Here is a 57,671-nt window from a genome sequence, read left to right on the forward strand (position 1 = left end):
ACCAATTAGGTTTAGCGCATTACGCTGCTATGGAGGCTTTTGTAAGATGGCATTATTAAAACCCTATAGAATTTTGATTAATAGCTAATTTTTAATCCTGCCTAATTTTATATTTATGGCAGGATTAATTTTTTATAATCTTAATTCTTTCTTTTTAAAACTTTAACGCTAAACGCGATTCTAAAAATAAGACCACTTTTATCCATTTTAAATACTACTTTCATAGAAGTGGAAAGCCCTTAAAACTTTAGTTAAACAACAAAGAAATCACAAGTGTTTTCATAAAAATTACTAATTCTTCACATATTGATTTCATCTAAAAAATCATTGCTTTTCAAAATACTTAATAAGAAATATCTCTAAATCAATTTTAATAATCCTTATTTAATATTTAATTAATAACATAAGCAATTGCTAATACTATTTTTGAAACATATTTTCACATAAATCTTCTAATTAAAATTCAAACATGTTTCATTTACGTTATTTTTTATATTTATTATTACTTACTACCACAACGCTTGTTGCCCAAGAATCAATTAACATACATTCTCACAATGATTACAATCAAAACTTACCGTTTTGGAAAGCTTACCATTGCAGATTAAATTCAATAGAAGTAGATGTGTTTTTTAAAAATAACGTATTGTATGTAACTCATGATGAGGCTGATATAGAAGAAGCCAAAACATTAGAAACAATGTATTTAAAACCATTAAGTAAAGTGGTTTTAACACATATGGATAATGAACAAAATATACAATTATTAATAGACTTAAAATCTGAAGCATATACAACACTTAGTGCTATTGTAAAAACATTAAAAAACTATCCTGAACTCACTAACAACCCTCAACTTTCATTTGTAATTTCTGGATTTAGACCTACTATAAAAGATTACAATAATTATCCTGAATATATTTTATTTGATTATCAACGCTTAGAAACTATTCCTGCTGAAAGTATTAATAAAGTTTCTTTAATAAGTTTAAGTTTTAGCAAGTTTTCTTCATGGGATGGATTAAAACCAATACCCAAAAAAGATCTAAAAAAAATTGAATCAATAGTTAAAAAAGCACATGCACTTAATAAACCGTTTCGTTTTTGGGGTGCACCAGACACTCCTTTAGCTTGGAAAACTTTTCACGATTTGGGGATTGATTTTATTAACACAGATCATCCCTTAGAATGCTCTCAATACTTTAAAAAGCTCACCCATACTTCAAATGATATTAATATTGCTTTTATATCAGATATTCATTTTCAAGATTTATATGGAAGTTTCTCTGATACAAATTACAAAGGAATATTTAATGATAAAACAAAAAAGTTTACCCTTTTGCGTACCATGGATGCCCAATTGCATTCCACACGTATTTTTAATGAAAATTATTTTGCTCTTTTTGCCGCTTTAAATGATGTTGTAGAAAAAGACATAAAATATGTAGCTTTACCTGGTGATTATACTGATGATGGACAAGCCTTACACCTGAGAGGATTAAAAGAAATTTTACAAACATACAGCAACACTTATGGCATACAATTTTTTATTACTACAGGTAATCACGACCCCGTAGGACCACTTGCTCAAGAATCTGGAAAATCAGATTTTTTAGGTACTCATGGACAGGCTCAAGGCATATATAGTCATTCAAACATAAATATTGCAAAAAATAAAGATTTTCCAAATATTATTTCTAAAGACCTAAGAAAACTGGGGTATAAAGGTATTTTTAATCACCTAGAACCTTTTGGTTTTTTCCCTCAAGAAAACTATTTATATTGGGCTACACCTTTTTCTAATTACACTCCAGAAAGTTATACATATCAAAAAGGTTTGGCAAATGCACCTCTTGAAAAAAGAATGTATGATATACTTCCTAAATATACCATACCAGATGCTAGTTATGTTGTAGAACCTCTACCTAATTTATGGTTATTGGCTATTGATGGGAATGTGTACTTACCCAAAGACACAATAAATAGCAAACCATCAAATCCAAAAAATTATAACAGTGCAAGTATTGGTTACAATAATGTAATTGAACATAAAACTCACTTAATTAATTGGGTGAAAACAATTTCAAATCAGGCTAAAAAATTAGGAAAAACATTAATTGCTTTTAGCCATTACCCAATGATAGATTTTAATGATGATGCATCTTATGCCTTAAAAAATTTCTTTGAAGGTAATAAATGGCAATTAGAACGTGTTCCTAATGAAAAAGTAGCTCAATTATTTTCAGAAGCGGGTATAAAAGTTCATGTGGCAGGACATATGCATATAAATGATACTGGTTTTAGAACTTTTGAGAATGGAAAATCATTAGTTAATATTCAAACACCTTCAATCGCTGCCTATATTCCTGCTTACAAAATTTTAAAAATAAAACCCAACAACACTATAGAGGTAAATACCATTCCTATAAAGAAAGTACCTAATTTTAACAGTTTATTTCCTCTATATGAAAAGGAATATGAATACTTAAAGACACATAAAAAGCCTTTATGGAATCATGATATTTTAAAAACCAATTCGTATTATAATTTTACTATATTTCATTTAAAAGAACTTGTTCGTATGCGGTTTTTAAAGGATGATTGGATTCCTGAGTTTAAAGATTTTATGTTAAATATTACGGGTGAAGAATTACTACTACTACCCTATTTAAGTTCTAATATAGATTTTAAAACTCTGATAGAACAAAAAGGTTTTTATACAAATGAATGGGAAATGGCTAAAGCAAAAGCAGAATCTGATTTAAAAGAAGTCGGTTTGTCTTTAACAGATTTTAAACACTGGAATGGCTTTGATATGATTTTTGATTTTTACAGAGTTAGAAATGCCGATGTTTTAGCCATTGAAGACATAGGGCAGCATCAAGTTGAAATTTACAAGTGGCTTTTTAAAAATTACAACACTAAAATAGACCGTGCAAAAATAGATATGAACAAAAAAAAACTACTTGAGTTTTATAATATATTCTCAATGTTTTTAAATGGAGCTCCTGCTAATAATTTTATCATAGATAAAACAAATACATTAAAAAACATTGATTAGAATATATTTTACTTTTTAGTAACTGGGTTCATTCTTACATAAGTACCGTTTTTAAACGAAATATAATAATCACTTTTAAAAAGTTTACTTGGTAAATAATAATCGGTTGTAATAATTTGGGCACCAGATTTTTTGGCAGCTTCAAAACGTGAATGATCATTATTTCTTGCTTCTTTAGTATTTGCATCGGCACGAGTTCTTATTATATACCCTTTTTTAACTAAACTTGAAATATTTTCATCATTAGGGTTATTTAAAATCATGGTAGCTGCTTCTGGTTTTCCTTCTTTAGCATTAACAAACAACACTCGCTCTTTTAATGAAGGGTGATTTGTTACATAGCGTTCTTGCTTTTCTCCGTGTGCATCTAATATAAATAAAAACTTGCCTTTTGCCTCTTCAAGTGTTGGCCAGTTATTATTTAAAACGGCCTCTTCTAAGCTAGTGTATTCACCTCTTACATCATCTGGTGTAATTATATGTTCCTCTCCTAAATGTTTAATAATTGTGGCATCTAATCTATCAAAAACTTCAGAAGTAAATGGTTCTGCCGATGAACCAAATAAATTTACTGAATCATCTTTAGGTTCTATCGTAATAAAAACAGGTTCGTGGGTAGGGTTGTTTTCAGACCATTTTTTTAAGTCATCTAAACATTCTGATAATAGATAATATTCACTTCTAAAATCAATATCCATTACATGAAACATTTTAAAGCCAGTTTTTTTCATTTTCCCTTCTGAATCAAATTCGGATTGCTCTTTCACCAAATCCATTCCCTTAGGATACGCAAAACGGCCTCCTTTTTCATCTGCATAAACATCTAGCTCAAGATTTCTTAATCCCATACTTAACTGTTCCAAAATTGGAATATGTTCATACTGTAAACCGTAAACTCTCTTCGTACTATCTTTTTCTACCAAATACTCAAAAAGTTTGGGGGCAATTGCCTTCTTGTAGCTATTGTGTGAACCAATAACCTGAATTTGATTTATTCGCAATGTATCGTCTTGTTGGGCACTCATATAAATACTTATAAAAGGCACTAAACATAAAAGCTTATAATATTTCATAACAGATTGTTTAATAAAAAGTAAAAATATTCTCTAAATATTAAATAGATGTTATGAAATCAAAAAGAAAACACAATTATTATGCTTTATGTAAAATATAAAAAACACTGATAAACAGTAATTTAAATCGATTTTTAAATACCAACAATTTAATACTCTTTTAACTTTTAGATAAAATACCGCAGACAAACATTTTATTATTTAGCCAAAATTAAATAACCCTACATTATAAAAAATCTCTCTATTAATCTTTTAAATTTTAAAACCCTATGAAATAAAAAAACACAATCATTACAAATAAAAAAACCGCAGTTGCTACGAACAACTACGGTCTAGTAATTAAGCATTGAAATAACCAATAACTTAAAGATGTACAATAAAATTAATTTTTTTATACTAAAAAACATAGCTTTTTTAGTACTATTTATATTTATATGTAATACAGCACATTCGCACAGTATTACCAAAACAGAAATTATAAATTATACCCAACAAAAAACAATACGTGGTATAATTGTAGACGAATCTGGAGTTCCTTTACCTGGAGCTACCATTGTTTTAAAAGGAACAACCAATGGTGTTTCTACAAACTTTGATGGAGAATTTTCTATAGAAGCTGAATTAGGTGAAACACTTAAAATTTCTTTTTTAGGATATGAAACCAAAGAAGTTCTTATTGATTCTGATTACATATCTATTACCTTAAAAACTAATAATTCTTTACTTGATGAAGTTTTAATTGTTGGTTATGGTAAGCAAAGCAAAAAAGATCTTACAGGAGCCGTTAGCCAACTCTCTGAAAATAACTTTAAAAAAGGAGTTAACGTATCTCCAGACAATTTACTACAAGGTAAAGTAGCTGGTGTACGCATTGTACAATCTAGTGGTGAGCCTGGTGCAGGAGTAGATGTTTCTATACGTGGTATAGGATCTATAAGAAGTGGTAGCACTCCTTTATTTGTTGTAGATGGAATTCCTTTAAGTAATTCAAATGTAAGTTCTGCTAGCCCTAACTTTGGTCTTGGTAACTCTAGTGCAAAAAACCCCTTAAATTTTCTTAACACAAGTGATATTGAGTCTATTACCGTTTTAAAAGATGCTTCTGCAGCAGCTATATACGGTGCAAGAGGCTCTAACGGTGTTGTAATTATTACAACAAAACAAGGAAAAACAGGAGATGCTTCTATAACCATGGATTCTTACCTAAGTATAGCCAACGTTATTAAAAAAATGGATGTATTATCTGCTAGTGAATATCGTGATGCTATTACAGATGATAATTATGATCACGGTGGTAACACAGATTGGCAAAATGAAATATTTAGAGAAGCAATTACACAAAATCATAATTTTTCTTTTGCTAAAAAAACAGATAGCGGAAACTACTATGCTTCACTATCGTTTATGGATCAAGAAGGTATTGTAGAATCTAGTGGATTTAAAAGAACAACAGCGCGTTTAAATGCAGAAGAATCTTTCTTAGATAATAAGCGATTAAATGTAAAAATAAACTTAACAGCTAGTCAAATTGATGAAACTGGAGTACCAAATGGTGCCAATGCTGGTTCAGATGGACAGTTAATTGTACATGCCTTAATGGCTAATCCTACACAGCCTGTATTTACTGAAGATGGAGATTATACAAACTTTAATTTGAACCAAAATTATAACCCAATGTATTTGTTACATGTTTATGATGACCAAACAAAAACACTAAGGGTTTTAGGAAATATTGAGACAACTTTTAGAATAATAGACGGATTAGATTATAAGTTTAACTATGGTATAGACCGCTCGGTTTCCGAAAGAAATTCTACCATTTACCCTAACTTTACAGATAGAACCCCTGACGGTGCTTATTCACAAAGCAATTTAGAATCGCAAAGCTCTTTAATGGAGCATTATTTAACCTATCGTTTTGGTATAGATAAAAATAATTTTGAGGTTCTAGGTGGATTTTCATATCAAAAATTCGACTTCTCAGGAACTTCTTTCTCGCTTACAGGCATAGATGAAATGGGTACTGGAGTAGCTCCAAAATATGACCCTGGTTATTCTGGTGAGCAATCTGGTGTTAGTGGTTATGCTCAAGAAAATGAGTTACAATCTTACTTTGGTAGATTAAACTATAATTTTGACAATAAATATTTGCTTACAGCTTCATTAAGAGCAGATGGTTCAACCCGATTTGGAGAAAATAATAAATATGGGTATTTCCCTTCTTTTGCATTAGGTTGGAATTTAGACCAAGAGGATTTTATTAGTAACATTGAAACTATTAACCAATTAAAATTCAGACTTAGTTGGGGCCAAACAGGAAATCAAGAAGTACAAAATAAAATAACCCAAGCAAGTTATTCTCAATCTGCTTCTGGAGGATATTATCTTTATGATGATTACAACCTAATAAATGGTATTGTTGTTAACAGAACGGCAAATCCAGATTTAAAATGGGAGGTAGTTACTCAACTTAATATTGGAACCGACTTTAGCTTATGGAATAATAAACTTTATGGTTCTATTGATTATTACAACAAAACAACCACCGATGCCATTTTAAATATTCCTTCAGAGCCATTAAGTCCAACCTCTACAGTTTGGAAAAACATTGATGGAGAAATAGTTAACAAAGGCTTTGAGTTTACTTTAGGAACACAATTAGTAAGTACAGATGATTTCTCATGGACTTTAGATGTAAATGGTGCTACTTTAAACAATAAGATTAAAAATTTACCAGTATCAGAATTATATTCTGGTAGCGTTGCAGGTCCTGGATTATCTGGTGTTGCTGCCAACATTTACAAAAGTGGTTACGAAGCTGGATCTTTCTTTATGCTAAAACATTTAGGTTTTGATGAAAACGGAAATGACATTTTTGAAGATTTTAACGATGATGATGTTATAAATAGTGATGACAGACAAATTTTTGAAGGTGCATTACCTAACTTTACTTTTGGTATAAACTCTAGCATTTCTTATAAGAACTGGGATTTTAGTCTTGCTTTTATTGGGCAAACTGGTGGTCTACTGGTTAATAACACTAACCTAGCACTAAATATTAATAACATAGCATCAGACAGAAACGTATTATCAGATTACTATTATGCTGGCGCTAGTTCTACAAACACCCCTCAGTTATCCACACTTTACATGGAAAAATCAGACTTTATTCGTTTAAACAATGCACGAATAGGCTATACACTTAAAACAGAAAACCTTAATATAAGCTGGTTAAAAGGTTTAAATCTTTATGTTAGTGGGCAAAACTTATTTACAATAACTAATTACTCAGGATTTGACCCACTTGTTAATAGCCCGCGTTCTACTGATGGTAATCAATCTATTGGTATAGATTATACAACATATCCATCTTCTAGATCTTATATGATTGGTGCAACTTTAAAATTATAATTTATGAAAATCTCAAATATATTAACAAAATTAACTTTCGCTTTTATTATTAGCACTGTACTTTTTAATTGTACAGACTTACAAGAAGAAGTGATTGACGAGGTCATTGGAGGAGAAAGTTCAAATCCAGAAAGTGCCATGGCTGCTGCTTATGGCCAATTAGCTAATGGTACTTTTACAGACCATGGTAATGTTTTTGGTTTACAAGAATATCCAACAGACGAATGCATGCTACCCACCAGAGGTAGTGATTGGGGTGACGGTGGTAAATGGAGAGCTTTAACCGAATTTACTTGGGGTACCAATAACGCTGCGGTTGCTTCTACTTGGAATGCTTTAACTAGCGGTATCACAAAAACCTTAACTGCTATAGAATCTTTACAAGAAAATCCTGATTATGTAAACTATGATCTATTTATGGCTGAAGCTAGAGGTTTATTAGCATTATATGTTTACAATACGCTAGACCTTTTTAACCAAGCTCCTTACAGAGATTTATTTTCAGAAGATAAATCTTTAGTTATTCTTCAAGCTAATACTGAGATTGATAATTTAATTACTGAAGTTGAAACTATCATTCCAGATCTTGCTAATCTTGGAGAACAACAAACCTATAATGGCAGGTTTACAAAACAAGCTGCATATGCTTTATTAGCAGATATGTATTTAAACAGAGCTGTATTAAAAGACCGTTACAACGCTAGTTCAAACTTCAATTTTACTGAAGCAGCTGTTGATAATGACGGTAACGATATGGATAAAGTAATTTATTACACTTCTTTATTGATAAATGATAACTTTAGTCTTGAAAGCAATTACTTTGACAATTTCAGCATTAATAACACTGGTGGATCAGAAATTATTTTTGCAGTAGCTCAAGAAAATGACAACATAAGACGAAGCGATAATGATTTTGCCTATATGTCTACTGGTAGGGCTCAAAAACAAACACCAGATAATAGAGGCACAAATGCATCTTGTGTAGAGCCTGAGTTTTATTATACTTGGGATGGTAACCATGACGACCCTAGATTCCATAGACATTATCAATACTCTGATGGTACTTGGTTCATGAATGATGGTACTACAGGAAGTGTTCCTGCTGAAGATACAAGAACAGATACAGGCAAGTACATCTTTCACTTTAACAGAGGGTTACAAGTTGGTCAACAATACGGTCCTACTCTTGATGGAGAAGGCGGATTCAATATGACTACAGATGGCAAAATTGCTATTAGTATGTTATACATGGAAAAAAACGCAACCGTTCCTATGGACTATACACCTGAATTAAATTTTGATAATCCATTAGAAGCTGTATTCACACAAGATCAAATAAATAGAGGTGTTCGTAATTTTAAATGGGAATTCGACCCTAACTATGGAAACGGAACTAGTGCAGTTGACATTCCTTTATATCGTTTAGGTGGTATATATTGCATGCGAGCTGAAGCTTATTTTCGTAACAATGAAACAGCACTTGCTCTAGCCGATATTAACACGCTTAGAACAAGTAGAACTCGTGAAGCGTTATTTGATAATGCCCCTGGCATTGCAATTACATCATTAGACGAAGAAACATTATACAATGAAATTGGTTTTGAAATGTATTGGGAAATGTACCGAAGAAAACAGATGATTCGTTTTGGAACTTATGACGAAGCCTATACAGCTAAAGCTGCAACAGAGCCTTATTTAAGAGTCTATGCAATTCCTCAAGCAACAATAGATGTTACCGAGGAAATCACCCAAAATACAGGATATATCACACAATAGTTTGAGTTTAGTTTAGTTTTTAAAACCGATGCTTAATTAGTTTAGCATCGGTTTTTTTTACTTTAATAATATTATCTATTGTAATCGTTTCGTCGGGATGACAGGCAGACCACCTAACCTCATAAAAGACTATATATCAAATGTTTGCAAATAATAAAAACAAACTGTTATCCGATTTGTTAACGATACTATAAATGAACTTAAAGTAAATCACTTTACTTACTGGTTTTATAAAGATAAATATTATTTAGAACCAAAGCAAGGTAAATAACTATTGAATTTATTAAAGTACTTTTCGCATTATAAAACATATAAAATTCAACTCAGTTCTTGTTACCTCTAGGCTTTATCTTTTAATTCAACAAAGTTAATAGGTAATACGAAGTGATGATATTATTCTTTTTCTCTTCCAAGTTAAGCCCAAGTGATAGGTAAATCACCCCCGCTCTTATTAGTTTCATTAAATTAATTGTCTTTATTTTAAATAGAATGACCTACAATCTTAAAAAGTATTTAAAATTCAGTACAAAAACAGTAAAAAGTGATGCCAAAGCAGTGCAGCATTTTGTTTTACAGTTAAAAGCACCTTTGGTATTTCAAACAAAGCTTTTAGCAGTCTTTTATTTTTTGTAATAAATGATTAACAATAAAAAATTGTTGGGTATGATTTAGTGGACAATAATATTCGTTTGTTAAAAGAAGGACATATAGACTTTTTAATTAATCAAACCCCTAAAAAGCAAACTTTAATAGGTTTAAGTGCATTGGCTGAACATATACTATTTGATAAAGAAATTCCTAAAAGAACCTTACTTCCTATTGATATTATTAACTCTGAAAATTTTAAGCATTATTTAGATTAGGCATTATTTGTAATGACCAATATTATTATTCTTGTAATTCAAATACCCCAAATGAAGAAGCTATATGAAAGTTAGGTATTTCTGTCTTTGGGTTTACCCAAGTTATCCATATAGGTTTATACATACCCCCTTTTTGTCTTTTATACTTTGCTCTATATACACCTACTTCTATTCTATTATTTTTAATTAAGTTAAATGCTTTAAGGGAATCTATACTAAGATATCCTTCAACCGTAAAAAACTTTTTTTCTATGCAAGAGTTAATTAAAATATCCTTCTGGGGCCAATTCCAATTAAAATCAAATTGCCTATTTGGAAGCGCCTTAAAATCCATTATTCTAGGTGTGGGATCAATCTCTAAACAGTAATACGGATTTAATGATTCATTTTTTCTAAAAAAAAGTTCAACTCGATCAGAATTATTAATACTATCATTAGTATCTATAGATGAATGAATATGGATTTTTGGGTCATATACTTTAAAGTGAAAATATAATCTTTTATTGTCCCAAAGTGCCCTAAATTCAGTATTTATTAGTTTTTCTTCTTCCCATGGTGAACAAAAATCCGTTATAACATTTGCTTGTTTCCATAACAAATTATCTATTTTACTATTTGTATTGATTTGTTCCTCTAAAATTTTATTTACTCTGTATATTTTACTCATTTTATATTTTTCCAGAAAAATGAAACAGTATTATTAAATTATCTTGTAAGGATAAAAAACATCATAAGACATATCCTGTAAGTCCTCAAAACTATCAATATCATTCTTATAACTTACTGACCTTAAATTCTCTAGGCAACCCATTTATACAATCTAAGGTAATTATAGTTTCGTCTAATGAATTTGTATTAACATTTTTTATAAAATCTCTTGGTAAAACGCTCCATTTACCTCTAAGGGTTATTTTAAGTTCTACCTCTTGACTATAATTTTTAAACTTACCCTTCTTATATTCTGGGAAATTTAAGTCAGGTTGAACAGCACTAATAGTTAACGAATTATTCCCACTATGATTTATCATTACAAATGCTGGTTTAGATACTTCTTTTAAGTACCCTTTACTTAACATTTGTTCATTTTCAAAAATCACATAGGCAGTTGTATGTATTGATTTATCGGTTATAATATGTGCAATGCTATCTGCTCGGACTATATCGAAATCATCTTCCTCTGTTATTCTGTTTGAAAATCTCTCCTGTTCATTTTTATTTAAAAATGGATAAATCACATATTGGTAAGAAGCATCTTTTGGAGCAAATCCATGATCTATCCATGCTGTAGCATAATTTCCTTTAGTTTCCTTGGCTCCTTTACCTTTAGGATTCATTTTACCTGTATTTATTGAATATTTGTTATGATATGAATGCTGTGTCTCTTTTTTAACAATAACAGAATTATTTGACAATATATGATATCCATTACCATAAGGATCAATTATCCATTTTTGGGAATCAGATTTTAATTCTATTTTATAAGGAAATTTCTTTATAGTTTCGGTTGAATTATAAACAGGTGTTTTCTCATGGTTTAAAAATGACTGAAATAGATTAGTTTGTGTTTTATTTTTTTTATCAACACTTGATATATTAGTACCAATACAAATTAATTTATCTCCAAATGAAAACACTGATTTTTTAGCATATAACCTACCTGGAAAACCAACCCTATTTTCTCCACCGTCAGCATTATTCCCTTTACTCTCGTTTAAAATCATTCCAAAAACGCCATTATCATCAAGAGTTGTTCCTCCTACAAAACTTTCATTAGAACGAAACATAATTAACGGCATTTTAGATTCGAGCTCTTTTAAGGGTAAATTAATAACTGTAGCACCAGGGTATCTATTCCAATCCCAACCTTCTTGACTAAAACCACTACCTTTTTCTCCTTTTTCATTTAATAACTGAATGGTACCATTGGCTGGATATCGACCATAACGATTTTCATCTACATAAATTTCAGATGCCCAAATATATTTACTATAACCTTTTATTAGAGCTGCCCATTTTTTTCTTCTATGAACCGCTGTAGCTGCATACGGAAAAGTAAAATACCCTGATAAATTCTCTTTTTGAATGCCATTCACTTCCGAAAAAATAGAAGTGTTCAATATATCTTCTTTTCCCCATAATCTGAGATAGGCAGCTGCTACTTCTTTATCTATTTTAGAGGTTCCTTCTGGATTTCCTGAATAGGCCATTAGTAAAAATGATTTTTTTAAAGATTGTATTCCATTATTTTCTAAAGGGTGTCTTCCTGCATTACCAAACCCCCAATTATATAACTGACTGTAAATACGACTCTTCAAAAAAGCATTTTTAAAATTAGCATGTCCTTCTGTACTAATCCTAAACCTAGTACCCGATAATATTCTTATTACTTTAGGAACTGTTTTAAAAGCTCCAATGCCATAAGCTGGGTAATGTCCGTTATGATGCCATGCTGTTCCATCTACTTTAAAACCCCACTCTTCTTTTTGTTGTGCTAAAACTATCGATATGTATCTTGAATAAGCTCTCAGTAAAGCTGCTTGCTTTTCTTGATTTTGCAGTAAAAATATAAGCATTAAGTGGTAATACGATTGAGTATTCAAATAATCAATATTTACATGAAAATTTTGTTCATCATCTAAAACCATACCTAAATTATATAGCCAATGTAAACTAGCTCCAACCTCATTAAGCAAATTATTCTCATATAAAAAATACCTCATAACATAAAAAGCTTCGGTGATCTCGTTTACGTTATAGCCAATATGATGTCTAGTCCCTCCGCTTGAACCTGCTTGCCAACCTTGGTCTAAAAAATACTCTGTACCAAGTAGAAACATATTTTCTATTTCTTTCTTTTCTGAAGTATTAGCCCTATCATAAAAATTAGCTAACTTCTTTAAGACCTGTCCCAAATCTTTAACATCATTAAAAACTCTTTCACCTTGTTGTTTTTTATTAAAATATTCTTGTTCTTCTTTAAATGTTAAAGGCGGTCCAACAACATTTCCTCCTTCTTTTTTAACACCTAACTTGTTAAACATTTCTCTTAATGTATTGATATAAACTTTATATTTCTTGTCTATTGCTAAATCTTGATCAATAAGCTGTTCAAATTTTTTTAAGTCCATTCTAATAGCCTTAGAAATAGGGCTTGCCTTTAAATTTTTAATCCTTTCATAATTTGAAATTAAAGGCATCCAATGATCCTTTTTTAAATCTTGGTTAGATTTAATAAACGGAACTAGTTCATCTGGATATTGATGTCTGTCATCTTGATATTGTGAAAAAATAATATCATCAAAATATAAAGCTCCACTGTTAGTATTAGAACTAATTTTAAAATAATCGTAATTAATTTGAGCTCCTTTTTTAGGTGCATTTCCCTGCATTTCGTAAAATGGCACCCAAACTCTACGCCATCCCTTAAAAGATAATTTAATATTAAACCAAACTTCCTTTACTTTATTTTTCTCAAAAGAGATTGTTATTTCTCCATCTTGTGGAGCTTCATTGTAGATAGAAAAAGCCAACGTTGGGCTTGCAGGAAAGTGATTTCCATAAGCTAACGGACTTTCTTGATGCGACAAAATTTTAAAGTGAGCTGTTCCTAAATAATTACTTGGTTCAGTCCATTTCCAATATAGCGAAGACTCACCATATCGTCTATATTTATTACTTATTATTAACTCACTATTTTTTGTTTCATAGAAATTTAATGTTTTATTAGATTCAAAAGATTCTACTGCTGGTTTATTTGTATGAGAAAACCCAAACATTGTAATAATAAAAAACAAAGATATACCCAATTGATTTTTTAATATTGTCAAAGCTGTTAAAATCATTATTTTTTGTTTTAGTATATTATTTTCTTTGATTATTTAAATTTAAATAACGGTTTAACCATGGATCTTTTTTAAGCTTTAGTTCTTTCAACAATTGCTTATGTAAAACCTCCTCTACAGGAAGTTGATTTCCTGCAAGGTTATTTAGTTGTAAAGAATCTTCAACATTATCAAATAATATTTTACGTTCAATATTATTTTCATCAAGTGTAATTACATAAGTATAAGTATGGGTTCTTATACCTCTATGACCAGAAGCTGGTTGCCCATCTTCTATAAAATAATATAATACTGAAGTAGGTCGTTTGCCTTTATTTTTAAGTATCACAGAAGACAGGTCTTCTCCATCTAAATTTTTAGGTATACCCTCTGTTGCTCCTAACATATTAAGAATGGTAGGCATAACATCTGTAGGAGCAATAAGTAAATCATCTTTTTGTCCTCCCTTAATTTTTTCAGGCCACCTAATTATAAAAGGTATATTAATAGATTCCTCATACCAAATATTCTTGGACATTAGACCATGACTTCCCATCATTTCACCATGATCTGAGGTAAGTACCACTATGGTATTCCTATCTAAACCTTCTTGTTTTAAAACATTTAGCACGCGTCCTATTTGATCATCAACTCCTGTAACCATGGCAAAATAATTGCGAACATGTTTTTTAGCTAATTGAGATTTATTACGTGTTGTTCCTTTATGAAAAGCCAAGTCTTTTGACGTTGTTTTCAAATCTACATTTTCTCTCACCAATAGGTCTTCTAGAGCTTTTTCTTTATACGTTTCTAGGTATTGTTCTGGAACCTGATTATATGGAGGATGTGGAGGGTTTATAGACCAAAAAAGAGCAAAGGGTTTATTTTTACTTCGAGTGCTATCTGAAGGATTTCTGAGATAATTTATTATGATATCAGCTTCATGTTTTGGAGACCACTCATGCACATGAGTAATTTCATTTTCTTTAGCGTTATTTATCCAATAACTGGGTGAGTTATGTTTATCTTCTGCTCCATAAGAGTACCAAAAATTAAAACCGTGTCTGTATTCCTTTGGAGTATAGGCATTCCAAATTACAGAATCTTTAGCTTCTATTGGTGCAGGGGATGTTAGGTGTAATTTACCTACATACCCAGCATCATATCCATTTTTTACTAATATATCGGAAAAACTAATATTGCTTTTCTTCCAAGAATTATTGTACTTATACCTATTTGAGTTACAATTACTTAAAACAGAATTATTATATGGTAATAACCCCGTCATAAGCATACCACGATATGGGCTACATAAAGGGAAACTACTTATAGCATTGGTTATTAAAATACCTTCTTTTGCTAGTTTATCTATATTTGGAGTTTTCACAGGGTCTTGGTTGTTAATCCCTACAGATGCATTTCTTAATTGATCAGGAAAAATAAACAACAAATTAGGCTTAACCTCTTCCTTGTATTTATTGACTTGCTGTTTTGAATAATTTTTGCAATTTGTAAAACAAAGGAAAGTTAGAAAACATATTATTACGTACTTCATAAATATAAAAATTATAGCCTATGATTGAAATTAATTTTGTAACATTTTAATTGACAAACATTAAACTCAGATTGATTTATTTTATTGATTTTTATATAGATTTTTTAAACGACTTAATGCTTCTATATAATAATAATCAGCATAGATTAAAGCTACATCTATTTCATGTCCTAATGATTTAGCCCCAGTAGAATGAAGCAAGAATGAATCTGCTTTACCAACAGCAGAGTACTTATCTGACCCCAAAGATTTAATCATTTTTAAAGCTGCCTGATAGTAACGTTCTTGATCAACTTTATTTTTCACAAAAGTACTTAAGTCTAATAATGCTGAGGCTACAATAGCCGCTGCTGAGGCGTCTTTTTCTTCTTTGGGATTATTTTGAACATCAAAATCCCAAGCGGGCACCATATCTTCTGGCAACAACGATAGATATTTGTCGGTTATTTTTTGTGCAAAATCTAAAAATTTTTTATCACGTGTTTCTCTATACACCATAGTATAGCCGTAAATACCCCAAGCTTGTCCTCTAGACCAACGACTATTATCTGCATAACCTTGTTTTGTATGCTTATTTAAAACCTTACCTGTTATTGTATCATACTCTAAAACATGCCAAGAGGTATAATCTGGTCTAAAATGGTTTTTCATTGTTGTTTCTGCATGTGTAACCGCTATATTATATAGTGATTTATCTCCTCCATTTTTTGCAGCCCAAAACAACAATTCTAAATTGAGCATATTATCTATAATTGTAATATGTTGTTGCCAACGCGGATGCATTTTATTAGACCATGATTTTATAGTTCCTACATTAGGGTTAAATCTACTGGCCAGCGAATTTGCAGATGTTATGAGTATATCTTTATACTCTTTTTTTCCGCCTATTTCATAACCATTTCCGTAAGCGGGAAACATCATAAACCCAATATCATGATGTTCAGTTATAGTCTTAAAATCTTCGAAAACCTCAGTACGTTTAATAGCTTCACGTTTCCATTTTTCTTCTTTTGTTATATTATACATATACCATAAAATACCTGGGTAAAAACCTGATGTCCATACTAATCTATCATTAGGCACTTCTTTCCATTCTATAGAGTCTGTTTCTATCAAACGAGGATGTTTGCTAAGATCTGTTAATTTAGGAACTGAAATTTCTAATTGAGACTTACAATCATTAATATATTTATTCAAATTAAAGGCTTCTAAACTTCTGTTAGAAGTTACAATTTCCTTATTTGATTTCTCTTTACAACCAATAAAACATAAGATTATACATAAAAAAAGTATTTTAAATAATAACATTAATTCCTTTTTAAAATTCCAATAACCTTTGCTTATTAATCTCGATTTCATATTATTATATATTATTTTTTATCTGTTTTTTTATAAATCATTTATTGTTTAAAATCTAAACAAAGATTATTTTTTACGGATAATGTTTTAGGGGATTTTTGTTCTTTAAAGTAGCTAAAATTGACCAACACATACAAAACAATGAACTTTAAGCAAAAAAAGGTCTCAACTACTATTCTTAAAAATGCAATTGAAACCTAATTATTTTTTAGAGATTCTATTACTTAAACCTTTTTAGTTTAATACTATTTTTTTTGTAATAATTCCTCCATCCTGTTTTTCAAATTTTATCAGATATAAACCACGAGATAAATTACTAACATTAATTTTTTCTGTATAGTCTGTACTCAAAACAACTTTACCTGATATATCAATTAAACTAACATTTTTAATATCTATAGAATTAACTTCCGCACTTATATTAATAGTTTTTATTGCTGGATTAGGATATACACTAATTTCTGTGGCCGATATATTTTCATTATCTAAAGATAAAATTGGAGATGTTGAACCAGTAAATACGAGATCAGATAAATTAAAAGTACCATTTCTGTTAGTTGCACTATCAAATACTCCTCCTGTTGGTCCGTTAATACTAGATTGCCTTCTTATGGCTATAGCAAATTGAGTACCACAAGTAACCCCAGACAAATCTACCATTTGTGTTGTCCACACGCCATCTGCTCCCATATCAGCAGAGTCTCCTACTGGTGTTGTTGATATAGGTGTCCAAGTTACGGTAGTAGGATCTGTTCCTTTTACAAAATCTGTAGCATATAGTACTGAAGTATCGGTATCTAAATTTGCTCCTCCATCTTCACGATAAGTTGTACGAGTTGAAAATGTAAAAAACTTAGATCCAGCATCATAATCACTCAAATCTATAGGATTAACAACTATCCATACATCTGTATCAAAATTAGCAGAACCATCGTTTGCTTGTATTTTTAACGAACGATTATCTACAGTATCACCTGCAGGATAGTTGTTACTAGGTCTTGTATAGCCTAATTGGCCTGCGGCCAAACCATCATCAGGGATACTAGAATTACCACTTGGACTTACACCTGCAGAAGTAACAGTAATTATATAGCCTGAGGCACCTGAAGCATCTAGATATCTCATATCTTCGTAAAATATTAAATCCTCACCTGGTAATCCTGTGGTGTTTGTTATTTGAGCATTTGTAAACAGGCATGATACAAATGTTGTAATAAAGAAAAGATTTTGTGTAATGTTTTTCATGACAAATACGTTTTAGTTACTAAATATTTTAGACTCTAAAAGTAAAATTCAGGCCTCTCTTTTTATAGTGGTTAACTAATCATTTTAAAGTGGTTATTTAACCAATTTCTACAAAAAAAACAGATTGAACAACGTTGTTAATCATTATACCCCAAACATAAAAAGCCAACCTCTATAAAAGGCTGGCTTTAGAAAGTAACGTTTTGTAAGTTATTAATCGGTTACTGTTATTATAAATTGTTCTACTTTTTCTTTACTGCCATGAATTGTTGTGTTATTACCAACTAATGTTACATTATATGTTCCTGCTTCTGAATATGTATAATCAAATGAATCTAATAATGTTGAATAGTTTTTTAAACTTATACCTGTATCTGGCTCAACTGCTGTTAAATTGATAGCCTTAGTAATTAGCCAATCTTCATTAACTATATTGTGACTATTCCCTCTCATTCTCCAATGCCCTTTTCCTGAATCCCAGTACCATTTAGCGCCATTCCAAGCATCAACAATTCCTTGTACATCTACAGGAATAAAACCGGGTTCAGTTTCATTTGCTATGGTTAATGGAGCTGGAGCATCATCTATTTGCATCTCTATTTTTAAATCGTTGAAATACCATTCAGCACCTCTATCTTCTGTATTATCTGAAAAATATCTGAATCCAAAGTATATGGTATTACCATCTGCTAAATCTGTAATATCAACAATACCTGAGCTTTGAAAAGTAAAATCATAACGTGTAGATATGTCAAAACGATCAGTAATTTCAACCCATGTTGCACTATTAACAGCCTCTACTGTTCCTGACCCGTCATAATCTCTAGAATACCAAACAGTAAAAGTTCCTGTTGCATTAGACCCCAAGCCCCATTTTTGTGAGTTTTCAAAAGACATAGTTACTATTCCTTCTGCATTTGTTCTATTTCTGTATTCATATTGATGCCCATATTCTCCTGAATAGAATGTTAAAAAATCTGGTGCATTTTCTACTATAAACTCTACTGGCTCCCCTGATTTTACCGTTTCTAAAGCTGGAGTTACTGTAAAATTAGGTTCACTAACAGTTTCAAAATCTTCACAACTTTGAATAAAAGAAACTGATAGAAATAAACTTACTATTATACCTTTAAATCTTTTCATTTTTTTGTTTTTAATCATTTCATTATTCTTTCTGTTAATTAACATATTACCAGTTAGGGTTTTGATTAATTAAATTGTTGGCTCCAATTTCTTGTTCTGGTATAGGTAATAACTTGTGCTTATCATCAACATAGTTGAAATAACTATCTAAATAATAACTTTGCAAAGTATTAGTTCTTGTAGTAGGGGTTCCTGTACCATAAATAGGCCAATCTGTATTTTCAGAACCATCAGCTGCTTGTAATGCTATTAAGGTCTCTTCTACTTTTTCTTCTAAAATACCCCAACGTATTAAATCATACTTACGTAATCCTTCAAAACAAAGCTCCAACCTTCTCTCTTCTTGAATTAATTCTTTAGTTATTGTACCTGTTAAAGGGGTTGCTTTTGCTCTATTTCTAACCTCATTTACGGCGTTTAAGGCTAATACAGACCCTGGATTTAATTCATTTTCGGCTTCTGCATACATTAATAACACATCAGAATACCTTAACACTGGCCAATGATGTGGTCCATAACTACCTGTTCCTCCAGACTCTAAAAGACGTCTGTATTTAGAAGTTGCATATGCTAATTGGTTATAAGATGTTGCAAATTCACAATTATTATTAGTTGGTATATAAAAGGGAGAGGTATTCCAAAGACCTCTTTCATCAGTTGGATCATTTCTATAAGCATTAGTTAAAGTTATTGTTGGAGAGAACAAAGCATAACCTCTATTATTACATTCACCATCATCAACTTTCAATCCCATGGTTGATCCTAATTTACCTGATTGATTCTGGTTTTGGTTACCGTAATAAAAAGCTATTTGAAATAAGACTTCTCTAGTATCATATTGCTCTTGTGCTAGTTTATTAAAAACGTCTTCATAGCTTGTATTTAACTGATGGTAATCATTATCAATTACTTTTTTTGCCCAATCTCTCGCTTTTTCATAATATGAAGCATCATTAAACGGTTCTCCTGCCCTATATAAGCATACTCTAGCCAATAAAGCTTGTGCAGCTGACTTACTGGCTCTTCCTGGTGTAACCTCTTGAATATCACCCAAATTTTCCTCTGCAAACTCTAAATCTGATATAATTTGGTTGTAAACTTCTGTACCCTCAGTTCTTGGCAACAATTCTTTTAAAGTGTTTTCTGTAGGCATAGGGATACCTCCAGTTCCTCCAAAGTTTTTTTGTAATTCAAAATAAAGATAAGCTCTTATAAAGCGTGCTTCTGCTGTGAACTCTAGCTTTTGATCTTCAGTAAGCCCTTCTGAATTCTCTACTTCAACTATCATAATATTAGCAGCATTAACGCCTTCATAAAAATATGTCCAAGCACTTAACACATCTGCATTACTACTAGTAAAACTGTTTTCTACAAAAGATCTATTTTCTGTTCTGTTTTCAAATGCTTCATCAGTTCCTGATGATGGATACATAGCGTTTATAATAGATTCTCTATAAGCACTAACGATTCTACTATATACCCCCATTAAACCTGCTGTTGCTCCTGCTTCATCTTGATAAAGAGTAGCTGAACCTATTCCGTCTTGTGGTAATATATCTAGTTTTTCATCACAACTGTTCAATAACGTTACACAAAACATTATGACAATTAAAATTTTAGCTTTCATAATTCTTTTTTTAAAATGTTAAGTTTAAACCTATGCTTACTGTTTTACTTACGGGATATGATGAATAATCTACCCCTGGCATGATTGGGGAACTATTAACTGACACGTCTGGATCAAAGCCACTATAGTTAGTCCATGTAAATAAGTTTTGCGCTGCTAGATAAATTGATGCTTTATTTACACTTAACTTTTCCACTAATTCTTTTGAAAAATTATAGGAGAAATTAATTGTTTTTAACCTTATGTATGACCCATCTTCAATTATTCTTGAAGACACATCTTCAAAACCTCTTCCTCCAGCCCTAAACATATCTGTATCTTGATTAGTTAGAGTCCATCTGTCCAAAACCGTTGCATATTGATTTTGCCCGTAATATGCCATTTCTTCAAAAATTAAACGATTTGCATTTAGAATATCATTGCCATAAGACCATTGAAAGAATAAGCTTAACTCAAAGTCTTTATATGAAAATGTGTTTCCTAACCCTCCAAAATGCTTTGGCAAACCATTACCTATTACAGTTTTATCATCTGAAGTTATTTTACCATCACCATTCAAATCCTTATATTTTTCATCACCTGCTTGACGTATAGCAGATCCTCCATCGTAATCAGGTTGCCCCGCTAAAAGCACATGTGTAGCATCATCAGGGTTATAGTTTTCAAAATCTTCTGGCTGATAAACCCCATCTGAAATATATCCAAACATGTTACCTAAAGGCTGTCCTTCTTCTACAATAAATTGGTTGGAACTATATCTTTGATAATAATTAGGGTTACCAAAAATAGGCTTACCTTCTGGTAATGACATTACCTTATTTTGATTAAAGGATATATTAAAATCTGTTGTCCACTTAAATTTTTTATTATTAATATTTATTGTGCTTAAGGTAACCTCTAATCCCCTATTTCGTACCGTACCACTATTTCTCCATATAGTACTTATACCTTGCGATGGTGGAGTATCTGCATTAATAAGTAAATCTTTAGTATTTTTCTCATAGACTTCTACAGAGGCAGCTATACGTCCATCAAAAAAACCTAGATCTACACCCGCATTATATTGTTCTGTTATTTCCCACTCTACATTAGGGTTGGCTCCTGATGATGTTGGACGTTGCCCTAAAATTTCGCTACCATTAATGTAATATGAAGCTAAACTTGATGTATATAGATCAAACCTTGCATCTCCATCAATTCTGTCATTTCCTGTTTTTCCATAACCAGCCTTAAATTTTAGCTGAGAAATAAAATCTAACTTTTTAATGAATGCCTCTTCTTCTGCCTTCCACGAAAGTGCTAAAGAAGGAAAATAACCAATGTTATGTCCTGGAGCAAATTTTGAGGATCCATCTCGTCTAATTGATGCTGTTAGCAAATATTTATTATCGTAAGCATAATTTAGCCTAGCTAATAGAGATTCTAACCTAGTTACTTCACTTCCATTAATGTCGTCTAATGAATTTAAGGTTCCTTCATCTAAGGAATTTATCCCTTGACTTTCTGCATATTGTGGTATTTGTATAGATGTAATATATGTTCTAGTTACTTTTTTTCTATTAATTGAATGACCAACTAAAGCGTTTAAATTATGCTTACCAAAATTTTTATTATATGTTAATGTATTTATTGCAGAAAACGTTTTATAATTTTGGTAATTCATACTACCGTTAATACCGTTAATTGGGTTAATTAACCTTCCATATACTGTATTACTATTATTAAAAATACCTGTTGTTCTAAAATCTCCATTATAACTACCTTTTGTTTGAAATGTTAGGTTTGAAGTTAATTTATATCTCAAAGAAAGGTTAGAGATAAATTGATTTGTTTCTCGTTTTCTATATTCATTTTCTAATGAAACAATGGGGTGCCAATTAAAAATATTATTAACATCAAATTCATCGGTATTTATCCCATACAAAGGATTAGAATCACCATAATCAACAAACTTATTAACTACATTGGGGTATGTTATTAGGTTTCTCATAAAAGAATAAGCAGTATTACCTTTAGTATTTAAACCTTGTAATTCTGTATTAGCATAAATAACATTTAAAGTAGCATCTAATTTGTTGTTTATTTTATGTCTTAAATTTAAACGTCCATTTATTTTTTTATATTCAGAATTAAGCAAAGTACCTTGATCATCTAAAAGATTAATAGATGCATTCAACTTTGTAACCTCATTCCCACTACCTATTTTTAAAGTATGTGTTTTAGAATAAGCTGTTCTAAATGCTTGGTCTTGCCAGTTAACTGCAGGGGAATCTTTGTAATCTTCTACATTACCAACAACTTGATCTTCTTCGTTTACAAAAAACCTTGTTGTAGCTCCTCCTGGATTTATTTCGTAAGCTAGCTTAACATATTCATAGGCTGGCAACACATCTAATTTATTTGCTACATTTTTAACATCTAATCTAGTTTCATAAGACACGCTTGTTTTTTCGTTTTTTGATTGTTTTGTAGTTATTAAAATCACACCATTAGCTCCTCGGGCACCATATATAGCTGTCGCCGAAGCATCTTTTAAAACATCTATATTCTGTATATCTGTAGGATTTAAAATACCTGGGTTAAAATCTTCAATAATAAAACCATCTAACACGTATAATGGAGAATTATCTCCATTAACTGTATTTCTTCCTCTAATGATTATTTCTAAACCAGCTCCTGGTTCACCAGAATCTGAACCTACTTGAACACCTGTAACACGTCCCGCAAGAGCTTGATCAAAATTAGTTACTGGAGCTTCGTTTAATTTATCCATTTTAACAGATGCTACAGAACCAGTAACATCTTTTCGCTTTACAGAACCATATCCAACAACAACCGTTTCTTCTAATTGTTGTAAATCTGGTATTAAACTTAAATTTATTTCTTTTTGTTCTCCTACTAATATTTCTGATGTTTTGTAACCTAAATAGCTTATTAACAGAACTGACTCATTTGTTACTTGTAATACATATTTACCATCAAAGTCTGTTGTAATTCCATTTTTGGTTCCCTTTTCAAGTACATTTGCCCCAGGTAACGGTAAGCCAACCTCATCAGTTATTATACCCGTTATAGTTTTTACTTGAGCATTAGTAGCCATACTAGTAACTATAAAGAGTAGTAATAATGTAATCCTTCTTTTTTTAAAATTGAATGAAAAGAATTTCATCACGTTAATAAATTTAGTCATTATAATTAAAATTTTAGTTTATTTTGATTATGTAAACTTATATTGAAACAAATGTTTACATAGGGGGATTAATGATTATTTATAGGAGGAAAACTGTTCATTTATTTGATTTCCTCCTATTATTGCTCATTTTTTTTTAAGAAACTTACTTATTTAGATTTTTTATACTCTGATGGCAGTTTATGAAACACTTTCTTAAATGACTCTCTAAAGTTTTTTAAATCATTAAAGCCTAACTCAAATGCAACCTCTGAAATTGTCATTGATGTTTGCTCTATAAGTTGTGCTGCGCGTTTTAATTTTATTGTCTTAATAAACTCTGATATAGATTGCCCTGTTAATGCTTTTAATTTTCTATAAAGCACAGAACGACTAACTCCCATTTCTATTACAAAATTTTTTATGGTATAATTTGAATTAGATATATTGGCCTCAACATATTCTATAGCTTTTTTTAAGAATAGTTCATCAGCAGAAGTTACAGTGAGTTCCTTAGGTTGAAGAATAAGATCTTTTTTAAACTTATCTATTAATTTTTTTCTTGAACTAATTAAATTATGTACTCTTAGTTCTAATATTTTAGAATCAAAAGGTTTAGTTATATAAGCATCTGCTCCTGTTTGAAAACCTACTTTTTTATATTCTTTCGAAGTTTTTGCTGTTAATAAGAGTATTGGAATATGACTAGTTTTTATATTAGTTTTAATTTTATCACATAATTCAATACCATCCATCTCAGGCATCATGATATCACTAATTATCAAATCAATAGCATTATTTTTAGCTAATTTAATAGCTTTTTTCCCATTTGGAGCCTCAAATATGTTATATGTGTCTTCAAAAATAGTTCTGATAAATTTACGCACATCCAAATTATCTTCTACAATTAAAATAGATGATAGATTTTTATCTATTTCTTTTAATTTAAATAGATTATTAGTATCTAAAGACATTATTTCCTTATCTACATATACTGTTTTTTTAACATTACAAGTATCATCTTCAATATTTTTTTTACTTATTTGATCTTTACTTAAATGATTCTTACCTAAAGGAAAGAAAACTTTAAAAGTAGTTCCTACATTTTTTTTACTCTTTACCTTTACAAATCCTTTATGTAATTCTACAAGATTTTTAACTAAAGCCAAACCTATACCTGTTCCTGAACGCTCACCTAATTGATAATATCTATCAAAAATATATTTGATGTTTTTTTTAGGGATACCTTTACCATTATCTTCTACTTCTATGGTTGCATACTTTTTAACTACCCCTTTATACACTTTTTCTCTAATTGAAATTCTCAATGTAATTTCTCCTCCTTTGGGAGTAAATTTAAAAGCATTTGATAACAGGTTAAACACCACTTTTTTCACCTGAGTTTTATCTAACCATACTTTTATTTTTTCCTCTTTAAAAGAAAAATTAAATATTATGTCTTTTTCTCTAGCCAACTCATCAAATGACTGTTTAATATCCTTTATAAAAGAGACTAAATTTAATTCTGAAGCCTTTATTTTTAATTTACCTGCCTCATTTTTTCTGAAATCTAGAAGTTGGTTAATAAGTTCCATTAATATACTTGCATTTCTATACATGATTTCATGCTGCTCTTTGATAAAGGTTTTACTATAATCTTTTTTTAACAAACGCTCTAGCGGACCAATGATCAGTGTAAGAGGGGTACGAAAATCATGAGAGATATTAGTAAATAATTGAAGTTTCATTTTATTTACTTCTGCTATTCTTTCTTTTTCAAGACGCTCTTGTTTGAGTTCATTGCGCTCCTGAATTCTTATTAAACTGTACTTTCTGATTTGATAAAGTAGTATAATAATTATACCTATGTAAATTAAGTAAGCCCACCATGTAAACCATGGAGCCGGAAGCACTTTTACTTTTATAGAATCTCCCTCTTCGTTCCAAAGCCCATCATTATTAGATGCTTTTACTTTAAAGGTGTAATTACCTGCATCTAAATTTGTATAAGTTGCTGAGTTTTTATTTCCAATAAAATTCCATTCTTCATCAAAGCCTTCTAATTTATAAGCATACTGATTTTTGTTTGGTTGAGAATAACTTAATGCAAAGAAATCTAAACTAAACACATTTTGGTTATGTTTTAGTACAATTTCATTTACATTATCTGTAATGTTTATTATCTTCCTATTATTAATATTTATTTTTGTTATTAAAACAGGAGGTATATAAGTATTCTCCTTAATGTTTTCTGGATTAAAAATATTGAAGCCTTTAGCCCCTCCAAAAATCAACTCTCCTTTTCGGTTTTTAAGATAAGCTCCATAGTTAAATTCATTACTTTGAAGTCCGTCTAATTCATTAAAGTTTTTAACATTAAAAGTATTCAAGTTTAATCTACAAAGCCCCTTGTTAGTGCTTAGCCAAATGTTTTCTTGATTATCTGGCAAAATACCATAAACAATATCGTTTGGTAGCCCTTGTAAAGTTCCAAATTTTGTAGATTCTCTACGATGAAAATTGTAACAGTAAAGTCCGTCTCCTTCTGTTCCAACCCATATATTATTTTCATCGCTTTGATATATACTTAGTACGGCACGAGCAGACTGTTTTGCCATTTCGCTTCCTAAATAATGAATTGGTACTACAGACATTGTCTTTACATTGACTTTGCACAGCCCCTTATCTCCACCAACAAATAATGTATCCTTACTTAAAGATTGCGATATAGTATAAATAATTTTTCCTGTTAATTCTTCAGTATCAACCTTTTTAATTAAATTAGTAGTTGTATTTAATACATTTAATCCTCCTCCTGACGTCCCTATCCATATGTTATTTTCCGTATCTTCTTGAAGAGCTATTATTCTATTATCACTTAAGCTGTTTTCGTCTTTAGGGTTATTCTTATATTTTTTAAATTTGTAAGGCTTTTTATGTGGATTTAAAAAATTAAGTCCTTCATCATGTGTTCCGATCCAAAAATTCCCTTTACGATCTTGTATCATGGCCTTAACATTGTTAGCACTAATACTATTAGAATTGTTAGGCTCGTGAGTTAAGTAATTAAATGCTCTTGTTTTTACATTGTAAACATTTACCCCGCCCCCTTCAGTACCAACCCATAAGTTATTGTTTTGATCTTCAACTAAAGAACTTACAACACTATAGTTTAATTTCTTGTTACTGATTCCTGCTGAAAAATGTTTAAATACATCAAAACTTCTATCAAAATAGTTTACTCCTCCTGCATATGTGCCAATCCAAACATCTCCTCTATTATCTTCATAAATAGTATAAATAGAATTTTGGCTTAAACTATTAGGATTGTTTTCATCATGTAAGTGATGAAAAAAAACATCTTTATTATTACTATATATATATAATCCTTTATAAGTTCCAACCCATAAATTACCTACATTATCTTCAACTATACTCCGAACATTTTTTATATTTATCTTTGCCTTTTTTAAATACTTACTTTTAAAAAACTCAAATTTATCTGTTTTAGGATTTAAAATAGCTAGTCCATTTTTAAATCCCAACCAAATTTGTCCTCTTTTATCTTGATAAAATACAGAAACATTATTTTTATTAAGTTCTTTTGGCGAGTTTTCAGGGTATTGATAACGCTTTATAGTATTTTTATGAACATTGAAAACTACAATATCTTCTGTTGTTTTAACCCAAAGTTGTTTTGTTGTTTCAACCCATAATAATGCACGGATAGGTTTTTTAAGGATATAGCTTCCTTGCCTTGGATAGGGATAATCTACAAATTCATTGGTTTTTGTATTGAATTTTTTTAATCCCATACTGGTTGCTAACCACAAATACCCTTCACTGGCTTCTACAATATCCCAAATTTCATTATTCTCATAATTTAACTTATTTGTATTATAATAAAACCTAATAAAAGCATCGTTTTCTGGAATGTATTTATTCAAACCATCAACAGTTCCCACCCATAAATCACCTTTACTATCTTCAATTACACATTTTATTAAACTATGACTTAAACTAGTTGAATCTTGATTACTATGCCTAAATACTTGAAATGATTTCCCATTATATTTGTTTAAGCCATCTCGTGTACCAAACCATAGGAAACCATCTCTATCCTGATGTATGGCGAGTACCGAACTTTGTGATAAACCATCTGAAATTGAAAAATGTTTAAGTTTTAAGGTATTATAATCTTCTGTATTAACTTGTCCATTAGTAGTAATTTTTACAACAAAAACAAATATTATGAAGAAAATATACCTTAATTTCATGTAAACTAAAACTCTAAAAATGATACGTTTATTCTAATTAATTAACTTAACAAATATAGTAAGAAAGACCAATTTTTGTGCTCGAACACATCTGGTTATTTTCCTATAAAAACTTAATTATATTCAATATACCTATTTTCAAAATTCTCATAGCAAAATTAGTTGTATAATACGACTTAAAAATTCGTTTAGCAATACTTTAAAAATTATTATTTTTAATTGTAACCTTACAATTATTTAATGAATAATTATTTTTCTTGTCTCAACTACTGTTGCACTACCGTCATCTCCTTTAATTTTTAAAAAATAAATTCCTTTTGCTAATTCTGAAACATCAATACCATTAATATCTTTGCTAAAATAGACTTGCTTACCCAACACATTAAATAAAGATACTGTTTCCTGTTCAAATGAACTGTTATTACTTTTAATATAGAGTTTATTAGAAACAGGATTTGGATAGACTTTTATTGAATTTCTTTTTTTAATATATTCATTTGATAAATTAGCGTTTGACACAAAGTATTTAACATCTGAAATATAAAATGTACCATTTCTTGTTGTTGATGACCAACTAGAAGAGCTACTTACGTATTTAAATGCTAAGGTAAATGTTTTACTATCATAACCTGAAATATCTAAAACAGACTTAATATAAGTTTGAGGGTTTTTATCTGAAGTAGCTATTTGCCCTATATTGGAGGTCACATTGGTCCAAGTTGCAGATTCAACATCATTGATATAATCGGTTGAAATAAAAACTTCTAAGCTTGAAATACCTCCATTAGCATAACGCTGTTCTGTCCAAAAACTTACATACTTATAATTATCATTAATACTTATATATGGGTTTTCTGGAGACACATCTATAGTTTGCATTATTATCCAAGCTTCTAAGCCATAATTTGTATTGGAAGATGTTCCTACTATTGAAAGTGCTCTTTGGTCTCTTGGCTGATCTGCTGGAATCCTATTTTCGGGTCGTGTTTCTATAAACTGACCATTAGAATCTGTTGCGTCAGGTATATCACTCACTCGTTTACCAATCTGGTCTTCAGATTGTAAATTGGGGTTAGCTATAATTTGAACAGAGTAGCCTCTGTTTTCGGCTCCAAAATCTTCATAATAAAAAATAGGATAAAAAGGGCTTATTCCTTCTTCATCAATCCAAGTAGGTAGCGTACCCAATCTATATTTTAATTGAGCTTCATACAAAGACTCTTCGTCTACAGGTACTCCTGGAGATTCGTTATATTGATATTGATTAACCTCATCTGACATAGTAAACCCCTGTAAACCAGAAATTATAGGTGTTAAAAACTTAGTATAAACCGTTTCAGAATTAGGACGCCATGATTTAACATTTGAACTTTGATAAGAAACTCCTTCAAAATTCCACAATACTAAATTCTTTAAATGATTTGGTAATGCTCCTATTGAGCCTCCTTGGTTAAAAAAGAAACCACCTTTACAAGCATCAAATAAAGTACTTCTTGGCTGACTAGCATGACTTTCCATTCCTGAGTTTCCATTTAGAGGGCTTTCATTACGCCAAAGCACATTGGCAATAGATAAAGCATTAACACCACAACCATGCCATATCCCTGTTGTATAATCTATATTCTTTCCTATAAGACAGCCCGTAGACGAGTTGGTTACAATAAAATTATGCCCCGGATTTCCTGTATAAGAATTATTTAGTGCCGTACAATAAGCAGAAAATTTAAATTGAGCAACTTGAGACATATTAGAAAACTCAATATTTGAAATCCACCCATTAATTACATGATTAAATTGTATACCACTCCAGCCCGATGAACTTAAGTAAGCATTGGGTCCACTTACAGACTCATCTGGAAATAACTCTTGTGGTGCTCTGTGGTGTATATGCTCCCAAATAAAACCACCTGTATATTTTAAATCCTGAATTCCTACTTCTTCAAGAGCTTTAAAGTTATTTATTTTCCAATCATAGGTTGCATCAACAGCTCGATGTATTGGTTCTTTAAATATAATAGTATTACCATTCTTACCAACTACCTTATGTATTTCTCTTACTTCTACCCCATTATTTACAATATTTAAACTTGAAGGTTCATAAAGATCCGCTGTGGTATAAGGATCAAGCTCTTCTGCTAATAAACTCGGGGTTGTATCTTTAATATATAATTCAACCCATTGACCTACGTTTATGGATGATGCATCAGCTACTTCAACAGAATAAGTGTCTCTAGCTGCATTACCAGTAACTTCAGTTATAAAATTATTTACAGAATCTTCTCCATTCCAAAATAAAAATAAATATGGGCAAACCCAATCTTTAGTTTCCATTTCTGAATGTGTTGTATAATCTACTTGATATATTTCCGTTCCTCCTGATCCAGTCCCACTTCCTTTAATAACAATATTACTTTTAGAGACTCTTATGACTTCGCTTAAATCATCTACATTTTTATCATTGACTATAAAGCGCCCCGGAGGAAAAAAAACAACTCCTCCTGTTGGGCTTGATTCTGCTGCGGAAATGGCGGAAATTATAGCCGATTTATCAGAAATACTGTCATCTGGAACTGCTCCATATTCCGTAACATCAAAAATTGGTTGTGTAAACGAAGTTGGTAATCCTACTTCTCCATTATGATAACCTGCATAGCTAAATGTTGGCAAAATAGGTTCTGTTCCATTAACTTGAGCATCAACCCAATTTTGATATAAAGCACTAGGGTTTTGAGCTTCAACAAATCTATGCAGAACAGATATAATAATTAGCAGAGAAATTTTAATAAAAATCTTACTCACAAGTATATTAGTTAAATTTATAGCGCAAATTACTTAATCATAATTACATCACTTAGGGGCTACCTATCCAATTAACAGGTGTTATTTCGTCAATCATGAATAATATTATATACTAAAAACTAGCTGCTGTTTAATGTAATTATTAGGATATTAATTTTTTTTGGACATAGATGGTTAGTAATTATATCACTTTCAGGTTCACCTCCCCAAACTGTTTTCTCAGTTTTAATAACCCTCTCAAGTCTTGATTTTATTTTGAAATTTAAAACGTTGTTTAAAAATAGTATATTTTAATATCCATCATTTCCAACTGTTCAATATTCGTAAACATTAAAATTTTGTAAACGTAAAGAAACATGTTGATTTGATTTGTTTTAACAAATTATTATACTTGTAACTATAGTTTAATAAGAATATTGGTATCGTGTTATCATTATCTTAATGCATTAACACTTCTTTACTAAGAGCTAGTATATACAAAAGCTACTTTTTTTTTAAGAGTTTCATTAAGATCAGGTATAATAATTACTAAAAGTATTTAATTTAAGTCAACCTATTACAGTAAAATACAAGATCATATTGGTCCGTCCTGAATAAAGGATATAATTTTTTGTAAAAAATTATAGAATTCACATATATCTAATAACTATTCCCCTTACAAAAAAGGCTACCATCATAATTACAGTCATAACCGCAATCATCTTTAGTGAATTCTCTTTGCTATTTTTTTATATTCTTTCAAATAAAAATTTTAATTTATTTAATCTTTTCTTTAAATTCAGATCATAAAAGCCCTCTCCTCCGCTGCTATTTAATCAAATCTCAGGAAAATTTGTGGAGGGAGGGCAGTTTAAAATATTTATTCTATTCTATTTTATTTACGTTAAATAACAATTTAAACCTCTACCTTTACTTTTTTGCTATTAACCAGACAATCTTATTGAAGATTAGAATAAGAAAGGAGAGGTTTAAATCATTATTCTACGACAATAAATTCACTACGTCTATTAGCTTGGTGTTCTTCCTTACTACATGGTACACCATTACTACAATGATTCACTAATTGGTATTCTCCATAGCCTTTGCTTGTCAATCTGTCTTTTGATATTCCTTGAGAGATTAAATAATGCATCGTTGATTTAGCGCGTCGGTCTGATAACGCCTCATTGTATGCATCACTTCCTCTACTATCGGTATGCGAACGAATATCTATCTTCAACTCTGGATATTGATTCATCACTTCTACTATCTTCTGTAATTCCACTGCTGCTTCTGGACGAATATTAGACTTATCAAAATCAAAGTAAATCATTGGAATGTTCAACACCTTGGCTAAATCAGTGCCTGGCTCTATAACATTCTCTACCGGTGATAATTCAAAATTGTGCTCTCTATCTTCTTGTTGCTTTTCTGAATACCCATCGGCACTGCTATAGTTCTCCTTAGTTACTTTTAATATATAAGAGGGCTCATACTCCACTTCTTTTGAGTAGCGACCTTCTTCATCAGTCAATAAGGTTGCTATGACATGGTTATCTACATCTAAAACCTCTACTGTCGCTCCTGCCAATGGCAATTGTATAGATGTGTCTGTAACGACTCCATGTAAAAGACTCTTTAAATAGATATCCTTTATAGGGGTATTCTCTATAAACGTATAAATGTTATCATAGACTTCCTCGCCTTCTATCGTACGGTTTGAACTGACAAAGCCTCTATCGCCTTTTACTACATAGCACACATCATCAAAACTAGAGTTTATTGGTTCGCCTACATTCAATAGGTTTCCTACCAATTCACCATCTGAATTTATCTTATGATAGAATACATCATAACCGCCTAAACCAAAATGTCCATCGGATGAAAAATATAACGCATTCTTTGAAGAGGTAAATGGAAATGATTCTCTTCCACTGGTATTAATTTCTGGGCCTAAGTTTACTATGAATCCTAATTCACCTTCTTCTCCTAATTCTACATAATATAAATCCACGGATCCATAACCTCCTGGACGGTCTGATGTTTTTATTCCAGATGCTATTAAAAGGTCGGCAGTTGACCATACTTTAGATTCGTACTGTAGTATATTTTGGCTCATTTATTTGATAAATTTATAAAAACTTAAAAATATAAATCTTTTTAATGTTAAGTAGAAATATTTCCAAGTAAATGTTAAACCCAAAATAACTCATAGGTGTATTTGGGTTTTGAAACCGCTGCAAATGCTTTTTTTCTATAGTAAAATAGTGAGTTTAAAACTCACTGTAATGATACAAAGTATAACAAATTATGTCCCGTGTGTGTCTTAATACACCTTTTTTTGCAGTTCTATTTAAAGATTTTTCTTTAGAATCAAATTTAACACATGCTATCTGACTCCTTGTTTGAATTTAAAAATTGCTCTCTTAGCCTTTTCATATCATCACTGACCTTTCGCTCTATCACCTTGGCATAAATTTGAGTTGTAGATATTTTAGAGTGACCCAACAATTTAGATACCGTCTCTAATGGGATACCATTACTTAGTGTGACCGTCGTGGCAAATGTATGTCTGGCTATGTGAAAAGTCAGATTTTTTTTGATGCCACATACATCGGCAATTTCCTTTAAATAGGAATTGAGCTTCTGATTCGATATTTTAGGGAATAACTTGCCTTGAGCTTTTGATTTGTGGTTGTTTTTATAGGCTTCAATAATTTGCAGGGCTTGGGGTAATAGTGGAATTCTAATAACCTTTGCTGTCTTTACCCGCCTGTAATGAATCCACAATTCTCCGTCTATTCCAATATTGATATTGTCTTCCGTTAAGTTTATCACATCAATATAGCTTAAACTAGTATAACAACTGAATACAAACAGATTCTTCACCAGTTGCAACCTCCCTATTGTGAATTGTTTCTCCTCTATCGCATTTAATTCATCTGAACTCAAAAAACCTCTTTCTGTTTTTATAATATTGGCCTTAAAGTTTATAAAAGGGTCTTTTTCAATCCATCCCAATTTCAGCGCCAGATTAATAAGTTTTCGAAATCGTTCTATGTGTTTCATTACAGTATTATTGCCCATTTTCCTTTGGTGATCCGTTGGAACATACCCTCTCAGGTATTTCTCAAACTTGAGTATGAAATTGTAATCTAGTTCACGTAAATACATATCGCTCGTTTTAAAACGCTTCAATAGAAACTTTGACACATACTTTTCCGTAGTGTAGTAGTTTTTTTGAGTACCCCACTTAAGTTTACCCTCCATATCTTCGTGATGGTAGCTGATAATATCCATAATGGAATGGTTCTCTTCATCCTCCCCAAGATATCTTGCCTTGATGGCATTTGAGGTTATTAGCTTACGTTCTGCCTTCAATTCTTGGTAACACGAAAAAAGGTCACTAGTAACCTGCTCTAGATAGTTATTAAGTTTCCTTGCATTTTGGTTTGTTCCACGTACCCTGCTCCTATGTACATCCCAATCCGATACGGAAACTTTATGTTTTAAACTCAGCGTTGCACGTTTACCGTTTACCGTAATTCTTACATAAATGGAGGCTTGATTGTCTTTAGCCCTGTTCAAATCTGCCCAGAGCAAAATACCTAAAGTGTTTGAGGTTCTCATGATTTTCGTCTTTTGTTAATACTTTTTTATTACCAGACGAAAGCCAAATCACTTTAAAGATACATTTATTATTCTAACCAACCGATGGATTTTAACAATTCGGTCAACACATTTCGAAAATTAATTTTGTTATCCGAATTGTTGACTTTTTTAACATAATTTTTTGTTTTCTTTTGAAACCGTTAAAAATATAAAAACCTGTAAATCATACGATTAACAGGTTTTTGTTTTAAGTTGATATGCTATTTTGTCGGGATGACAGGATTTGAACCTGCGACCACACGGCCCCCAGCCGTGTACGCTAACCGGACTGCGCCACATCCCGATTTAAAAATTAGTTTTCAAAGAAAACACATTTTTTAATATTTACAAAAAAGCCAAAGTGTTTTACTTTGGCTTTTTTAAAATAATTACTCTTTTATTAATTATAAGACGAAGTAGATACTTCAAAATTAGCATCTTTTGCCGCTAAATAACGTTCTGCATCTAATGCTGCCATACAACCTGTTCCTGCTGCTGTTACAGCTTGTCTATAAACATGGTCTGCAGCATCACCTGATACAAAAACACCTTCTACATTGGTTTTTGAAGATCCTGGTTTATTTATAATATAACCTGTTTCATCTAAATCTAAATAATCCTTAAAAATATCTGTGTTGGGTTTATGACCAATAGCTACAAAAAAACCAGTAGCTGGTATTACATGCTTCTCCCCTGTTTTATTGTTAAAAACGCGTACACCTGTTACTACTTGTCCGTCACCTAAAACCTCATCGGTTTCTGTGTTATGAAGTATTTCTATATTCTCTGTATTTCTTACTCTAGCTTCCATGATTTTAGAGGCTCTAAATTCATCTCTTCTTACAATCATAGTTACTTTTTTACATAACTTAGACAAATAATGAGCTTCTTCACAAGCTGAATCTCCTGCTCCTACAATCACAACTTCTTGATTTCTGTAGAAAAACCCATCACAAACAGCACAGGCTGATACACCTCCACCTAGCTTTAAATATTTTTGTTCAGATTCTAAACCTAAGTATTTAGCCGAAGCTCCTGTAGAAATTATTACAGTATCGGCATGAATTTCCTTGGTATCATTTACCCATATTTTATGAATTTCGCCAGAGAAATCAACTTTTGTAACCCAACCATCACGAATATCTGTTTCAAAACGTTTAGCTTGAGCTTGTAACTGCATCATCATTTCTGGCCCAGTAATTCCTTCTGGATATCCTGGGAAATTTTCAACTTCATTAGTAGTTGTTAATTGTCCTCCAGGTTGAGACCCTTGATATAATACAGGATTCATATTGGCTCTTGCTGCATAAATAGCTGCTGTATAACCCGCAGGTCCTGAACCAATAATTAAACATTTAACTCTTTCTATATCTTCTGCCATAATTTTATCTATTTAGTATAACAAATGTAGAATTTTTGATCTAAAACTTACATAGAAGTTATTAACACTTTCTTATAACTGCATATTTAAAATCTATAGAATAAAATTGATGTTATTTTTTTTTGTAAATTTAAGAATAACCACCTAAACTCAATAGACATGAAAAAGCATCTATACTTTACGTTTATTGTGTTATTTGCCTTAACAAGCTGCAACACTAATAATAAACAAAATGACATGCTAACAGAACCTCTACAAGTAACTAAAAAACATACGCTTGAAGGTGTCTGGGAAATAGACAGTTATATAAACTACAGAGGAGATGGAACAGTAGATACCATTAAATCTTCTAACGAAATTAAACAAAGAAAAATGTTTTCTAAAACTAAGGTTATGTGGAGTAAATTACGAACTTGGGATTCTTTAGATTGGTTTGGAGTTGGAGATTACACCTTTAAAGACGGTATTTTAACCGAAAAATTAGATTATGGTTCTAAACCATTAAATAAACGCTTAAAAATTAGTAATAAGTGGGATTTTAATATTATTATTTCAAAAGATAAATTCACTCAAATTGAAGTTGATAGTTTAGGAAATTACATTTATGCTGAAAACTATATTAGAGTTGATTAATTAGAAGCAAACATTTCAACAATATTATCTCCAGTTGATTTTTTATAGCCTCTAAACATGCCTTTGGTGTTAAAATCCCAAAAAACGTTGCCATGTTTATCTAACAAAATCATACCGCCTTCACCTCCTAATGGAGCTATCTTATTAAAAATAACTTCATGAAGTGCATCTGCTGGGTGTGTGTTTTTGTATTGTATTAAACTTGAAACCTCATGAGCTGCAACGGTTCTAATAAAATATTCACCGGTTCCTGTGCATGAAATTCCACAAGTAATATTATTAGCATAGGTACCTGCTCCTATTATTGGAGAGTCTCCAATTCTTCCATACTTTTTATTTGCAATTCCTCCAGTAGAAGTTCCTGCTGCTATATTACCTTGTTTATCTATTGCAACTGCGCCTACAGTTCCGTATTTATTATCATTTAAAATACTTTCATTTAAAGTATTAACTACACTAATTTGGTTTCCTTGCAATCGTTTTAATTGATTATACCTATTTGATGTAAAAAAGTAACTACTATCTACCATTTCTAACCCCAATTTTCTCATAATTCGTTGGGCACCTATACCAGAAAGCATTACATGCTTGGTACTATCCATAACCATTCTTGCTGCCAAAATGGGATTTTTAACATGATTAATACCTGCTACGGCACCACTATTTAATGTTTTTCCATCCATTATAGAGGCATCCATTTCTTGATTACCTTCACTATTAAACACAGCACCTTTGCCTGCATTAAATAAAGGCGAATCTTCTAAAACTTTAATAGCTTCTTGAATAGCATCTATAGATTTACCGCCTTTTTCAAGAACAGAATACCCTGCATTAAGTGCCTTTTGAAGCTTAGCTTTATATATTTTTTGATTTTCCTCATTCAAATTTTCAGGAATAATACCATTTCCTGCCCCACCATGAATTACAATAGTAAATGAATTTGGGTCTCTTTTAGAAGTTTTATCATTTTTTTTCTCTTCAGAATTACATGAAATAGCTATAAAACCAATAATAAAAATCAATATTATTTTTTTCATGACTATTACTTTTTAACAGGATAATTATCATCCCAATTTTTTACATGCGGCTCACCTAATTTACCTAATGATTTAGCTATAATAGTTGAAACTGTTGCGTCTCCCGTAACATTAACAGTTGTTCTACACATATCTAAAGGTCTATCAACTGCAAAAATTAAAGCTAGAGCTATTGGCAACAAATCTGACGGAAATCCTATAGACTCTAGTACAATTACCAACATTACCATGCCTGCCCCTGGTACTGCGGCACTACCTATAGAAGCCAACAAAGCTGTTAAAATAATCATTAATTGATTGCTAAACACCAAGCCTTCAGGCCATAAAACTTGCATAATAAAAACTGCTGCAACCCCTTGATACAAACTCGTTCCATCCATATTAATAGTGGCTCCTACTGGCAATACAAAACTAGCCACTTCTGTATCAACTCCAACATGTTCTTCAACGCGTTCCATAGTAACTGGTAAAGCTGCTGCGCTACTACTTGTTGAGAATGCCAATAATTGTGCAGGACTTATTTGACTTATAAACCATAATGGTGATTTTTTAGCATAAACAGATATTAAAATTAAATAAAAACAAATCATAAAAAGTAAACCTAAAACAACAACACCCGCATATTTTAACAATGCTAAAAGAATATCTGGATCATCTGCAGAAACCACAACTGTTGCTAACAATGCAAATACGGCATAAGGAGCTGTAAGCATTATTAAATCAACCATTTTTAAAACAACTTCGTTTAAAGAATCAAAAAAGTTTTTTAGAGGTTTAGCCTGTTCCTCTGGAATAAGCAATAAACAAATTCCTAAAAGGATAGCAAAAACTATTACTTGTAACATTAGCTTATTATTACTCATTGCAAATACAGCATTATCGGGTACCATATCTACTAAAAATTGTAATGGACCTGCTTCTTTTTGTTGCTGTGCATTGGTGAGTATTGTTTTAGCCTTATCACTTGTAGAATACTTCTCTTTAAGCATGGTAACCGTTTCTTGTGTTATTCCATTTCCAGGTTTTAAAGTATTAACAAGCCCTAAACCAATTGTTATAGCTATAACTGTTGTTAAAATATATACTACTATGGTGCGTAATCCCATATTTTTAAACTTAGAAATATCTTTTAAATCTGAAATACCTTTTATTAAAGACGCTAAAATTAAAGGCACTGCAATAAGTTTTAATAGCTTAACAAATATTTTTCCAATGGGCTCAATCCAATTCATTACAAATCCCTGGCCTTCTACTGCCGTCATGATAAACCCCAAAATAACACCCAATACCATTCCTATTAATATTTGCCAATGTAACTCTAGCTTTTTCATACTATTATTTAAAGTTTTTATTTGGTTATAAACTTACGTATTTTGAATCAACTAATTATAAAAGATAAATTATTATAAAAAAAAGCGTTGAAAAATTCAACGCTTTTTTAAAGTAATCTTAACTAGATGAGAGCTTTTTAAACAAAATAATTTAAAGTATTTATTATTCTTTTATAATTTTCTTTATGGTTACTCCTAAACTACTTTCTATTCTAACAAAATAAATACCGTTTTTCATTTGTAAACTATCTAAAGGAATAATGTTATTTGAAGTTTTACTTTGCATTATCATTTGCCCTAACGAATTAATAATACTTATTTCTTTAATTGTAATACCGTTAGGCATATTTATATTTAAGGTATTTGAAATAGGATTTGGGTAGAGGGTAACTTTAGAATCTAAAGTGTTATTTTTTGCACTTAAGACATTTTGGTTTTCAAAAGGCCCAATATCTAATAAAGTACCTACTAACGAAGAATTATTAGCAAAATCAACCAAAGGTATTTCAGAAATAAAACTGGAAGTGCCTGCGTTTATAGCTGGAGATAAGTCAGATAATCCAAAACCTGTTAAAAAATCATAGCTTACATTGCCTGTAGGCAATCCTTCTTCGTCTAAAAGTACATAACCTCCAATATCTTGTGTGGGTACCGTTCCGTTAGCAAACAAGGGGTCTCCTACTACTTTATTGGCATCGTTAGGGTATTGGTAAGCAGCATCAATACCATAAAATAGGTTGTTGCTATAAATAGCATCTTCAAATCTGGGGTCTGTACTTTCAACATCGGCTGTAAACATTCCGTTGTTGTTCGTTGTATAAAAAATGTTGTTTACCAAAACCGAATTCGTAGGGCCTTGTGTTGTCCTGTCGCTTAAGTGTATAAAAACCAAGCTGTTTTCATTCTCGGCATCGTTATGGTAAATCAGGTTGTTGTGTGCCAATAAGTTGGTGTTTTGGTTACAAATTCTTAAGCTGTTAATACCGTTGTTAATTAAAATATTGTACCTCACAATGGTGTTGTCGTTAAACGAACCTTCAAAACTACCTCCCGTGGTAATAATACCGCCGTATTCGTTATTGTGGCAATAATTGTATTCTATAAGTGTGTTTTTAGAACGAAGGTCTGAATCGATTCCAGCTCCATCCGATTTCCCTTCGGTATACTCGGTAAAACACGATTCGTTGTAACGCCAAACAGCTCCTGTGGTTTTTGAGTTAAAACAAGCATTGTCTGAGCCCCGGCCAATAGAACAGTAGTAGAACAAATTATATTCCATAAGCGGATCTTCTGCAGTACGGATAATAAGCCCTTGTGAATTAATATTTTCGAACCGATTTCGTTTTATAACCACGTTTTTACTAGGTACAAAATTATGGATGTAGTGCTCGTCTTCGGTTCCGGGAACGGTATTAGAATTGAAATCTGAAGTCAATTCCAAATCAGACCAATGGGATATGTTGGCAAACCCTGTATTTGAGACATCGTAAAAATACGAACGGTCTAATAGAACATCATCAAAATATGTTTGTACGTCGTCTCCCCTTATTTCTAAGAAAATAGCTCCCGAACGTTTTTCGTCATCTTCGTTGGCATAAACACCGCCATCTAGCCCATCGGTACCGTTTATATCTGTGAATTTAAGATTGGTAAAATGTAAGTGGTGTACCGCTCCGTAATTATCGGCAACCACATGGATGCCCCTTCTTAAATAATCTTTTTCTGCTCCTAAATTGGTAATGTGTAAGTTAGAAATTTCAATGTACTCTTGGTTAAATAATTTAATAAGCCCTGTAGATGTACCCAAACCGTTTAGCAAAGGCTTGTCTCCTGATCCATAAGCATCAATAATTATAGGGTTTCCGTTGGTTCCAGAACCTTTAAAAACAATTTCTTCGCCACTCCAAACGCTGCCTCGTTTTAAAAGTATTTGGCTTCCTGGGGCTAATGTTTGGTTTTTAATTTTCGATAAACTTTTCCATGCTGTAGCTTCAGAGGTGCCGTTGTTGTTATCATCGCCATTTTCGGCATCAAAATAAAAGGTTCCAGACATAACGGTTGGTGCAACATAGCTACCGGAATTAGAACTTACCATAAGTTGTGGGCCATTGCTTGCAGCTTCTTTAGAGTTGAACGAAATTTTGGCGCCCTCGTTTTCTTTTACAATAAGGGTTACCTTGTTCCATCCTGCTTCAATAGCTTTATTTACGTAGTTGGTTACATCTAGGTTAACAAAACCTGTTGTAAAAATGGGATATACGCCAATGCGCTCGGTGGCCAAAGGTTTATCGCGACCAGTAATAGTTGTTTCAGACCAAGAAACCTCGGTGTCGGTTCCGTAAACCGAAATTTCAGAAGCGCGCTCTACTTCAAAAGCATATAGCTTTAAAAGAATGCTTTCTTTGGCTTCGGAAATACTGCTAATATCGAATTCGATATAACTATCGGTACAACTGCTTACATTGTCGTCGTACCTAACCGAAAGGTCGTCGTTGCTGCCATAGTTTTTGTCGTGTGAAGGTTTGCCCCAGTAAAACACTTCAGAATCTTGGCTTGCCGAAATAGCCGTTAAATTGGGGTCGTCTATTGTAATGGCAATATGGGGCACGTTAACGCCTTTTTCTTTGCTGTTGTATCCAATGGTTGTTTTAGAGTCGTTGGGGTCGTTTAAGGCTATAGAAATGATTTTATCTCCCGTCAATTCTGCTTGTACATAGGCTGTAATATCCCATTCGTAATACATGCCACTATCTCCCATTTCTACAGTGGCTATTTGGTTGCCAATGCTTGGGGCGTTGTTCCAGGTTACTGTAGACTCAGACCAAGAATCGCCCATTTCATAGGCCGTTATGGTAGCTGTTTCTGAATCGTTGGCGTGTAAGCGCAAAACAGCCTTATCAGAACTGCCAAAGGTGTACGATGTATTGGATAAATCGAATTTTAAAACTGTTTTCCTGAAATTTTTTTCGTTTGTAGGCGTTGCTTTAACTAATAATTCCAGTTCGCTGCCATAATTTACGTCGCCGTTTGAACCGCCCCGGATATAGGAGTCTTCGGTTGCATTATGGATAAATGTGCCATAGTCTTGAGCATTAACAGCCCAAAAGGAGCTTAGTAAAAATAGTACCAAAGCACTTTTTGTGTAAAGTTTATTCATCTTATTTAGTGTTTAAAATTGGTTTTATTGTAGTATCTAGTGGTTAGTTAGATTATTATTTTCTTTCAAATGCTCCGCGGTCTGGTAAACCTTGAATGGGAGTTCCTATAAAATCTTTTGCAGCGTGGTTTTCTATAACAATGCCTTTATTGATTTCTGGTGAATTTTGTTTTAAAAGAAATCTTAAATACGGTTTCCAATGGGTTGTTGAGGTTTCTATGCTTTTAAAATGCGGGTTTTTGGTTTGTTTTTTAGAATCTTCGGGTAGGTTTTTTATGTCTCCAAAAAAAGTATTGGCTCTAAACGTATAGTTTTTGCTTTTGGTAAATTCAAAATGGTTGCCATTGCCCAAAGAGTAAAAAATGTTGTTGGCATATATGGTTTTTCCGGGATAGCCATTCCAGCTTTTATGGTACACGAGTTGTACCGAATCTTGTTCTTTGCCAGCAAAAAAGGTATTGTTGTAAATTTGGGTATTGGTTGTAGTGCCCGAGTTTCTTATAATGTGGTGGGCGTTGTTTTCAAAAATATTATAACGTATAATCGTGCCATCGTTAAAGCTTGTTTTACTAGCGCCATCGCAGCATATTAAAACCCCTCCGTGGCCATTGTTATGGCTGTAATTGTATTGTATAATGGTGTTTTTACAGTTCCAATCGCTATCAAAGCCTCCTGCATCTACATCTTTTTTGCCGTTCCAACTATCGGCTTCAGTATTATAATACGTGTAGCAAGCTTCGTTGTACTGAAAAAGGGCATCGTCGCTATTAAAAGGAAACGAGGCATTGCCACTGCCTTTTATGCCATTATGGGTAAAAAAGCAATATTCTACCAAAGGTGCTTTTGCTACGCGAACAATTAAGGCATTGGCTCCAGCTTTTTCAAATTTGTTGTTTCTAAAAACAACATTTTCGCTAGGGAACCAGTTATGTGTTTTGCCATTAGCCAAAAGCTCTCCCCATTTACTGTGCAAAGACCGGCGGCTCCAAACCGATTTGTTGGACCAACCGGTTCGATCTACATGGTGGATGTAGCATCCCTCGGTGTACAGGCCATCAAAATTTGATTTTACTCGTTTTGAAATGGTTTTGTTCCAAGTAATTTCAACAAAAACGCCACCGTTGTGCTTAGTACTCATATCGCCGTTTACATGGCAAATTTCAAGATTGCTTAGGTAAATATCATGAAGCGTACCACAATCTTCACCTTGAATATAAATGCCCATTTTAGGAGCGTTTACATAAACACTATTGGTTTTTAAAACCAGTTTTCTAGGAGTTTCGAAAGGGTTGAAGTTTTTAATTTTTAAATCTCGTATTTCAATATGTTCTTGATTAAAAAGACGAATGGTGTACGAGACTTTCTCTCCTTTAGAGATTTGCCCCTTAGCATCTAAAACAGGAGCAAGCCCATTGCCGTAAGCACCAAGTACAATTCTGTTGTTTTTGGAGCCACTGCCTTTGGGGGTTAAATTTCCGGTCCATTGCCCGCCTCTTCTAAAAAGCACCGAATCGCCCGGTTTTAAAACCAATTGGTTTATTTTTTCAATACTTTTAAAAGGAGTGTTTTTTTTTAGGCCATTATAAGCATCGTTTCCTATAACGTCATCAACAAAATAAGTGGTTTGGGCAGTCAGGAACGTACTTGACAATAGTATCAGGCTAAATAATTTTCTTATCATTTTAATCATTTAAAAGTTTAAGCATTTCTTCTGCATAACGCTTCCCTAAAAGTCTTTGGCTTTCGCTGTCAAAATGGGTATTATCAATTGTTTGGGTGTTTTCTGTTGTAACAACTCCCGTATTTTTTACTTTAGAAGGAAGCTCTAAAATCATTTTATTGAAATTTTTTCGCTTAGGTTTGTCTTCAGAAAGTTGTCCAGCAACAAAGGGCAAATTAGGTTGGTTTAAATCGGTTCTTAAAGCTTTAATAAGCTCGGTTATTTTGGACATATATTGTTTGTATTTAGATACATTGGCTTCTCCCTGGTGCCAAATAATACCTTTTAAAACGCCTCCAGTTTCTAAGGCTTTTTTTGTTTGCTTTATGGCTTCGTTGTATAGTGTATCGCCTGGTTTCCACTGTTCAATAGAAGTGCCTCCTTTGGCATTAACAACCAAACCTATTTTTGTTTGTGGTTGTGCCTTACTTATTGTTTTAGCAAAACCATAACTTGGACTTAACTTCTGCATGCTAATATTTTTTCTAACAGTAGAATATTTATTGAACGGATTAGCAGCTTTTTCCCATGGCATGTTTTCTTTTCCTGTGAATAAAAAGACATTGGTTAGCGTGTCTTTATCTATGGCTTCAATAGGGCCACGTCCGGCCATGTTAGATTGCCCAATGCAGAGGTAAATCTCCATAGGTTTAACTTTGTTTTTAGCTAAATTTTTAGATGATTTACATTGATAAAACAACACCGGAAGCATTAGTAAAAGTATTCTTAAATTTCTCATTTTCAATTTTTTATTTAAAAGTCTGTTAAAGTAGTTCAATCACAAAAGTGCCTTTTGGAATATTTACACTAATACTATTTGGTTCAGAAATATCAACAGGAACTTTTACACCATCTAATTTTATAGTTGAAATACCTGGAGCATAAAATGTTACTCTAGTTCCATGAGAAATTATACGACCTTTAAGTTGTTGTGTATTTATAACATTCATATATACAACAACTGAATCATCTGATTTAAAGCCTGTTTGAATATGCTTTTTTGAAGTAAACGATTTCCCTTTTACAAAATAGGAAATGAATTTACCCGAGGCTTTTCTATAAAAAATATTTTCGCCTTGAAAGGTTTCAGAGCCATATTTTACTTTTGTTTCTCCATTAGAGGTTAGTGCCACATCTACAACTTTTTCTTGTGTAATTTTACTGCCCGTATAATTACCCTTTACAATTCTTTTTAAATCTCCTGTTTGGTGTGTTTTATCGCCAGGAAAAAATACCGTAAGAATATCTGCTTGTTGGTTGGTGGTGTTGTAATTGGCATACATATAATCTGCTGCGTAACCATATCCAGACCGAGCTTGGTTTGCGGTTTTCTTTATTTCTACAGAAGTTGGAGCTGTTCCTAAAAAAGTGGTTAAAGTGACTTTATTTTCAGAATATATTCTAGGACCTGCATCTCCTTTTTCTATTTTTATTTCAGAAAAGTATTCTGTTTCATTCTTAATAATGTTTAAGGTAGCTGCATTGGGGTGCCAAACAACGTTAATATTATCTGCTGCATTGTTAGTGGTTACGTGGTCCATAACAACGTAGTAACCGTTAACATGATTTGATGGTTGTATAAAAACAACATCTCTGTGATGTGTGCCTTCAATGGCCTTAGAGCTAGAGCCTCTAAAATATTCGATGTTATTACCTACAAATCCTTCGGTTGTGCCACTACCTACTTTCGAGGTATGTCTTTTTCCTCCTATCATTAAAGTATTTGCAGATTCTGAATTGGAATGCATAAAATCGAAAGTAGCTGTTGCACCGTCTATAGTTACATCTACATTTGGACCATTATACCCGGCATTGCGTAACAAAATCTCCCCATATCCTGCCAATGCTAAGGCGTTGGTTTCATAGTGGGTATGATATTCTGTATTGCCTGTTAAATTAAGCATACTCATATAGAGCGCATTGGTAGATTGTTCTTTAGATTTTAAAACAGCATAGTTTTTAAATAATCGGCTAGGTGCTAATTCGGCATCATTTGTATTAAATTCTATAGGATTATTATTTGCTGCTGTACCTGCTAAAATTATATAATTAGATAAATGCCCTTTTATTGTGCCTTTAGGAACACCAGCACCTTCACGTAGAGTCCACATAGCATACTTATAAGCTTTAGTTGAATACCGAGCCGCCGAAACAATATGGGGAGATAGAATGATATTTCCTTCCTCGATGTCCCATGGTTTCTGGCTTTCGGTATTGCGGGAGTCGCCATATAGCAAAATCCTACCAAAAGGAGCAACAGCATAACCATACATAAACTCTTTTAAACCAATAATCCCTGAATTGGAGTAATACTCCTTAAAGCCCATATATTCCAAGATATCGGGTGTTGTGTTTTTTGCAGCACGTTCAATGGAATTCCATCGCTGTACACAGTAGCCATTACCAGCGGGCGAAACCCCGTCGTTGGGCATATAGTGTTCTGATAATCCGATGTCAAACTCCTTTTTTGCTGCTAAAAAGTTGGTTTCGTCTCCAAGGTATTTGTAGTATAACATTCTCATGGCCCAAGCATGGGGGTCCCACTTGCCAATTACCAAAGCCATAATTTTTTCCTCCAGCCAATTTTCGTATTTTGAAAGTACAGCAGAATCTAAATCGTACCGAATCACATCAAGAGCCAAAACGGCATAAAATAATTCGTGGGAAGGAACGGAAGAAGTCGCAGCACCTGTCCCGATTTTCATGGTTTGTATTCTGGTTTCAAATTTCTTTTTTATAGCGTTTACATACCTAATTTTATTGGCGGGGTCGAGAATATAGGCTAGTGCATTGGCTCCCATAACATCTCGGGTTTCTCCATCATTTTGGTTGGCTATAGAAATAGCACTGGCTTTCATAGCACTATACATATTTGAAGTTTTAGCCAATTTTCTCCAATAGGCATAATCAGTAGTGTCTATAATATTACCTGAAAGACCCTGAAATGGGATTAGTGCTAAGAAAAAAATTGTCACGAAAATTAATTTGGCAGAACCATTTTCCATTTCCATTTTTTTGAATTATTTATTATTAAGATAGCCTTCTATCTGTATAAAATTTGATAATTGATTCTAACCTTTTAAGATTAGAGTACTACCTCTGCTTAGACTCTTGATACCCTAATACCACATCAGGTTTTTGGAGTAATTGATGCATCTGTTCGATGATTTCTTTGTATTTATCATTATTTGAATGCACCAAATTATTCCATTCATTTGGATCATTTTCTAGGTTGTAAAGTTCTCTGGAACCATCAAAATATTCTGTAAATCTATACGAACCATATTTTACCGTTGCGTATTTCCCTCTTCTGAAAGTATAGGCAGGATATTCCCATTTGAGGTCTGGATTTTCCATTAGGGGCACTAGACTGCGTCCTTCAACTTTTTTATTCTCTGGAAGGCCGCAGAGTTCTAATAGTGTTGGGTAAAGGTCAATTAGCTGCACGTTGGCCTCAATTTGTTTGGGCAGATTTTTTGTTGATTTAGATCTAGGGTCCTTTATGATAAGAGGAACCTTTGTTGAGCGATCCCATGCGGTATGCTTTTGGAATCTGCTTTTCTCTCCCATATGAAATCCATGATCTGACCATAAAACGACAAGGGTATTATCTCTGTAGGGGCTATTTTCCAGAGCTTCTAATATTTTTCCAATTTGAGCATCTGTAAAGGTAATGCATGCCATGTAGGCTTGTACTATCTTGCGCCATTGTTTATTTTTAATTGCCCAAGGAACATCGGGATAGGAATTCCAAACTTCTTTGGCGGCTTTAGGTATATCGTTATAATCGTCTTCTTTGTAAGGGGGAAGCTCTATCTCATCAAGAGGATACATGTCTAAATACTTCTGTTGAATGTACAGAGGTGTGTGCGGACGCAGGAAACCAGTCATTAAGAAAAATGGTTTATCATGTTCTTGAGAGAGTTGGTCTACAGCCCATTCGGCAGCTTTATAATCACTCATTTCTTCTTCTGGTTTATTTATAGGCCCCCAATCCAAAAGTCCTTTGGAGCCAAACCAGTTTAAGCGCTTCTTTTTTCCATTTTCATCTAAATTAAAGTCCCATGAACCACGGCCATTTGATACATCAACGGTTTCTTCGGGAACGTGATGGTGAAGCAGCTTGCCTGCAGCCATAGTTTTATAGCCATTGTCTGCAAAATATTCATAGACTAGGGAAGAGCCTTTCTTCTTAGCTGCATTAACAATTTCTTCATCCTTCCTCTGAATGCTTCCTTCCGTTCCAAAACCCAAACTGTGATAATACATTCCAGACATGACACTCGCGCGTGAGGGGCCACAGACTGCGTATTGGCAATGTGCTGAATTGAAAAATATACCTTGTGAAGCTAAAGCATCCATGTTGGGTGTGATAATTTGATTATTACCCATATAGCCAGCCCAATCATTTAAATCATCTACCGCAATAAAAAGTACATTTGGTTTGTTTGCTGTTATGGCCTTTTTAGATGAAGAACAGCCTGCCATAAGTGTTAAATTTATAAAAAGGATAAGAATTTGCTTCATAGAAGATTTTTTTAATTAATATGATGTTTATTGAATTATTGTAGCCAATTAGGAATCGAGTTATTAGTTTGCCACTCTTTAACTCTTTTGTCTAAATTGTCGCCTTTCCATTCGGTTGAACCAGCAGGTATGGCGTTGTGTTTTGGAAGCCATTTTTTATGTGCTTCAATAACATCTGCATATTCTGGGTTGCCGGCTAAATTGATATGTTCTCCAGGATCGGTTTTATGGTTGTAAAGTTCTTCGCCACCATCGCGATATTGAATGTAGCGCCAATCGTTACTCCTAACGGCATGATTTTTATAATACCATGTTGTTAAAACCGCACGGTCTTCTTTTTTACTTGGGTTATAAATTAGCGGGGTTAAACTTTCTCCTTCTAATTTTGGTAATTTAGGAAGGTTACACAAGTCTGTAAGTGTTGGATAGATATCTAAAAGACTTACCACTTGATTGCTTTTTTGCCCGTTATTTTTGTTATTAGGCACTTTAAAGAACAAAGGAACTCGGGTAGCTTCTTCCCAGAGGGCTTGCTTCCTAAAATGACGTTTTTCACCTAAATGTTGTCCGTGGTCTGACCATAGAACAATGATAGTATTATCTGCATATGGGCTTTTTTCTAAAGCATCAACCACTTTTCCTATTTGCTCATCAACAAATGTTACACATGCCAAATAAGACTGAATAAGTTCTGGTAATATTTCTTTTTTAGTCGATACATCTCCCCATCCTCCTTTGGGGGTATAACCATGAGCAATGGCTTTACCCATTATGGGAATATCTTCAAATTCATTTTCAGGTATTTCGGGTAAAACAATATCTTCTATAGGATACATATCGAAATACTTTTTAGGTGCTGTGTAAGGCACATGCGGACGAATAAAACCAACTGCCATAAAAAACGGTTTGTCTTGTTTTTGGTTGAGTTTATTTACGGCCCAATTTGCTATTTGTTCGTCGTACATGCCTTTTTTAGGAATATCTTCATCTTCTAAAGGACCACCACATAAAGAATAGAAACGATTAGTGTTCATATAATTTTTAATGATATTATCTTCTCCGTATAACTGAACCAACTGTCCGCCCCCCTTAGGGAATGGATAAAACATGGTTCCTCTGTACCCAAATCCGTTTTCTTTGATATGTGGCTCCATATTACTCCAAAAACTTGGTGAATAATCCGTCCAGAAATCATCGGTTTTATTTTTGTAATCAGATATGCCGTTATGAAAAACTTTGCCCGTTGCATAGGTATTATAACCACTATCTTTAAAATATTCTGGTAACATTTTATGGTTGGCCATTACGGTATCGTAATTTTTTTTCATGTTATTGGTTGAACTGTACCAGCCTGAAGACGTTGGGTGAATACCACTAAGCAGTGAATTTCTAGAAGCTGTACAAACAGGTTGAGAACAATGGGCATTAGTAAATAAAACCCCTTTAGCAAAAAGCTTATCCATATTTGGAGTTTTAGCTTGTGGATGCCCTAAGAGGGCGCCTTCCCAATCGTTTAAATCGTCAACAGAAATAAAAAGCACGTTAGGTTTCTTTTTAGTTTCTTGCTTAGTATTTGAATTACAATTTGTTAAAAGGCAGAAACCTAAAAACATTAAAATAAATTGTTTCATAGTAATGTGTGTGTTCTGTTTTCTCTTATAGAAAACTAAATTGTTTATTTTACTATTTGAGTTTTGCTACAGCTATACCAGATTCTCCGGCTATAGAGTAGTATAAATAAGCTTCTTTTCCATCTACAAGAATGGCGGGGTCTCTAAGTTGGTTTACAGGCCCTTTTGCAAATCCATTTACCGATTTTTCTACAGGAAGATGCGCCCCTTCGTATTCGGTTTCTGGTTTTAGCACCTCTTTTGGCGTACTGGCTTTCCATGTTTTATAAGTACCTTCTAAAAGGTTAACTTCGCACTTTAAAATGCGTTCTGGGGCATCTCCTTTTTGAGAGTAGAATATGATAAGTTTATCACCAACTAAAGTAACTGCAGAATGCCTAATTTTAGGTAAAACTAAAGCCCCCTTTTCAAAAGGTTTTACACCGTCTTTTGAATGATAAAACCTTCCTTTAACTAAAGCATAGAAATTTGATTTGTATTTAAAAACGCGAAAATAAGAAGGGCCTAAAACAGTATTAGATGCTGTAAAATTCAACCCGTCTTTAGAAGTACTAAAAAAGGTTTTTTGGCCTTCTTTGTTATGATTATATCCATGAAAATACATTCTTATGGTTTGGGTCTCTTCATCAATTATTACATCTGGAGAAGCAATATGGCCAACAGCAGCTGTTTTATTAATATGAAGCACGCCAGGTTTGTAAACCGTCCATGGTCCCATTGGTGTGTTGGCGTATGCCAACCTAATAAACTTACCATGATGGTGTGCAAAATACATATAGTATTTTCCTAAAGGATTTTCTACCCAATCTGGAACTTTTATAACCGATGGCCCATTGATGTTTTCGCCCAATTTACCTTCTAACCCTTCCATATCTGGTGAAATCATAGGGTTGTTTTCAGATCTAATAAACGTTGGGTTTTCCCATTTTTTAGGCTGAATAGAAGAACTACAAGCTACAAAAGCAAAGCAAATAAAGCAGTAAACTACTTTTTGTAAAATATTTATATCTCTATTTATTAGCATCAAAATACTCAATAAGGTTATAAACGTTGTTGTTGATTGCTTTCATCTTTTCCATCATAGGAGTCCACACTTCATATTCATTAGTTACAATCCCCTTGTTGGCATCAATATTAGATGGGTCTACACCTTTAGCGGTGGGGTCGTTATCTTGATATTTAAAATAATGCCACCCTACACAGTTTTTAGATTCAATTAAAGCAAGGTTATAATTTTGGTAAAAAAGTCCTCGATCTTCTTGAGTTCTTACAATCCATCCGGCTCCACTAGTATTACCCATACCAGAGTCTTCGCCTTTGGTATAATATTCTGTAACAATAAAGGGTCTACCAGACCAATCTGTCCAATTTTTCATGTCTTGTTCATCGGGTGTCCAGTGATTATAATAATTATTAGAAATAATGTCAAGGTACTTACCAGCGGTTTTCATGAACAATTCATGATTTTTCTCATTTGCATAAAACCGAGCCCCGATATACATGTGGTTAGGGTCGTATTTTTTTATGGCCGAAGACACTATAGAAAAGTATTTATCGGCAACAAATGCCATAAATTCTTCACGATGTTCGTCTGTAATATCATTTTCTGTAATGCCTTTTTCTTGTAACCAATTCTTAGCTGCTTTATAACCATATTCATCTTTTGGTAGCCCTAAATAATTATCTAAAGCTTTAAATTTAAAGGGCATTTCATTATCTGAAAAGTATCCAAACAAATTAGGGTCATCTTTATATTCTATCAGTTTTTTGGCTCGCTGGTTACAAAATGTTTCAAAATCAGGATCGAAAACAAAAATGGCATCATTAGGATAACCTGTGTGCCCTGGTTGCTGATGTGTACCACCTCGTTTACTTCCATAACTACTCATAAAATTCCAGTTAATGGTATATGCAAAAGGTTTGTTTAGTACTTTGTTAGCCTCTGTGATAGCTTTAACATCGCTCCAAGAGCCAGCACAATTAAACCCATTTTCTTGTAGCATGTTTATGGTTTCATTTATCCAATTTTCTTTTGTTTGAAATTTTTTATTGAATGCAGCTTTAGTGCGTTCTGATTTACCTGTATTAACACTATTAAGGGCTATATTGAAATATGGATACCCTAATGGATCAATGCCCCACCAACGGTCACCAATTTTTTTTACATGATAAAAACCGGTTGCTTCTTGTTGTGGTTGACTCATATCACCACCATATTTACTAAGTTTTACATCGCCTTTTGGATTAAAATTAGGTAGATGCTTTAATGTTCTTGTTTTAAAAGGTTGATAATCTTTATAGCTACGAGTTCCATCACTATGGTACACCTTAACTTTGGCATCAACCATCACATAATCTGATGTTGTATTTTGAGCTACAACCTCTTTTTTATTCTCTTTACAAGCCAACATTAATAAGCATGTAAAAAGTACTATATGTATTGTTTTCATTATTTTTTAATTACCATTGATAGTCTTTACCCTCTCTACTGTTTTTCCATGATTTTTTAACTTTTTCAAGTTCAGAAATCATTTCATTAAATAGTTCTGGTTTTTCTGAAGCAAGATCTTTGGTTTCGCCTGGATCATTTTTTAAATCAAAAAGCATCATACTGTCTCCTTTATCTGGAATACAGATTTTGTATTGCCCCTTAACCAATGCATACAATTCTGTGTTTTTATACAATCTTTTATAACCTGAAGCTATAGGCTTTGGTCTGTTTGAAGTTTCGTTGTTATATATAACTGGTTTTAAGCTCACCCCATCTAAAGGTATTTTTTTACTAGGAGACACGCCTATTATATCTAAAATAGTAGGTAAATAGTCATTAGTTGAAGATTGATAATCTGAAACTATACCAGATTTAATTTGTTTTGGCCAATAAACAAATGAAGGTACACGCAAACCACCTTCCCACATTTGGTGCTTATGCCCTTTGTAAGGACCTGCAGAAGCGTTACCTTTTTTTGCTTGAGGGTCTGCTGGACCATTATCACTACAGAAGAAAATGATAGTATTATCTAAAGCGTTTTGTTCTTTTAAAAAGTTTTTTAATCTTCCTATTTGGTCATCCATAGCCGTAATGCAGCCATAGTAATGTTTTTTTCCTTCTGGTAAATTAGGATATTTTGCTAAATAATCAGGACCAGCAACAACGGGTTCATGAGGTGCATGAAACCAAATAGTAGCAAAGAATGGTTTTTTATTTTTTATAGATTTTTCAATAAAAGGAATGGCTCTATCCATAATAACACGGCTATCATCACCATCTAAGTTATCGGTTACGGGTTTACCGTTTTGCACATAAATAGATCCTCCCCAAGAACCATCTTCTTGAGCCCCCCAACTAGTCCATCCTTTTGGAGTTTTTGTTGGATTCCATGTAGGCACTGCACTTTTAGTAGCAAAGGTTTCATCATAACCATGGTGCCATGGTGGAGAATATTTACCTCTAGATTCTACTTTATCAGGTTCTACCCAACCTAGGTGCCATTTCCCAAAAAATCCTGTTGAGTACCCTTCTTTTTTTAACAATTCTGGAATGGTTTTTTCAGCAGGTCTCATACCTTCTGTATGTGCAGCAAAAATACCCTGTCTAAAAGGATCTCTACCAGTTAACACACTTGCTCTTGTAGGAGAACATAAAGGTGCAGCTGCATAAAAATTAGTGAATGTTACACCTTTGTTTGCCATATCATCCATTTGAGGAGTAATAACCTCTTTATTTCCGGTAAAACCTACATCACCATAACCGAGGTCATCTGCCATAATTAAAATAATATTTGGCGTTGTATCTTGAGCCTGTACGCATGCTGTTAAAAAGGATAAACTTACCCATGCAATTGTTCTAAAAACCATTTTCATATACTAAAAACTTTTAAAAAACCGTTCAAACGTAATGTACGTTTGAACGGGATTAAACTAATCTATTACAAACTATAACCCGGATTTTGTTCCATTACTGCCCCTGTATTAGAATCAATAATTCCTTGAGGTATTGGTAACAACTCGTTATATTCATTAACTTTACTTTCATCTAACCTTGGGTTGTATTTAACGGCCCACTCATAAAATGTACCTGTACGAACCAAAGTATGTTTTCTATATTCTTCTGAAACAAGTTCTCTAGAGCGTTCTTTTAAGATAAATTCTAAGGTCACATCTGAAGCCTCAATTTCTGAAGCATTAGAACGTCTTCTTAATTCATTTAAATAAAAGGCTGCTAAATCATTTTTACCTTGATTCATTAAGGCTTCTGCTGCCAATAAATAGGTTTCTGCTAAACGCATAAACATTTGATCATCATATTGTCCTGCACGCGATGCATTATCAAACACATAGGGATCATTGTATTCCCATTTTCTTACCCATGGCCAAAGGAAATTATCTTCTAAATCACTGTCTTTAGAATATTCCATAGTAGTGTATCTAACAACCTCAAAATCTGTTGCTGTTTCATCGGTTGGATATATGTAGTCTTTCTTCACAGCATATTCTGAAAATCTATCATCTGTTTCTTCATACCAATTAAATGCAGAATCTGAAATTGATACACGACCAGCACCTTTACCACCGTTATAAGTATAAAGCGTATCTAAATTTAATTTTTTAAGCACACTATCTTTTCCGTAATGCGGTATCCAAACATTTTTAACATATAAATAAGCATTACCTACAACATCTTGATAAGCATTGTTTAACACCCATAATACTTCTTTATTACCATCTTCTGGCATGGGGTTATCAAATAAATCTGAAAACACATTACCAGGTTGCGATGAATTTACACCAAAACGCTCTGTCATTAATTCATACTCATCACTATTAATTACTCTTAATGCTTCCGTTTCGGCTTTTTCATCTTCTCCCATATCTAGATATAATTCTGCTAACATAGTACTAGCAACAGCACTATTTACCATGCCAGTTGTTTCTTTCATTTCTAGATTATCTCTAGCAAAAGTTAAATCTATTTCCATTTGGGCATTAATTTCTGCAACAGAATTACGTTCCCAATCGTTACGATAAGTGGTACCATCAATTTCTTGAGTACTTAATGGTACTGCACCCCAACCATAGCGCAAGTGTCTGTAAGCCCAGGCTCTAAATAAACGTGCTTGTGCAATTATTTTGTTTTGATTAATTACATCGTTAGCATCATTTCCTCCCATCCAATCTACACTTGTAGTTTCTGCTCTGTTAATGATAAGATTAGATGAATTTATAATTTTATATAACCAATTAAAATTTGATGTTACTAGATTATTTTCTGAGTTTAGATCGCTATAATCATTAAACGGATCAATGGTTCCGGCTCCTCCATTTACAAAGGCATTATCTGTACCCATTTGCCATAAAGCTGCACGGGTTACGTTGTTTTGAGACTCTCTGTCTTGTCTAACTAAACTGTAAATTGCATTTAATCCGTTTACAAAACCATCATAGTCTGTAAATAAGTTTTCTGCGAAAATATCATCTTTTGGCTCTTCTAATAAGAATGAATCTTCATCACATGCTGTAGTGAAAAAGAGTGCGACTGTGATTAGTATTAATATTTTTTTCATCTTGTTTTTTTATTTAGTTTATAAACCTACTTTTAACCCTAATAATATTGATAAGGTTTGTGGAACAGCTGTTTGTTGAGATGAGCTTGTAAACTCAGGATCAAGTCCTATCCAATCTGTATGTGTATATAGGTTTTTAATGTTGGTATAAAACTCTAAGTTATTAACTTTTAACTTATCTAGTGTTTTTTCTGGCACTCTATAACTAAGAGTAACATCTTGCAATCTTATAAAATCTGTACTACGGTAAAAGCTTGCTGAAAGTGGGTTTACACTAGCACTTCTATCATTTCGTGGGTAAGAGTTACTTTGGTTTTCTGGAGTCCAGAATTCAACATCATACCTGTTTTCTCTTAAATCAATATCATTTGTATAGAGTAACGTATTAGATCTTGTTATACCAGACACCATATTAATGAAGAAACTAAAAGTCCAATTTTTATATTCAAATGTATTAGTTAAACCTGCAATAAAATCTGGTATTCTTCTTCCTATAACTTGTTTATCGGCTGTTGTAATTTCACCATCGCCATCGGCATCAAGATAACGAATATCACCTGCTTGAACATCTCCTTGTGGCGTATCTGTCATATCTTCTTGGTAAATACCGTCAATCACATAATCATAATTAACACTAATAGGTTCTCCTATAAACCAGTTACTATCAATATCATCTATATAATTTCCATCTTCATCAGTTAATCCTACGTTTACTATTTCGGTATCGTAATGCGCTATATTAAAATCTGTTTTCCACGTAAAGTTGTCTTTTCTAATGTTAGTTGTGGTAATTTGAAACTCAATACCTTTATTTGATGTTTCTCCAATATTTTCAGTTATAGACGGGGTTCCGTTTACGTTAGAAATAGATTTATTTAATAATAAATCGGTTGTTTTAGATTTATAAACATCAATAAGTCCTCTTATTCTATTATTAAATAATCCAAAATCTAAACCAGCATTAAATGAGGCAGTAGTTTCCCAACCTAAAGTAGGATCTCCCAATTTACTGGGGTAAAAGCCAAATAATGTTCCGTCATCACTATCAACATAATTAGTTGATGATAAGGTTGGTAATGTAGAATATGGTGTAACTGCTTCATTACCACTTTCTCCGTAAGATAATCTTAATTTTAAATTATTAATAGTATTTGAATCTTCTAAAAATTTTTCATTTGAAATATTCCAACCCAACGCTGCTGATGGAAAAATACCAAACTTAGTATCTGTACCAAACGCTGAATAACCATCACGACGTGCTGTTAAGGTAATTAAATATCTAGAATCAAACGCATAATTAGCTCTTAACATTTGAGAGATGTGTGTTTCCTTGGTATATGATGCACTTGGTTCTACTAAACTTGCTTTACTAGCTTGGTAATAAGACATTACATCATTTGGGAATCCTTCTGCACTTACATCATGATCTTCAGACCACTCACTTTGTGCACTATATAAACCTGTTAAGAAAATAGAGTGTTTACCAAATGTATTTTTGTAGCTAATAATGTTTTCTACAATCCAGTCTTCATCGTATTCATTAGCTATATCTAAAGAACCGCCAACACTTAAACCAGTTCTGGTATCTCTACCTCTATAAGTTTGCGCAAGTCTAGAGCGGTAATCGTAACCTGTGTTAAGTTTATATGTTAAGCCTTTAATAAAAGGAACATCAATAGTTATACTATTGTTAGAAAAAAATCTTCTTGTAATATCACTATTATCATATAATAATGGAGCTAAAGGGTTTGTTACATAAACGCCATCATCCCAAGTTTCTAAAGTTTGTGTACCATCTTCGTTAAAAGGCACACCTAGTGGATTCATTGAGAATGCACCAGAAAAACTAGCATTATTACCACTTCTGTCATAATAACCGTA

The 57,671-nt window shown here is 32.4% G+C and carries 32 protein-coding genes and 1 tRNA gene (1 of these 33 running past the window's edge); 5 read left to right on the forward strand and 28 right to left on the reverse strand.

Going from position 1 to position 57,671, the window contains the following annotated elements; translation table 11 throughout:
* Positions 1-469: 469 nt before the first annotated feature.
* Positions 470-3,061 (forward strand): metallophosphoesterase, encoded by a 2,592-nt coding sequence (locus J1D01_RS16475; protein WP_421151622.1) that lies wholly within the window; start codon positions 470-472, stop codon positions 3,059-3,061.
* Positions 3,062-3,069: 8 nt separating this feature from the next.
* On the opposite strand, the gene J1D01_RS16480 is transcribed toward J1D01_RS16475, so the two are convergent.
* Positions 3,070-4,134, reverse strand: a complete 1,065-nt coding sequence (locus J1D01_RS16480; RefSeq protein ID WP_421151623.1) for a phosphatidylinositol-specific phospholipase C1-like protein — start codon at positions 4,132-4,134, stop codon at positions 3,070-3,072.
* Between the two features lie 369 nt (positions 4,135-4,503).
* Between J1D01_RS16480 and J1D01_RS16485 the strand changes: the two genes are divergently transcribed.
* From J1D01_RS16485 to J1D01_RS16495, 3 genes are all read left to right on the forward strand, one after another.
* Positions 4,504-7,545: a SusC/RagA family TonB-linked outer membrane protein gene (locus J1D01_RS16485; protein ID WP_421151624.1), complete on the forward strand. Its 3,042-nt coding sequence runs from the start codon at positions 4,504-4,506 to the stop codon at positions 7,543-7,545.
* Positions 7,546-7,548: 3 nt separating this feature from the next.
* The gene (locus J1D01_RS16490; protein ID WP_421151625.1) at positions 7,549-9,321 is read left to right on the forward strand and encodes a RagB/SusD family nutrient uptake outer membrane protein; all 1,773 of its coding nucleotides are present in this window, start codon (positions 7,549-7,551) and stop codon (positions 9,319-9,321) included.
* 671 nt (positions 9,322-9,992) lie between these two features.
* Positions 9,993-10,184 (forward strand): hypothetical protein, encoded by a 192-nt coding sequence (locus tag J1D01_RS16495; RefSeq protein ID WP_421151626.1) that lies wholly within the window; start codon positions 9,993-9,995, stop codon positions 10,182-10,184.
* Positions 10,185-10,209: 25 nt separating this feature from the next.
* Here the strand turns inward: J1D01_RS16495 and J1D01_RS16500 are convergent, their stop codons facing one another.
* From J1D01_RS16500 to trxB, 14 genes are all read right to left on the reverse strand, one after another.
* Positions 10,210-10,851 carry a sugar-binding protein gene (locus tag J1D01_RS16500; RefSeq protein ID WP_421151627.1) on the reverse strand — a complete coding sequence of 214 codons (642 nt, stop codon included), beginning with the start codon at positions 10,849-10,851 and terminating at the stop codon, positions 10,210-10,212.
* Between the two features lie 106 nt (positions 10,852-10,957).
* The gene (locus J1D01_RS16505; RefSeq protein WP_421151628.1) at positions 10,958-14,026 is read right to left on the reverse strand and encodes a chondroitinase family polysaccharide lyase; all 3,069 of its coding nucleotides are present in this window, start codon (positions 14,024-14,026) and stop codon (positions 10,958-10,960) included.
* 19 nt (positions 14,027-14,045) lie between these two features.
* Positions 14,046-15,560, reverse strand: coding sequence for a sulfatase (locus J1D01_RS16510; RefSeq protein WP_421151629.1), 1,515 nt, complete (start codon positions 15,558-15,560; stop codon positions 14,046-14,048).
* Positions 15,561-15,641: 81 nt separating this feature from the next.
* Positions 15,642-16,919, reverse strand: coding sequence for a glucuronyl hydrolase (locus J1D01_RS16515; protein ID WP_421151630.1), 1,278 nt, complete (start codon positions 16,917-16,919; stop codon positions 15,642-15,644).
* 234 nt (positions 16,920-17,153) lie between these two features.
* Positions 17,154-18,164, reverse strand: coding sequence for a T9SS type A sorting domain-containing protein (locus J1D01_RS16520; protein WP_421151631.1), 1,011 nt, complete (start codon positions 18,162-18,164; stop codon positions 17,154-17,156).
* A gap of 213 nt (positions 18,165-18,377) precedes the next feature.
* On the reverse strand, positions 18,378-19,307 hold the full coding sequence (locus J1D01_RS16525) for a DUF5017 domain-containing protein (RefSeq protein WP_421151632.1): 930 nt from the start codon (positions 19,305-19,307) through the stop codon (positions 18,378-18,380).
* 46 nt (positions 19,308-19,353) lie between these two features.
* Entirely contained in the window at positions 19,354-20,934 is a 1,581-nt protein-coding gene (locus tag J1D01_RS16530) for a RagB/SusD family nutrient uptake outer membrane protein (protein WP_421151633.1), read from the reverse strand.
* 10 nt (positions 20,935-20,944) lie between these two features.
* Positions 20,945-24,124 carry a SusC/RagA family TonB-linked outer membrane protein gene (locus J1D01_RS16535; protein WP_421151634.1) on the reverse strand — a complete coding sequence of 1,060 codons (3,180 nt, stop codon included), beginning with the start codon at positions 24,122-24,124 and terminating at the stop codon, positions 20,945-20,947.
* A gap of 149 nt (positions 24,125-24,273) precedes the next feature.
* Entirely contained in the window at positions 24,274-28,380 is a 4,107-nt protein-coding gene (locus tag J1D01_RS16540; protein WP_421151635.1) for a hybrid sensor histidine kinase/response regulator transcription factor, read from the reverse strand.
* 237 nt (positions 28,381-28,617) lie between these two features.
* A complete protein-coding gene (locus J1D01_RS16545) occupies positions 28,618-31,179 on the reverse strand; it encodes a DUF4955 domain-containing protein (RefSeq protein ID WP_421151636.1) in 2,562 nt (853 codons plus the stop codon).
* A 976-nt stretch (positions 31,180-32,155) separates the two neighbouring features.
* Positions 32,156-33,277 carry an OmpA family protein gene (locus J1D01_RS16550; protein ID WP_421151637.1) on the reverse strand — a complete coding sequence of 374 codons (1,122 nt, stop codon included), beginning with the start codon at positions 33,275-33,277 and terminating at the stop codon, positions 32,156-32,158.
* A gap of 260 nt (positions 33,278-33,537) precedes the next feature.
* Positions 33,538-34,788, reverse strand: coding sequence for a site-specific integrase (locus tag J1D01_RS16555; protein ID WP_421151638.1), 1,251 nt, complete (start codon positions 34,786-34,788; stop codon positions 33,538-33,540).
* 250 nt (positions 34,789-35,038) lie between these two features.
* Positions 35,039-35,113, reverse strand: a tRNA-Pro gene (locus tag J1D01_RS16560).
* A gap of 96 nt (positions 35,114-35,209) precedes the next feature.
* Positions 35,210-36,190 carry a thioredoxin-disulfide reductase gene (gene trxB / locus J1D01_RS16565; protein WP_421151639.1) on the reverse strand — a complete coding sequence of 327 codons (981 nt, stop codon included), beginning with the start codon at positions 36,188-36,190 and terminating at the stop codon, positions 35,210-35,212.
* Positions 36,191-36,349: 159 nt separating this feature from the next.
* On the opposite strand from trxB, the gene J1D01_RS16570 reads away from it, so the two are divergent.
* Positions 36,350-36,823 carry a hypothetical protein gene (locus tag J1D01_RS16570; RefSeq protein ID WP_421151640.1) on the forward strand — a complete coding sequence of 158 codons (474 nt, stop codon included), beginning with the start codon at positions 36,350-36,352 and terminating at the stop codon, positions 36,821-36,823.
* Here J1D01_RS16570 and J1D01_RS16575 read toward each other — a convergent pair.
* The 13 genes from J1D01_RS16575 to J1D01_RS16635 form a co-directional block, all read right to left on the reverse strand.
* The gene (locus tag J1D01_RS16575) at positions 36,820-37,860 is read right to left on the reverse strand and encodes an isoaspartyl peptidase/L-asparaginase family protein (protein ID WP_421151641.1); all 1,041 of its coding nucleotides are present in this window, start codon (positions 37,858-37,860) and stop codon (positions 36,820-36,822) included. The genes J1D01_RS16570 and J1D01_RS16575 overlap by 4 nt on opposite strands.
* A gap of 5 nt (positions 37,861-37,865) precedes the next feature.
* Positions 37,866-39,191, reverse strand: a complete 1,326-nt coding sequence (locus tag J1D01_RS16580; RefSeq protein WP_421151642.1) for a dicarboxylate/amino acid:cation symporter — start codon at positions 39,189-39,191, stop codon at positions 37,866-37,868.
* 163 nt (positions 39,192-39,354) lie between these two features.
* Positions 39,355-42,348: a DUF7594 domain-containing protein gene (locus J1D01_RS16585; RefSeq protein ID WP_421151643.1), complete on the reverse strand. Its 2,994-nt coding sequence runs from the start codon at positions 42,346-42,348 to the stop codon at positions 39,355-39,357.
* Between the two features lie 55 nt (positions 42,349-42,403).
* Positions 42,404-44,029, reverse strand: coding sequence for a right-handed parallel beta-helix repeat-containing protein (locus tag J1D01_RS16590; RefSeq protein ID WP_421151644.1), 1,626 nt, complete (start codon positions 44,027-44,029; stop codon positions 42,404-42,406).
* Between the two features lies 1 nt (position 44,030).
* Positions 44,031-44,807 carry a sialate O-acetylesterase gene (locus J1D01_RS16595; RefSeq protein WP_421151645.1) on the reverse strand — a complete coding sequence of 259 codons (777 nt, stop codon included), beginning with the start codon at positions 44,805-44,807 and terminating at the stop codon, positions 44,031-44,033.
* Between the two features lie 25 nt (positions 44,808-44,832).
* Positions 44,833-47,043, reverse strand: a complete 2,211-nt coding sequence (locus J1D01_RS16600; RefSeq protein WP_421151646.1) for a hypothetical protein — start codon at positions 47,041-47,043, stop codon at positions 44,833-44,835.
* Positions 47,044-47,161: 118 nt separating this feature from the next.
* Positions 47,162-48,595, reverse strand: coding sequence for a sulfatase (locus J1D01_RS16605; RefSeq protein ID WP_421151647.1), 1,434 nt, complete (start codon positions 48,593-48,595; stop codon positions 47,162-47,164).
* 35 nt (positions 48,596-48,630) lie between these two features.
* Positions 48,631-50,226, reverse strand: a complete 1,596-nt coding sequence (locus J1D01_RS16610; RefSeq protein ID WP_421151648.1) for a sulfatase — start codon at positions 50,224-50,226, stop codon at positions 48,631-48,633.
* Between the two features lie 52 nt (positions 50,227-50,278).
* Positions 50,279-51,250 carry a hypothetical protein gene (locus tag J1D01_RS16615; protein ID WP_421151649.1) on the reverse strand — a complete coding sequence of 324 codons (972 nt, stop codon included), beginning with the start codon at positions 51,248-51,250 and terminating at the stop codon, positions 50,279-50,281.
* Complete coding sequence (locus J1D01_RS16620) at positions 51,237-52,676, reverse strand: hypothetical protein (RefSeq protein ID WP_421151650.1); 1,440 nt, start codon at positions 52,674-52,676, stop codon at positions 51,237-51,239. Before J1D01_RS16620 ends, J1D01_RS16615 begins: the two co-directional genes overlap by 14 nt.
* Before the next feature lie 10 nt (positions 52,677-52,686).
* Entirely contained in the window at positions 52,687-54,090 is a 1,404-nt protein-coding gene (locus J1D01_RS16625; protein WP_372936129.1) for a sulfatase family protein, read from the reverse strand.
* A gap of 65 nt (positions 54,091-54,155) precedes the next feature.
* Positions 54,156-55,790, reverse strand: coding sequence for a RagB/SusD family nutrient uptake outer membrane protein (locus J1D01_RS16630; RefSeq protein WP_421151651.1), 1,635 nt, complete (start codon positions 55,788-55,790; stop codon positions 54,156-54,158).
* Positions 55,791-55,808: 18 nt separating this feature from the next.
* On the reverse strand, positions 55,809-57,671 hold the 3' portion of the coding sequence (locus J1D01_RS16635; RefSeq protein WP_421151652.1) for a SusC/RagA family TonB-linked outer membrane protein. Its footprint extends 1,077 nt past the window's final position; only the last 1,863 of its 2,940 coding nucleotides appear in the window; its start codon lies beyond the right edge, outside the window; it ends in the stop codon at positions 55,809-55,811.

It is taken from the genome of Seonamhaeicola sp. NFXS20, assembly GCF_049132085.1.
Lineage (GTDB): Bacteria > Bacteroidota > Bacteroidia > Flavobacteriales > Flavobacteriaceae > Seonamhaeicola.

Excerpts from the sequence above, each read along its gene's own strand:
- J1D01_RS16475 (WP_421151622.1), top strand. The coding sequence starts at position 470 with ATGTTTCATTTACGTTATTTTTTATATTTATTATTACTTACTACCACA.
- J1D01_RS16480 (WP_421151623.1), bottom strand. The coding sequence starts at position 4,134 with ATGAAATATTATAAGCTTTTATGTTTAGTGCCTTTTATAAGTATTTAT.
- J1D01_RS16485 (WP_421151624.1), top strand. The coding sequence starts at position 4,504 with ATGTACAATAAAATTAATTTTTTTATACTAAAAAACATAGCTTTTTTA.
- J1D01_RS16490 (WP_421151625.1), top strand. The coding sequence starts at position 7,549 with ATGAAAATCTCAAATATATTAACAAAATTAACTTTCGCTTTTATTATT.
- J1D01_RS16500 (WP_421151627.1), bottom strand. The coding sequence starts at position 10,851 with ATGAGTAAAATATACAGAGTAAATAAAATTTTAGAGGAACAAATCAAT.
- J1D01_RS16505 (WP_421151628.1), bottom strand. The coding sequence starts at position 14,026 with ATGATTTTAACAGCTTTGACAATATTAAAAAATCAATTGGGTATATCT.
- J1D01_RS16510 (WP_421151629.1), bottom strand. The coding sequence starts at position 15,560 with ATGAAGTACGTAATAATATGTTTTCTAACTTTCCTTTGTTTTACAAAT.
- J1D01_RS16515 (WP_421151630.1), bottom strand. The coding sequence starts at position 16,919 with ATGAAATCGAGATTAATAAGCAAAGGTTATTGGAATTTTAAAAAGGAA.
- J1D01_RS16520 (WP_421151631.1), bottom strand. The coding sequence starts at position 18,164 with ATGAAAAACATTACACAAAATCTTTTCTTTATTACAACATTTGTATCA.
- J1D01_RS16525 (WP_421151632.1), bottom strand. The coding sequence starts at position 19,307 with ATGAAAAGATTTAAAGGTATAATAGTAAGTTTATTTCTATCAGTTTCT.
- J1D01_RS16530 (WP_421151633.1), bottom strand. The coding sequence starts at position 20,934 with ATGAAAGCTAAAATTTTAATTGTCATAATGTTTTGTGTAACGTTATTG.
- J1D01_RS16535 (WP_421151634.1), bottom strand. The coding sequence starts at position 24,124 with ATGACTAAATTTATTAACGTGATGAAATTCTTTTCATTCAATTTTAAA.
- J1D01_RS16540 (WP_421151635.1), bottom strand. The coding sequence starts at position 28,380 with ATGAAATTAAGGTATATTTTCTTCATAATATTTGTTTTTGTTGTAAAA.
- J1D01_RS16550 (WP_421151637.1), bottom strand. The coding sequence starts at position 33,277 with ATGAGCCAAAATATACTACAGTACGAATCTAAAGTATGGTCAACTGCC.
- J1D01_RS16555 (WP_421151638.1), bottom strand. The coding sequence starts at position 34,788 with ATGAGAACCTCAAACACTTTAGGTATTTTGCTCTGGGCAGATTTGAAC.
- trxB (WP_421151639.1), bottom strand. The coding sequence starts at position 36,190 with ATGGCAGAAGATATAGAAAGAGTTAAATGTTTAATTATTGGTTCAGGA.
- J1D01_RS16570 (WP_421151640.1), top strand. The coding sequence starts at position 36,350 with ATGAAAAAGCATCTATACTTTACGTTTATTGTGTTATTTGCCTTAACA.
- J1D01_RS16575 (WP_421151641.1), bottom strand. The coding sequence starts at position 37,860 with ATGAAAAAAATAATATTGATTTTTATTATTGGTTTTATAGCTATTTCA.
- J1D01_RS16580 (WP_421151642.1), bottom strand. The coding sequence starts at position 39,191 with ATGAAAAAGCTAGAGTTACATTGGCAAATATTAATAGGAATGGTATTG.
- J1D01_RS16585 (WP_421151643.1), bottom strand. The coding sequence starts at position 42,348 with ATGAATAAACTTTACACAAAAAGTGCTTTGGTACTATTTTTACTAAGC.
- J1D01_RS16590 (WP_421151644.1), bottom strand. The coding sequence starts at position 44,029 with ATGATAAGAAAATTATTTAGCCTGATACTATTGTCAAGTACGTTCCTG.
- J1D01_RS16595 (WP_421151645.1), bottom strand. The coding sequence starts at position 44,807 with ATGAGAAATTTAAGAATACTTTTACTAATGCTTCCGGTGTTGTTTTAT.
- J1D01_RS16605 (WP_421151647.1), bottom strand. The coding sequence starts at position 48,595 with ATGAAGCAAATTCTTATCCTTTTTATAAATTTAACACTTATGGCAGGC.
- J1D01_RS16610 (WP_421151648.1), bottom strand. The coding sequence starts at position 50,226 with ATGAAACAATTTATTTTAATGTTTTTAGGTTTCTGCCTTTTAACAAAT.
- J1D01_RS16615 (WP_421151649.1), bottom strand. The coding sequence starts at position 51,250 with ATGCTAATAAATAGAGATATAAATATTTTACAAAAAGTAGTTTACTGC.
- J1D01_RS16620 (WP_421151650.1), bottom strand. The coding sequence starts at position 52,676 with ATGAAAACAATACATATAGTACTTTTTACATGCTTATTAATGTTGGCT.
- J1D01_RS16625 (WP_372936129.1), bottom strand. The coding sequence starts at position 54,090 with ATGAAAATGGTTTTTAGAACAATTGCATGGGTAAGTTTATCCTTTTTA.
- J1D01_RS16630 (WP_421151651.1), bottom strand. The coding sequence starts at position 55,790 with ATGAAAAAAATATTAATACTAATCACAGTCGCACTCTTTTTCACTACA.